We start from the raw sequence: 55,236 nt of genomic DNA on the forward strand, positions 1-55,236 counted from the left end.
GGCTTCAACAAGGCGGCCGTGTCCGCGTCGATCTGGGCCTGCTCTGCCCGCAAAACCTCGTCGTCCGCCAGCAGACTGTCCGAGACTGCCTTCATCTGCATGTACAGGTCCAGCCTCTTCGTATTCCCGGCGGCTCCATCGAAGCGCACATGCTGATTGAGCCATGTGCGCGACACCTCATCATTCATCCTGAGGCTGGCCACCGTGGCCGCTGTGTTGGCGTCACCGATTTGGACCGCGGTTCGGAACTTCTCCACCTCGGGGGCCACCTGCCTCATCAGCGCGGCGGTTCCCGCCGCGGAGTCCTTGACCGCTGGCGGCGTGCTGGTGCAGCCCGAGCCCAGGCAGCTCGCGAGCAACATCGATGTCAGTGCATGAGTGAATTTCATTGGTGGTTCGTCCCGTATCCAATCCACAGAAGCAGCAGCGCGTTGACGCCGCGTGAGATGGTCTCTTCCTTGACACCTGAGGCAGCCCAATCCGCCAGCAGGCCCACGTTGGTCCGTATCAGGATGTCCCACTGAGCCAGACTGTTCTCTGCGAGGTCCAGCTGCCGCGCAGTCACCAAGGCGCGCTGGCGCTGCTTCGTGCCCTCGTACTGCCCTTGGAGGTATCCCACCGCGTAGCCATAGTGCGCGACACCTTCCATCACGCGCGCCTTGTTGTTCGCAGATGCAGGAGGCGAGCCCAGGAACATGTCCTCGAGCGCGCCATCCCCCATCGACACGCCACTGAGCGCCCCGATCGCCTTCTTGTAGTGCTCCGCCTGCTTCTCGGTCAACGTCGCTCGCGTGCGCAGCAGTTCGACTTCAGCCCCATCCATGTCGATCAAGCGACCGAGCGCTTGCTGCTGGAGTCGCTCCACTTCCTGCTGAGCCAGCAGCGGGCGCCCCAGTACTTCATCGGTATTGGCCTTGGCCGTGGCCCACGCGTCTGCCGTATCGGCCAGCCGCTGCAGGGCGCGCCCAGCACGGTCCTTGCCGGTTTCGCCGGCGGCACCGGCAGCCTTGGGCGACAGCAGCGCATCCAGGCTCTCGTCGATGGCGCTCAGCCGTTCTTCCGACAAGAGCTTGAGCGTGTACTTGTCATCCAGTCCTTTTAGCTTGGCCACGGCGCACTTCAGACGCTCGATGGCGCCGGCCAACTTCGTGCGCGTGGGTCCCGCCGGAACCGCGGAAGCCGCCGAGGCCGGTGACGTGGCCGCGGATGCTGCGGCGGCTGGAGCCGCAGCCTTGTCGGCGGCGCATCCGGCATCTTGCTTGGGGGCCGGCTCCGCCTCCTTGCCTTCGGGCGAACTCGCCATCTTCTTGTAGGTCGCCGAAGCCACCCGAACGTCATTTCGTTCGTTCACGTGAGCCGAGCGGGCTGCTTCCCTTGCCGCGACAAACGCATAAAGGGTCTCCAGTTCGGCCTGCAGCCTCGGCATCGACTTCAGGCAGGTCGACAGCGCGGCACCTGCCAGGTTCGTGCACTTGAACAGCTTGCGCACGGCCTCGGGGTCACTCTTGTCCTTCTCTGGAACGCTGTCCGCCGAAGCTTCGCAAGCCGTCTTGAGCAACGCCAGACCGCCCTTCACGATTGCGTTGTAGGGAGAGGGCATGTCCTTGCCCATCTCGGCCGAATTGCCGCTCAAAACGTCAGTACATGACGGCGCTTCCAAGCCGATCCGCTTGAACTCGTCCTCTCCGGTCTGGTACTGACGCTTGGCGCGCATCTCTCTCGCGCGTGCAAGCACGAGACCGTCATAGAACGTCCCGTCGCCAGCGGTTTCCTTGAAGCCGGCGGCCACCCTTGCCTTCAATCCGGGCGCCTGTTTGGCCGGCTCAGGTTCGACCTCACCCACGACCAGGCCGTACAACTTCACGTCGCGGCTCAGCAGCGGCTGGCTCTCGAGGTACGCGACCTCGGCCTTCAGCAGTGCGGCAGAGCGCTCCCTCTCTGCCTGGACCAACTCGGCCAGGTTGACGTCGGTCCAGGCCTTCTGGGCCTTCTTGCCTTGCTCGTCCAGGGAGGAACTGTACAGGCGCAGGTCTGCGCAGCCTCCCAGCGCCATGGCGGCAAGTACCACCAGCAACCCCGCCCAGCAAACCCTACTGCGTTTGACCATTGAACCACCCTTGTTCTTCGTTGGCGGGCGCGGCCGTCGCGAAGGGGGCCAGAACCTGCAGGGTTGAAAGTCTGGCAATTGAGCGATAGGCTGGCATCCGCAATAGAGATGACAGCGGGCGCTCCGTTGAATTGCCCCGGGTTCCGTGGAGACCGACGGTCGGATGGAGCAACCCATCGCTCGCTTTGAATGCCCGCTTTCCGACGCCGAGATTGAAGGATCGAAGGACCGCAACGGGTCGAGACCGCCAGTTCGCGGACCTTCGAAGCTGCCGCTGACCCGAAGGTCGTCGCGCGCCTTGACGGCCCCCAGTCGCCATTTCCGCTGAAGGGCTAGTCTTGGAAGTGCAGCGGCCATTCCACGGTCAATCGGTCGAATGACAGCGGCTCCAGGCAGCGGTCGTTGGCCCGCAGAAATCGAACGACTGCAGCCGAGCCTTATGGCAGCTGCCTACGAAAACAGAGGCGCCATAATTTTGACTACTGGGTTACCGAAAGCCCATCCCAGGCCTGCGGGTCACCCTCGTAGAAGAGGACTTCAGGGAAGTCTCGCACGACCCATTCCCTCACTTCCACGCTAATGGTCGCTAGCCAGCTGAGTGCCGCACGACGGGATGGGATAAGCACAGGCGCGCCGTAAAGGCTAGCGGCGAAGAGTCCCTGCAAGCGGAGCAAGGGAACGCCAAGCTCCAATTGCCGGGCGACCCAATGTGCCGCGAGGTACTCTCGGATGGAGCGGTGATGAAATTTGACCCGGCCAAAGCTTGCTTCGTCAAAGACCGCGGTCGCCAGGAGGCGGCGAACCTCGGTTGGGCCCCAGTCTGTCAAGATGGTGTGCGGAGCGAGCTCACCAGCGGCCGGAACAACGCCCGGTTCTAGGACGAAGAACGCGGAACTTCCGAACTCTGCGGCCGCGGCGAGAGCAACAGCTCCCGTCCGGAGTAGGTCAACTGACAAGACCTCGCCTGCAGCTTCGTAGCTGTCATTGAATTCCCGAAGGCGGTTTGTGACGTTGACCTCGATGAGGTCGCGGTAGGAGCCAAGCGTCTTTCGCTGATTCCAAAGGCCAACCATCCACTGAAGGTCCAGTGGACGGGTCGCCATGAACTCATAGTCACCATCTTCGACCGCGGACCAGAACAGTTCCACGTCCTGGAGCGCGAACGCCTCGGCACAACGCCGTGCCTCGGTGTTCGACAGGGGGTCTAGCGCGACCACAAGGGCTTCGACTCTTGCGGCGTCGCCATCCGTCGGAAGCGAAACGGGCGAAGTCTCGTCTAACGAGAGTGGCCTTTCGGAGGCCGCCTTGGCGCCGAGTGCCCGTTGAATGGGCATTGCCAGCCGGCCATCGACCGCAGCTCGGACGCTGGCAGTTGACCAATCCGTAATCCGAGAGGATATGGCGACGCGAACCCGCCAAAGGTGAGGGCCAAGAGCTCGTGGAACCACCGTCAGCGCGCGTTCGAAGTCCGCATGCGACGTCAGTCTGGCCTCGTCAACGGCGTCAAGGAAGAAATAGCCTAGAGCTGTGGACGCCGCCCAAGCTGCGTAGGCGTCGTCACACCCGGTCAGGGCAAGCGTCCAAGAGTCGGAATCTTGCAGCTGATTCAGAGGGAGAAAGAACGCCGCCTTTCCCTCCGCTGTCAGACGCGCGACTTCGTGCTTGAACTCGATGGTCTTGCCGATTCCGGCCTCGCCGACAACGACAACGTGCGGCTTCTCGTGCAGGTCGCTCCACGCGTGGCCGACCAGCGCGCAGCAGCGCTAGCGAACTGGTTCTTCTTGCGACATGTTCTTCCTGGCAGCCCATCCACTGCGACGGCGGAAACTGTTCTTGCCAATCTCGGCCTCATGGAAACCGCCGAGGCTGGCGTGGCGCAGATGGCGCTTGTGCTGTCCGACAAGGTCGCGTTGACGAATGCTTGGTTTGGCGTCGCAGGTATTGATCGAGGGCCGGCCGACTTCGAATACATCGACTCTCGCGCAGGAACCACCCGACGGATTCCGATGGTCCCTCCTGCCGGTTGAGGTACGGGGGTTTGGAACTCGAATGAGGATTCCGTCGGCCTGGCACATCCGCGGTCGGCGCAAGGGGCCCGCCGCGAAAGCCTTGTAGTGGGCAATCTATCGGGGGATGCTGTCTGGGCGGAGTGCGCTACTCCGGCGAAGTCGACTGCTTTTCGGCGATCAATCTGGGGAGCAAAGGTCGCCTCCGAGTCGATACCGCCAGTTCACGGTCCTTCGAAGCTGCCGCTGACCCGAACGTCGTCGCGGGCCTTGACGGCCCCGGTCGCCAGTTCCGCTGAAGGGCAGGTCTTGGAAGTGCAGCGGCCATTCCACAATCAATCGGTCGAATGACAGCTACTCCAGGCAGCGGTCGCCGGACCGCGGAAACCGAGCGACTGCAGCCAGCCTCAAGCGGTCAGCGGCGGTGAGCGGAAGATTTCATCTTCAGTGAAACGAACTTCGGAAAGTTCAATGTTCAGTGAGACGGCAGTTCAAGGTGCCGTGATGTGCTCGCTGCCATGGCCTTGATCCGCTGGGTCGGTCATTTTTGGCTTGAGTGAGAAGCGACTGCCGGCAGGCGCATCACTCGGACGCGCCGAAGCGCCAGCGGCCCCCGATCCACAGCGCGCGCGGCGCACCGGGTGCGGAGAACTGCTCGTTGCGCCACTCGGCGGGCGCCAGCAGGTTGCCGCGCGAATCGAAGGCGCTCTCCGCCAACAAGCCGCCGCTCGAATGGCGCCGGTCGAACACGTTCGAGACCTTCGCGAACAGCTCCCAGCCAGCGCCGAACTGCCAGCTCGTCGTCAGGTTCACGAGTGCGAAGCCGCCGACCTTGCCGGCGCCGAAGAAGTCGACGCCGTCTGGCTGGTGGGCATTGTTCTCGTTGCCGCGCACGAACTGGCTGGAATACGCGGCGAGCTGCGCGCCGACACGCCAGTCCGGCAGCAGGGGCGCGTCGATGGTGAGCTTCAGGCTGTGCGCCGGCAGGCCCGGCAACCGGTTGCCGGGGCGCACCTCGATCTCGTCGGCGCCAGCACAGGCCGTGCTCGTGCCCGCGCTGCTGTTGGCAGCCGCAAGAATGCAGGCAGACGACTCGAAGGTCGCCCGCAAATGGCTGTAAGACAGGCGCCAGTCGACCGCCGACGTGTGCTGCGACACGCCGAGCTCCACGCCCTGCCGCTGCGTGCGGCCAAAGTTCGTGAAGTAGCCCGCGGAGCGGCCGTTGCTGATGAACAGCAGGTCGTCGCGGTTCTCGGTGCGGAACACCGACGCATTCCAGCGCATGTCGGTGCCGATGCTGCCACGCAGCCCGGCCTCCAGCGTGCGCGCCACGACCTGCTTCAGCGGCGGGTCGCCCTGCAGCGCATTCGGCAGCACACAGGCGTTGTCCGGGTCCGAGCAGCCGAGCTCGATCGGGCTGGGCGCACGGTTGCCCTGGCTGAAGCCGCCGAAGGCGGTCAGTGCCGGCGTGAGACGCCAGGTCAGCCCGGCCGCCGGATTGAACTTCTTGAACCGGCCTTCGCCGTCCAGTGTGGTGTCCAGGCCCAGGGTGCTGCGGCCGAGGTCGTCGGTGCGCACCCGCGTGTCGTTGTAGCGACCCGAGAGCGTGAGGTTCAGCCCCGGCGCGAGGGTCACGATGTCGGACATGAAGACGCTCGCGGTGCGGCTGGTGCCGGCGATCAGTGCGTTGGTCTCGGCGTCCTCCGTCACGACCACGGCGCGGGTCGCGTCCAGCACGCCTTCGGCCTCGCTCTGTTCGAAGTCGTTGCGCGCGCGGTCATACGACAGGCCGACGCTGAGCCGGTGCGCGCCGGCAGTCTTGCTCAGCTGCAGCGCGAGACCCTCGCTGCGTTCCTTGGTGCGGGTGCGGTTCTCGACGCCCGATTCGGGCGTGTCTGGCGGGTCGTAGTCGTCGTTCAGGTCGCCGTTGACGGTGGAGGCGCGCACGCGGCGGGCGTAGACGGTGCTGGCCAGCTCGAACCCGTTGCCGAACTGGCGTGTCGCGTTCAGCGACAGCATCGTCACCCGGTTGCGGGTCTGGTCAGGGCGGGTGTAGATCTGTGCGCGGTCCTGCGCCAGCATGGACTCCGGCAGCAGGCCATTGCCAATGAGCCGGCTCTGGCCGTGCAGCAGGCTCAGGTCCCATGAGTAGTCCGGTGCATGTTCGCCACCCTTCACGAACAACTGGCGCACGCGGGACGGGGAGTGCGCGCGCCAGCCGTCTTCGTCGAAGCTGCCCAGCGCGGCGAACAGGTGGCCGTGCTCGCCCAGCTTTTTGCCATAACTGAACTCGGTGCTGACCCGCCCGAACGAGCCGCCGCGCACTTCCAGCTCGCCGCCGGGATGGGTGTCGCCGCTCTTGGTCTGCAGCACCAATGCGCCGCCCAGCGTATTCAGACCGAACAGCGGATTCGAGCCGGGCAGCAAGGCCACGTTGGCCAACGCGCCGCTCGGGATCATGTCCCAGTTGACGACATCGCCGAAGGGCTCGTTGACGCGCACGCCGTCGAGGTAGACCGAGAGGCCCTGCGGCGTGCCGAGCAAGGGGCTGGCGGTGAAGCCGCGGTAGTTCACGTCCATCTGGAACGGGTTGCCCTGGGTCTCGTTGATGTTGACGCTGGCCAGTTGGCTGGCCATGAACTCGGGCAGGTTCAGGCTCTGCAGCTGACGCAGCCGTTGGCCGTCGGCCGTCTGCACGTTCGACGGAATCTGGTCCTTGGGCACGCCGGTGCCGGGCAGTGGCGTCGTGCCGACGACCTCGACCGTCTGCAGCGTCGTGGCAGGCGAGGTCTGCGCATGCAAGGCCGGGCCGCAGGCGATCAGCGCGGCCAGGGCCAGAGGACGGTGGTGCGCGCGGCACGGCAGGTACTGCATCGGGGTCTCCGGAGCTTGTTGTTTGCACCGACCGTATCAAGAGGCTGGCGGCCGCGACAGGGAAAACTTCCCGGGCTGCGCCGCCGTGGCGCGCGAACCTCACTTAGACCAGCGCGCTGCCGATCACGCGATGGCGGATCGCCAGATGGGCCAGCGCGGCCGAGGTCGTGACCCCGAGCTTTTCCTTGATGACGGTCTGGTGGTTGGAAACCGTCTTCGGGCTCAGCTTCAGCGCCTGCGCACATTCGGCCGGCGAATGGCCCAGCGCGAGCATGCGAAAGATCTCGAACTCGCGCAGGCTCAGCTCGGCGAGCCGCTCGGCCTCGTGCGCCGGGTCGCGCTGCAACAGGCAGGCGGCCAGGTCGGCGCCGAGGTAGCGCTCGCCGGCATGCAGCGCGCGCACCGCGTCAACCAGGCTCTGGGGCGCAGCCGCCTTGGTCAGGAAGCCGCGCGCGCCTGCGTCGAGTGCCTGGCGCACAAGCGGCGGGCTGTCGTACATGCTGAAGACCAGGATGCGAGCCGCAGGCGCACGCAGCAGCACGCGCCGGATGAGCGCCAGGCCGCCGCCGCCGGGCATCGCGAGATCGGTCGCGAGCACGTCGGGCGGGTCGGCCACGAATGCGCCGTAGGCGGCCTCGCCGGTGGCAGCTTCGGCGATCACGCGGATGTCGCTCGCCTGTTCGAGCAGCCGCAGGTAGCCGCTGCGCACGACCGGGTGGTCATCGGCCAGCAGCACGCGGATCATGCGACGGCCCTCGCGCTCACCGTCGCCTGCTCGGCGACCGGCGCGACGGCGGCAGGCAGCGGAATGTGCAGGCTCAGCCGCACGCCAGCGCCGGGCGTGCTCTCGACCCGCAACTCGCCACCCAGTGCCGCGGCACGTTCGCTCGCGCCGAGCAGGCCCAGGCCGCGCGTCGCACGGGCCGGGTCCATGCCACAGCCGTCATCGGCAACGCTGAGGCACACGCCGCCCGTGGTCTCGCGTGCGAGCACCAGCCGCACCTGATTCGCGTGGGCGTGCCGCATCACGTTCGTCAGCGCCTCCTGCGCGACGCGGTAGACGGCGATGTTGACGCGCTCCGGCAGTGCCTCGGCCATGTCCTCGCGGTGCAGCACGCAGGCCACGCCGCTGCGCTCTTCCCACGATTCGCACAGCTCCTGCAGCGCCGCGACCAGGCCGAGTGCGTCCAGGTTCGCCGGCCGCAGGCGGCGCAGCAGGCCACCCACGAGCTGGTAGAGGCTTTGCGCCGCGATGTCGGCACGCGCCGCAGCACCTAGCAATGCGGCGCGATCATCGGCAGCGCAGCGCCGAAGGCAGGCGGTCTCGATCAGGATCGCGCTGCAGCGCTGGCCGAATTCGTCGTGCAGCTCGCGGGCAAGCGCGAGGCGCTCGCTCTCCTGCACCGCGAGCAGTTGCTGCGCGAGCTCGCGGTTGTGGGCGAGCAGTTCGGAGGCGCGCGCCTCGGCCTGCTCGCGCGCGCGCAGCGCCGACTCGGTCTCGTACCGGCGCCGCCACGCATACCAGGCCACACCGAAGGCGAACACCATGCCGGTCAGCGGCAGCTCGTCAAGCTGCCAGCGCTCATACGGGCCAGATTGTGCGACCAGCCACTCGCTGAGGTTCAGCACCCGCGAGAGGCCGTAGCACGCCAGCGCCAGCGCCAGCACGATCCACAGGTCGCTGCGCCAGCGAGACGCGGCCGGCCGCCCGCCCGGGCGCGTCGTCGGTTCACCCGCCATGGGAAGCAGCCTGCGGCGTCGCCAGACGCTCGACGTTGATGCGCTCGCGGGCATAGATCTCGCGGCACGCGCGTGCATAGTCGTCGGAGCCGAGATAGTCGATCTCCTGGTCGTATTTCGCGAGTTCCTGGATGAAGCGCGGATCGAACATCGCGCGCTTGAACGCGTCGTGCAGGGTCGCGACGACGGGCGCAGGCAGGCCGCGCGGCCCGGCCAGCCCGTAGGGTGACATCGCAACGATGTCGAAGCCGAGCTCTCGCAGGGTCGGCACCAGCGGCCAGCGTTTGGAGCGCTGCGCCGAGAAGATCACCAGCAGTCGCAGGCGGCCGCCATCGACGGCCGGGCCGAAACCGGTCGAGTTGACACCGGCCATGACCTGGCCGGCCATGATGGCAGTGATCTGCTCGGCCGTACCCTTGTACGGCACATGGATGTAGCGCAGGCCCCGCGCCGTGAACAGGTCTTCGAGCACCAGGTGCGGCGTGGTGCCGACACCGTTGGTCGCGATGCTCAATTCGCCGGGGTGCGCGCGGGCATAGGCAAACAGGTCATCGAGGCTGCGCAGCGCGCTGCCGGCAGGGACCAGCACGCCAAAGGTCACGCCCGACACCTGAATGATGGGCGTCACGTCGCGAACCGGGTCCCACAACACCTTCTGGACCCAGGGCGCGCGGAACACCGGCTGCGGCATCTGGGCGATCGTGTAGCCGTCGGGTTCAGCCTGGTACAGGACGTTCATCGCCAGCGTGCCGCCAGCACCGGCACGGTTGTCGGTGACGACCGCCTGGCCCAGCGTGCGCGACGCGAGTTCTGCCAGCAGGCGCAGCGAGATGTCGGTCGCGCCCCCGGCCGGCCAGGGCACCCACAGCGTGATCGGGCGCGACGGATACGGCGCCGCGGCGCGCGCCTCGCCAAGCCCGCCAAGCACGCCCATGTCGAGCGCGAGCCCGCCGGCTGCGGCCAGCCAGTGGCGCCGGGTGTGCATCATCCGGCGCCTCCACCGCGCTTGGTCAATCCGCCGAAACCACGCTGCGGGTCGTAGCCCCAGCAGGCGACCACGAAGAACAGCACCAGGCAGCCGAGCACGACATACGGTGCCGCGCCCGGGTCCTTGCCATACAGCGCGAAGCGGACCCACTCCACCGCATGCGTGAACGGGTTGAAGCGGGCCAGCTGATAGACCCACTCGGCGCCCGACTCCTGCAGCTTCCACAGCGGGTAGAGCGCGGTCGACAGGAAGTACATCGGGAAGATCACGAAGTTCATCGTGCCGGCGAAGTTTTCGAGCTGCTTCACGTACACCGACAGCAGCAGCCCGAGTGCGCCCAGCATCAGCGCGCCGCAGACGAGTGCGAGCAGCGCGTTCAGGCCGGCGAGCGACAACAGCGGCAGCTCGGTGCCGATCAACGCGGCGACGATGACAAACGCGAGCGCCTGCAGCACAGACAGCAGCGCAGTCGCGCACAGCTTCGAGAACAGCAACCACGGGCGCGGCAGCGGCGCCGTCAGCAGCAGGCGCATCAGGCCCATCTCGCGGTCATAGACCATCGCCAGTGAGGACTGCATGCCGTTGAACAGCAGCACCATGCCGACCAGGCCGGGCACGATGTAGACGTCGTAAGGGATGTAGGTGTCGTAGGGCTCGACGATGGCGACGCCGAACACATTGCGAAAGCCCGCCGCGAACACCGCAAGCCACAGCAGCGGCCGCACCAGCGCCGACACCAGCCGCCCGGTCTGGCGCGAGAACTTGAACAGCTCGCGCATGACGATGGCCTGCAGCGCCTGAAGCGCATGCATGACAGCCCCTCGCCGGACGGGTACGTCCGGCGATCCCCCGAGGGGATGCGGGCCGGCTTGGGGCGGCCCGGCGCTCGGCCCGCTTCCGGCATTGGCGGGCGCTTTCAGCGGGTCGCTTTGCATAGCTTCTCCGGAGCGTCGGCGCCGAGCGTGTCCAGCACATCGGTCGGGTGCAGCAGGCCTTCGATCGGCGCCTGCGCAATCACACCCTGGCCATCGGTCAGCAGCAGGGGCTGGCGAAGCTGGCCGTCCCACGTGCGAAAGCTCAGGGCGAGACCCTTGGAGCCGTCGACGCTAGTCTTCGCGAGCGCCTGCGCCCACGCTGCATTCGGGCCCTTCGGCGTCGAGGTCGCGAGCGCGAGCAGCGTCTTGCCGCCCATCCACGCAGCCCAGTCGCTGTCCGTCATCGGTCGCTTCGCGGCCTTGAAGAAGCGGCGTGAGACCTGCGGCGCGCCGTAGCGCTCGAACTGCGCATGCCAGGCCAGCGCAACCAGGCCTGCATCACCGACCACCGGCCGCGGCAGCACGGTGCGGTAGGGCAGGCCGCGCGCGAACTCGCCGTCGCTGTCGACGATCCAGACCGCGTCGTAGTTGTTGCCCGCGGTCAGCAGCAGCGGGTTGGCCAGGTCGCGCTCGCGCGGGTCGGTCGAGAGCTTGAAGGGCTTGGATGCCACCACCTGCAACCCGTAGCGCTTGATCGAGGCCTGCGCGGTTGCGGCGCGCAGCTGGTCCTGCGCGCCCGGGCCGACCAGCAGCAACAGCTTGTTCCATTTGCGCGACACCAGGGTCTGCGCAATCGCATCGGCGCGCATGCGCTCGCTCGGCAGCAGGTGGTAGAGGCGCGGCCGGCAATCCTGCTGGCGCAGCCGGTCGTCGGGTGCGCCGAGGTTGAGCACCGGCAGTTTCACGGCATCGGCCACCGCAAGCGTCCAGGCGGCCGGCAGGTCGGTCAGGATCAGCGCGGCGCCGGCCTTCTCGGCCGCCTGCGCAGCGGCGCGCGCAGCGTCCACCGAGCCAGCCGTGGCCGGGCTGAGCACGACCGAGGCGCCGGCGGCTTCGAGCTCGAAGCCGCCTTCGTCGAGCGCGACCTGCACCCCGTCGGCGGCGGGACCTCCCGGGTGGCCGAGGTAGGCGCGCTCCGTCCTCGTGCGGTCCAGCCGCGGGTCGTTCTCGGGGCTGATCAGCGTGGCCTTCAAGGTCGCCCCCGCGGCGCCTAAGCAGGCCGACGACAGGACCAGCGCAAGCAGCGCGCCCCTCATTCGACGACCACCACGCCGTAGGGCACGCGCCCGACCGGCACGGTCTTGATCGCCTTCGCGCCCGGCACGTCGACGATGGTCAGGTCATCACTCAGGCCGTTGACGACAAACAAGCGCTTTTCATCCTTGTCCAGCGCGACGTTCCATGCGCGTTTGCCGACCAGCACGAGATCGGTGACCTTGCGTGCCGCCACATCGACGAAGGCGACGTGGTTGGCCCGGCCGAGCGCGACGTACGCGCGCTTGCCGTCGCGCGACATCTGGATGCCCACCGGTGTGATGTCCTGCGCGCGGGCGCCCTTGACCTCGAACTTCAGCGTCGCCAGCACCGAATGGTCAGCCGTCGAGACGATGGTGACGCCCGAGTCGAGCTCGCAGGTGACCCACAGCTCCTTGCCATCGGGCGTGATCGCCATGCGGCGTGGCCGCTTGCCGACCTTGATGTTCTTGATGATCTTGCCGCTGGCGGTGTCGATCGCATGCACGAGGCTGGCGACCTCGGAAGTGATGTACAGGACCTTGCCGTCCGCACTGACCTTCACGCCCTCTGGCTCCTGCCCGACCTTGACCTCCTTGAGCTTCTTGCCAGTTGCTGCATCGACGAAAACGGCCGTTGCGTCGTCTTCGCTGGAGACGTAGATGGTCTTGCCGTCGGGCGACAGGTCGAAGGCTTCGGGGTCGTCGCCGAGCGGAATGCGCCGCAGCGATTGGCCGGTCGCCGGGTCGATCAGATCGGCCACGCCAGAGTCCGAGCACGCGAGCATCAGCTTGCGGTCGGGCGTGAGCTGCAGGTGGCGGCCGCGCTTGCAGGTGGCGATCGTGCCTTTGACGGCCAGCGTGGCGAGGTCGATCATCGTCAACGCGTCGTCCTTCTCGCTCGACACATAGACCGTGCCCGGCGCCGCTTGGGCGAAGACGCTGCCCGCCAGCCACAGGGTCAGCCCGACAAGCCAGGTCGTTTTCCGAATCAGCTTCAAATCCATGACTCCAGGTCTTTCTTGTGGGGCGCTCATGAGAAGACGCAGGGCAGCCCCAAGTTTTCTTGACCCCCTCGGGGGGCCTGACGCGTAGCGGCAGGTCTGGGGGCGCTCATGAGGTCCGCTTGATGAAGCCCGCTTCGAGCGTCGCCTCGCCGAGCGCGCGGGTCACCTCGGCGGGCGTGCCATCGGCCAGCAACGCTCCCTGGTGCAGCACCAGCACACGGTCGGCGCCCTCGGCCTCCTCGACCCAGTGGGTCGCCCACAGCACGCTTACGCCGCGCTCGCGCACATCGGCGTGCAAGGCCTGCAGCAGGTCGCGGCGCGACTTCGGGTCCAGGCCCACGGTGGCTTCGTCCATCAGCAGCACTGAGGGTTGGTGCAGCCCGGCGCGCACGAGTTCCACCTTTCGCCGATTGCCGCCTGAGAGCTCGCGCACCTTTCGGTCCAGATCGGCGGGCAAGCCGAGGCGCGCGCAGCCAGCCTCGATGCGCGCCAGCGCGACGCGACGCGGCACGCCCTGCAGATCCGCCTGGAACAGCAGGTTGCGCCGGATGCTCAAGTCCAGGTCGAGCGCGATCTGCTGGAATACGACGCCGATGTGGCGCAACGCGATGCGCGCCGAATGCCGCAGCGAATGGCCGGCCACTTCGACCTCGCCGCCGTCGGCCGCGAACAAGCCCGTGAGCACCTGGAACAGCGTGGACTTGCCGGCGCCGTTGGGGCCCAGCAACGCAACGAACTCGCCGCGACCGATCTGCAGCGTCAAGGATTTCAATGCGATGGTCTGACCGTAGCGTTTCGTGAGATCGGTGGTTCGCAGCATGAAGGTCGGGGGTTCCAGGTCGCCATGAACAAAGTGTTCAGCGCGACGTCTTCGGGTCAGACGGTACTGCAACTTCCGCGCCCTTGAACGAGCGTTTGCACTCATCACTGCAGCGCAACAAGGCGCTGCGCCCTTCGGTCGAAGGCGCAGTGGAACACTCTGCGCCAAAAGTGACGACAAGCGTTGCGCGATGCGCAGAGCCGGCACGCGATGGCGCCATGCGGCGTCGCGCGACGCGGGTGAGACATCCAAGGGATTTCCCGAATTTCGAACGGCGCGGGGCCTGGGACGAACGCGGACCCGATCACGTTTGGCAAAAACTCAAGTCGATAAGGCAGGGTTTCGCCTAGTGCGAAAGCAGTGGCTGGCACGTTGTGTTGAGGTGGTCCGGCGCATTGAGGCGAGTGAGTCCGAGACGATTTTTCGACAGGCATGGATGTTGCGATTTGATCCCTCGCCAGACGGTTCGTGCGGGGGTTTCGGTGGTGACCTTCGCAAGACTGAAGACCACCTCAAAAGCAAGGAGACATCGATGAGAATTCCTCGGCAATCGGGCGCAAGCCTCGTGCTGCACCTGGGGCTCGCGTTGCTCGCTCTACCGATGTTGGCGTCTGCCAACGCCGACGTAGAGAAGAACATCGCGAACTCCAGCAACTGGGCCATGCAAGCGGGAGACATGTACAACCAGCGCTTCTCCCAGTTGAAGCAGATCAACACTGGCAACGTCGGCAAGATGCAGGTCGCCTGGACCTTCTCGACCGGCGTGCTGCGCGGCCACGAAGGTTCGCCGCTGGTGATCGACGGTGTCATGTACATGACCTCGCCGTTCCCGAACAAGGTGTACGCGCTGAACCTCGATACCCAGGAGATGATCTGGAAGTACGAGCCCAAGCAAGACCCGGCGGTGATTGCGCAAATGTGTTGCGACACGGTCAACCGTGGCGTCGCCTATGCCGAGGGCAAGGTGATCCTGCAGCAGGCCGACAGCACGCTGGTGGCGCTGGACGCGAAAACCGGCAAGGTGGTCTGGAGCGTCAAGAACGGCGACCCGAAGCTCGGTGCAGTGAACACCAACGCGCCACACATCTTCAAGGACAAGGTCATCACCGGCATCAGCGGCGGCGAGTGGGGGGTGCGCGGCTTCATCGCCGCCTACAACCTGTCGGACGGCAAGCTGGCCTGGAAGGGCTACAGCGTGGGCCCTGACGCCGAGATGCTGATGGACCCGGCCAAGACCATGACCTGGACCGACGGCAAGATGGCGCCGGTGGGCCCCGACTCTTCGTTGAAGACCTGGAAGGGCGATCAATGGAAGACCGGTGGTGGCACGACCTGGGGCTGGTACAGCTACGACAAGGCGCTGAACCTGATGTACTACGGCAGCGGCAACCCGTCGACCTGGAACCCGGCGCAGCGGCCTGGCGATAACAAGTGGTCTATGACCATCTGGGCTCGTGATGTCGACACCGGCGTGGCCAAGTGGGTCTACCAGATGACGCCGTACGACGAGTGGGACTTCGACGGCATCAACGAGATGATCCTGGCCGACATCAACGTGAAGGGCAAGCCGACCAAGGCACTCGTTCACTTCGACCGCAACGGCTTTGCGTACACCATGGACCGCGTCACCGGCGCCCTGCTGGTGGCCGAGAAGTATGACCCGCAAGTGAACTGGGCCACCCACGTCGACATGAAGACCGGTCGGCCGCAAGTGGTCGCGAAGTACTCCACCGCGAAGGGCGGTCCTGACGTCAACACCAAGGGCATCTGCCCGGCGGCGTTGGGCAGCAAGGACCAGCAGCCGGCATCCTACGACCCCGAGACCAAGCTCTTCTACGTGCCGACGAACCACGTCTGCATGGACTATGAGCCGTTCAAGGTGGAGTACACCGCGGGCCAGCCGTACGTGGGTGCGACGCTGTCGATGTACCCGGCGCCGGGCAGCCATGGCGGCATGGGCAACTACATCACCTGGGACGCCAGCGCCGGCAAGATCGTGCAGAGCCATTCCGAGAAGTTCTCGGTCTGGAGCGGCGCGCTCAACACAGCGGGCGGCATCTCCTGCTATGGCACGCTCGAGGGCTACCTGAAGTGCGTCGACAAGAAGGACATCAACAAGGAACTGTTCAAGTTCAAGACGCCTTCCGGGATCATCGGCAACGTGTTCTCGTACATGCACAAGGGCAAGCAGTACATCGGCGTGTTCTCGGGCATCGGTGGCTGGGCCGGCATCGGCATGGCCGCAGGTCTCGAGAAGGACCAGGATGGCCTGGGCGCCGTGGGCGGCTACCGCGAGCTGGCGAAGTACACCGAACTGGGTGGCTCGTTGACGGTGTTCGCGCTGCCGAACTGAGGCAGCAATAGGCAGCGCAGCCTTGAACATACTCGGCGCGCGCCTGACAAGGGGGAGGGCTTTCGCAGGAACGCCTTCCCCATTTTTTTGATTCATTCAACATCCCATGAAGCACTTCAAGACCCTCGGCGCTGCCATGTTGCTCGCCTCGACCCTGACGACGTTCGCCCAGACCGCATCTGCGCCTGCGCCTGCCGCCGGTGCCAAGCCCTACACGGTGGTGGACGGCTACAAGGTCGACGCCAACACCCTGGTCGGCTTCAAGACCTGGCGCTCCGCCGCCTGCGACCGTTGCCACGGTGCGAACCAGGAAGGCCTGGTCGGCCCGTCACTGATCAACAGTTTGAAGACCCTCTCGAAAGACGATTTCGTCCAGACCGTCAAGAACGGCCGGCCGAACACGCAGATGGTCCCATTCGGCGGCAATCCGGAAGTGATGAAGAACATCGACCAGCTCTACAGCTACCTGAAGGGTCGCTCGGACGGCGCGATCACGAAAGCGCGTGTCGAGGCGATGCAATGAGCCAATCCAGGTCGCCTCGCAATGCTTGTGTGGCCTTCCTGAGTGTCGCGGCTGCGCTCGCGGCGCTCTCAACCAGTGTCGCGGCGCAGGAGGCACCACCGAAGCGGACCGAACTTCGCGTCTGCCAGGACCCGAACAACCTGCCGTTCTCCAACACCAAGGGAGAGGGCATCGAGAACCGCATCGCGGAGGTCTTCGGCAAGGCGCTGAATCTGCCGGTCACCTACTACTCTTTCCCGCAGCGGCTGGCGTTCGTCCGCAACACGCTGCGCTACAAGCTGCCGGGCCAGGACTACCCTTGCGACATCATCATCGGCGTGCCGGTGGGGTTCGACGAAGGCGTCTCGGTCACAAAGCCTTACTATCGTTCGACCTATGCGCTGGTGTTCCCGAGAGGCAAGGGCCTGGACGACGTCACCACCGTCGACGCGTTCCTCGCACTCGGCCCCGAAAAGCTGCGCTCGCTGCGCATCGGCGTGTACGACCGATCTCCGGCAGGGGAGTGGTTGTCCAGGCACCAATTGCTGGAGAACGGCGTTCCCTACCAGATGATGAATGCGGACCCGCAGCAATACCCGGGCGAGATCATCGAGAAAGATCTCGCGCAGGGCAAGCTTGACGCCGCCATCGTCTGGGGGCCGATCGCCGGCTACTTCGCGCAACGCGTGAAGTCACCGCAGCTGGTCGTGTTGCCATTGAAGTCGGAGCCGGGCCTGAAGCTCGACTACCAGATGGCGATGGGCGTGCGCTTCGGCGAGCGCGAGTGGAAGCAGCAAGTCGAAGGGTTGATCGAGTCGCGCCAAGCGGAGATCGAGACGATCCTGAAGGCGTACGGCGTGCCGATGGTCGATGCTTCGTACAGGGCGCCGAAGAACTGAGTACCAGCGAATGCACCGCCGGTTCATCAGCACGGGCGCCAGCGCAGGCCGGGCGACGGCAACGTGGTTCCTGCTGGCCCTGGTGCTGTGGGGCTTGTTGCTGCCCGAGACCGCATTCGCCGAGCCCGACGCAGCCACGCTGATCCGGCTCTCGACCAGCGTGCTGAAGGTCGAGGTGATGCGCACCCAGGGCGGTTATTCGCTCGGCTCCGGCGTGGTGATCGGCGCGGACCGCGTTGTGACCAACTGCCATGTCACGCGGGATGCGCGATTGGTCTCGGTGCTGCAGGGCGGGCTGCGGCTGCCAGCCGAGTCGCAGCAGGTCGACGCATACCACGACCTGTGTCTGCTGCATGTGCGCGGCATCGAGGGCAGCCGCGCGGTGGCGCTGGGCTCGGCAGGACGATTGACGGTCGGCCAGGTCGTCACGGCCGTCGGCCACACGGCGGGCGCGTTCCAGGGCAGCAGCGGCGAAGTGCTGGCGCTGCACCGGATGGACGGCGCCCGCGTCATCCAGACCTCCAACTTCTTCAGTTCCGGAGCGAGCGGCGGCGGGCTGTTCGACGCCGACTTCAATCTCGTCGGCATCCTGACCTTCCGCCTGCGCGGCGGCAACGCCCACTACTTCGCGGCACCGGTCGAATGGCTCGCACGGCCGCGCATCGACAACGAGCCAGCGCAACAGATCGGCCCGCTCGCGCGCGGCGAACTCGCCTTCTGGGAGCGGCTGGCCGACGCGCAACCGACCTTCCTGCGGGCCGCTGCGCTCGAAGTCGAGGGCAACTGGCGTGGGCTGCAGCCGCTGGCAGCCGACTGGACCCAACTCGACGCGGGCGACCCGGAGCCCTGGTACCTGCTAGGCCTCGCCCTCTCACGCCTGGAGCAGCCGCGCGATGCGCGCATTGCGCTGGAATGCTCGCTTGCGATCGCGCCCGACTATGCGGCGGCGCGAAGCGAACTCCAACGCCTCGCACTGCCGCACGACTCCCAACCCGAAACCCATGTGGCAGGCAATTCTTGCCGCCATTGATGCGAACTCACCGCTCATGACCTCGTTCTCTCATCGCCTCAAGACCACCCTCGTCGCCGCAGCCATCGCAAGCTTTGCGCTGCCGGGCCCCCCCGTTCACGCCGAAGACGCGCCCAAGGATTTCTCTGCCGCCGAGCGCGCGCTGTTCATGACGAATCAGTTCACCAAGCTGCGCCCGCCGATGACGCTGCACTACGCATTCCATCGCAGCGGCAGCCTGGAGCCTGGCTTTGACGACAAGGTGTCGATCTCGCTGAAGGCGCAGGCGAACGGCCAGTGCTGCGACGCGAGCGGCGACTTCCTCAGCGGCGAGCACGCCGTGGTGCTGCCGCCGGTCGAGGGGGTCATCGGCAACCCGGTGATGCTGTACTTCCTCGAACGCGACGTGCGCGAGATGGAACGGCTGACAAAGGGCAAGCAAGCCTACTTTCGCAAGCGCATCCGCATGGCGATTTACCAGGGCGCACAGCAACGCGCGGTGACGCTGCGCTACCGCGGCAACGCAGTCGCGGGCCAGGAGTTCACGATCGACCCTTACCGCGACGACCCGAACCGCCCGCGCTTCGAACAGCTCTCGAACAAGCGCTATGTGTTCACGATGTCGGACGCCGTGCCGGGCGGCGTCTACGCCATCCGCTCGGTGATCACCGATGCTGCCAAGGGCGCGGATGCGCCTCCGCTGGTCGCCGACGAGTTGCTCATCGAAGGGGCGGAGCCCACGCCGCCAAAGCCTGGCGCCTGACGGCGGCCCACGCTGCTGCCCTTCGCCTTCGTCACCATCAGCTTCTACCGATTCCACGGACACGCCATGAACCACGCCCGCCTGCGCTCTTCGACTTCAAGCGCAACCCTGCTCGCCGCACTGCTGGTCGCCAGCGGTACCGCGCACGCTGCGAACGACTACCCGACCTCGGCCCGCGTGCTGTTCGTGGAGGACTGCATCCGCGCGAACCCAGGTCCGTATTTCGAGATGGTCAACAAATGCGCCTGTGCGGTGGATGCACTCGCCGAGCAGGTCAACTACGACGAGTACACGACGATGCAGACGATCAGCAATGGCATGACGATCGGTGGCGAACGCGGCAACACGATCCGCGACACGCCTGGGCTGCAACCCGAACTGAAGAAGTATCGCGAGCTGCAGGCGAAGGTGAAAAAGAGCTGCTTCATCAAGGACGCCAAGTAGCCCCGAAGGCATCGCCTCTTTTGCCAACCATGCGACCCGCCCTGCACCGCTACGCGACCGCCCTGCTGCTGGCTGCCTTGCTGCATGGGGTCACGGCCGCGCAAGGCGTGGCCGATGCGCCGCGGCTCGGTGTGGCCGAGATCGCACCAGGCGTGTACGTGCATGCGGGGCTGGTCGAGGACTGGCTGCCGGGCAACGGCGGTGACGTCGCAAATCTCGGCCTCGTTGTCGGCAGCCGCTGCGTCGCGGTGATCGACAGCGGCGGCACCCCGCAGGTCGGCCAGCGTTGGCGCGCGGCCATCGAGCGCATCACCCGCCTGCCGGTCTGCTTCGTGATCAACACCCACGCCCATCCCGACCACGTGCTCGGCAACGCCGCCTTCGTCGGCCCTGACACGCGCTTCGTCGCGAGCGCGAAGTTCAACGCGGCGATGGCCGCGCGCGAACCCTACTTCCTGAACGCGCTGGCGCGCGATTTCGGCGTCAGCGTCGCACCGGGCGCAATGGTGCATCCGACGCTTGCGGTGGACGGAACCCGCGAACTGGACCTCGGCGACCGCGTCATCGTGCTGCAGACTTGGCCAACCGCGCACACCGACAACGACCTCACCGTGTACGACCCGACATCGCGCACGCTGTTCACCTCCGACCTGCTGTTCGTGCAGCACATCCCGGTCATCGACGGCAGCCTGCTCGGCTGGCTCGCGACCATGCAGCAGCTCGCGAAAGTCGATGCAGCCCGGATCGTGCCTGGCCACGGCCCCACCCTGGCCGGTGGCCCGGATGCGTGGAAGCCGCAACAGGCGTATCTTGAGGCGCTGCTGCGCGAAACCCGCGCGGCGCTCAAGGCCCGCAAGACACTGCCCCAGGCGGTCGACACCGTCGGCATTCAGGCTGCCACCCCATGGCAGCTCGCCGAACGCTTCCACCGTCGCAACGTCACTGCAGCGTTTGCAGAGCTGGAGTGGGAAGACTGAGGTGCAACGATGACACGCCATGCGACACGACTGAGCCGAATGACACGACGCGAAGCCAGCGCCACCGGCGGCGCGTTGATCGCCTCGCTGGCACTCGGTGGCCTGCGCGATGCGCGCGCCGCGATCATGTCCGGCGATGACCCGCAGGCGAGCGAGATCTGGCAGAAGGTGCGCGCCAGCCTGTTCGATTCCCGCCCCATCCAGGAGGTCGGCGACGAAGCCCTGGTGCTTGACACACCGGTGCGCGCCGAAGACGCCGCTGTGGTGCCGGTCGCGATGCGCGCGAAGCTGCCGCACACGGCCTCGAGCTACGTCGAAAAACTGTACCTCGTGATCGACAACAACCCGTCGCCGATCTCGGCGATCTTCTCGTTCACGCCGAACAGCGGCCGGGCCGATGTCGAAACCCGCGTGCGCATCGACGAATACACCTTCGTGCGCGCGATCGCCGAAACCAACGACGGGCGGCTGCTGATGCGCACGCGCTTTGTCAAGGCCTCCGGCGGCTGTTCGGCGCCGCCGGGCAAGGATCCGCAGGCCGCGCTCGCATCGCTGGGCAAGATCAAGATGCGCGTCGACGGCCAGGTCGTGCTGCACCAGCCCACTCTGGCGCAGCTGATGATCAGCCACCCGAACGACTCCGGCATGGTCATGGACCAGCTGACCCGCACCTACACACCGCGCCGCTTCGTGCGCACGGTCAAGGTCTCCTACGCCGGCCAGCCGGTGCTGTCGGCCGATCTGGATTTCTCGATCAGCGAGAACCCGAACCTGCGCTTCTACTTCATACCCAACGCGCCGGGCCGGCTCACGGCCGAGGTTGTCGACTCGCACCAGGCCACATGGAAGAGCAGCCTCGACGTGACGCCGTCCGCCGCCTGAACGAATGCGCCACGCCGCCACGGTCACCGCACTGTCACTCTGGCTCCTCGGCACCGGTACGCCCGGCTTCGCCACACCGTTCGCCTACATCACGAACCAGGGCAGCAACGATGTCTCGGTGATCGACCTGGCCTCGCAGCGCGTCGTCACCACGGTGCCTGTCGGCCTGGCGCCGGCGGGTGTGGTGGCGTCGAGCCGCGCTGGCAAGGTGTTCGTGTCCAACCCGGACAGCAAGACGATCTCGGTGATCGACATGCGCACGCAACGCGTGGTGGGCACGCTGGCGGCCGGCAGCGGCCCTGTCGGCATGGACGCATCGCCCGACGGCTCGCGCCTGTTCGTGGCCGACTGGTACGCGAACCGGCTGCTGGTGTTCGATACCGCGGCGGGCACTGCGCTGCCCACGATCGAGGTCGGCCGCGCGCCTGCGGGCGTGGCGGTCGACGCTGCCGGCGCAACCGTCTTCGTGGCCGAACGCGACGACGACAGCATTGCCGCGATCGACATCGCCACCTCGCGCGTGCGTGGCCGCGTCAAGGTCGGCACCCATCCGTTCGCGCTGCTGGTCGACACCGCCCGCGAGCGGCTCTATGCGCTCAACGTGCTCAGCGACGACATCTCGGTGATCGACACGCGCCGGCTCGAGGTGATTGCCACCGTCAAGGTCGGCAAGGCGCCCTACGGCGCGGCGCTGACCCGCGACGGTGCTTTGCTGTATGTGACCAACCAGCACGACGACAGCGTCAGCGTCGTCGACGTGCAGCGGCTCGAGACCGTGCGCACGCTGCCAGGCTTCGGCTACCCCGAAGGGGTGGCCGTGCACGCCGACCGCGTCTACGTCGTCAACTGGATGGACGACGACGTGAGCGTGCTCGACGCCACCAGCGGCCGCACGCTGGCCCGCATCGCCACCGGCAGGAACAGCCGCGGCTTCGGGGCCTTCATCGGCTCGCCACCGACACCATGAATCCAACATGAATCCACCATGATCTTCAACCACTCCACCACCGGAGGCCCTTCCCCATGTTTCTGAGATTCGCCAGTCGATGGCTTCAACCAGCGCTTGCCATCGCCGTTCTCGGCAGTGCGGTGTCATTGCCCGCCATCGCCCACGGGCCGACGCGCCAGAAGGCCGTCGAGACCATCAAGATCGACGCACCCGCTGCGGTGGTCTGGGCCAAGATCAAGAATTTCGACGCGCTGAAAGACTGGCACCCGGCCGTCGAATCCAGCCCGGCCGACAAGGGCAACGCCGAAGGCTCGGAGCGCAAGGTCGCGCTGAAGGGGGGTGGCGCGCTGGTCGAGACGCTGGAACGCTACGACGACGCGCAGATGCGCTACAGCTACCGCCTGAAAGACGGCAGTGCGCTGCCGGTCTCGAACTACACCTCGACGATCACCGTGACCGGCGAGGGCAACACCTCGACCGTCGAATGGCGCGGGGCCTTCTACCGCGCCTACATGCACAACGACCCTCCTCCCGAACAGAACGACGAGGCCGCCATGAAAGCCGTGACCGAGGTGTACCAGAGCGGGCTGGCCAACCTGAAGAAGCTCGTCGAGGCCAAGTAGCGTGACGCCCATGCGTGCCCTTTCGCGCACGGCGAGTTGCTGGCTGGCCGCGGCCCTGCTCGCCTGTGCCGCGATGACGGCGCGGGCCGCTGCGCTGGATCCGATCGAACTGGCGTCCGGCGTCTACATGGTAGCGGGCACCGGCGGCGAGCCGGACGGCGCGAACCTGGGCCGCGTGGGCAACACCGGTTTCATCGTCGGCCGCAAAGGCGTGCTGGTGATCGACACCGGCACCTCGTATCGGCACGGCCGCGCGCTGCTCGATGCGATCCGCAGCGTGACCGACAAGCCGGTGCGCCTGGCCATCGTCACGCACACGCGGCAGGAGTTCCTGTTCGGCGCTGCGGCGTTCCGCGAGCAAGGCATTCCGGTCGCGATGCATCAAGCCGCCGCCGGCCTGATGGCCTCACGTTGCGAAACCTGCCTGAAGACCCTGCGTGCGACCCTGGGGGAAGACGAGATGCGCGGCACGACGATGTTCGAGCCCGACATCCGCTTCACCACCCCGCCCGGCCTCGACGCGGCCACGCTGATCGGTCGGTCGATCCAGGTGCTGTATTTCGGCCATTCCAGCGGCCCCGGCGATGTCGCCGTGTTCGACCCGGTCACCGGCACGCTGTTCGCAGGCGGCCTGCTGGATGCCCAGCGCATTCCGGATGTGTTCGACAGCGACCTGCCGGCCTGGGGCGAGGCGCTGCACACGCTGCAGGCGCTGCCGCTGGAAGTCATCGTGCCCGGCCACGGACCGGCCGGCACCAAGCGGCTGGTCACGCAGACCGAGCGCTACCTGGATCAGCTGACGACGCGCGTGCGTGCGCTGCTGACGGCCGGCGCGCCGTTGAGCGAGGTGCCTGACGCCACCGCGCTGCCCGAGTTCGCAGCCTGGGACCAGTACGCCACGGTGCACAGGCGCAATGCGGCCCTGGTCTACCTGCGCTATGAGCGCGAGCAGCTGTTGAAGTAGGAGTTTCGAAGTCATGCCGCCGCCGATCAAGCCCCTTCCCCTCCATCTCACCCATCGCCAGCGCCGCGCCTTCATGCTCGGCGTGGGCGCCCTGCCGCTCGCGATGGCGCCCTCGGTGCGCGCGGCCATCGGCGGCCTGCCGAGCAACACCGGCCCGGCCGATCTCTCGCCCGAATGGGAGCTGCTGCGCGGCCGGATTTTCGGCACCCGGCCGATCACCACCGGTGCTGCCAGCCGCGTGCAGTTGATCGCACCGCTGCGTGCCGCCTACGGCGCAGCGGTGCCGGTGAAGATCGTCTCGCAATTGCCGCAGACGCCGGAGCTGTACGTGAAGCGCATGCACCTGCTCGTCGACAAGAACCCGTCGCCACTGGCTGCCACGCTCGAACTGACACCGGAAGTCGGCCAGGCCGATTTCGAGACGCGTCTGCGGGTCGACGAGTACAGCCACGTGCGCGTCGTCAGCGAGCTGTCGAACGGCGAGCTGCACATGGACTCACGCTACGTGAAGACCTCCGGCGGCTGTTCCGCGCCGCCGAACCGTGACACCCCCGAGCTGATCGGCAGGACGATCTTCAAGCTTCCCGGGCCACCGACGATGGACGCACCGACCACCGCCGATGTGACGGTGATCCACCCGAACGACACCGGCTTCGAGCTGAACAACGTGACGGTGATGTTCATCCCGTCGTACTTCGTGCGAACCATCGCCGTGAGCTATGCGGGCCGGAAGATCTTCGATGCCGATCTCGACTTCTCGATCAGCGAGAACCCGACCTGGCGCTTCAACTTCGTGCCGCATGGCCCGGGCGAGCTGCGCGCCGAGGTCTCCGACTCGAAAGAGCAGCATTTCACCGGCTCGCTGAAGGTCGGATGATGGCGAGCCCCCGCCTGGGTCGGCTGTTGGCACGCGTTTTCTGTGCCGCGTTGCTCACACTGCTTGGCGCCGCCACGCATGCCCTCGGCATCCCGCCCGCTTACGAACCACTGGTCGTCGAACCTGGCGGCGGCCCGGAGCGCGCCGAGTTCGATCTCGGGCCGGCGCTGGCGCGTGCCCAGCGCGAGAACAAGCGTCTTTACGTCTACCTCGGCGCGAGCGACTGCCCGTACTGCCGACGCTACGAGAACTTCCTCGGCAAGCATGCCGGGGAACTGGTGTCGCACTTCAAACCCTGGATCGTCGTCGACCTGCGCAGCACGCTGTCGACGACGGCGAACAAGCTGTTCATCCGCGTGGGCAACAAGTCCCTGCCCTACCTCGAGTTCCAGCGTTCAATCGGCGACGAGCGCACCCGCATGCTGGTCTATCCCAGCGTGTGGTTGTTCGACCCGCAGCTCAAGCCGCTGATGCAGATGCCCGCAGGCACAGGCACCTTCGAGACCGTCGAGGAACAGCTCGAAATCTTGCAACTGGTGCAGTAGCGCAGCGGTCGCGCCAGGCGGCTGACTGGCTTGCCGAAAGTCCCACCAGCTTGCTCGGCCTGGCGGGGCCACAGCGCGGCGGCGCATGCGCGGTGACGAACGCCGGCGTGAGTTGAGGCTGCGCCCCATCTCGATGGATGCCAATCGGCGCCCCCGCCTCTCGATGCCACGTGACCGGAGCGTGACGCCTGTGCGGCCAACCCAGTCGTGCCAAGATTCAGCACTTTTTGATTTGGACGATGGCCAAATACTTCTGGACTAAACGGCATTGTGAATCCGGTTCTCGCTGGGTATCGTTTTTCCATCGCAACTCAACCAATGGAACGAACCATGAAAACCGTCCTCATCACCGGCTGCTCTTCCGGCTATGGCCTGGAGACCGCCCGCCACTTCCACGCCAAGGGCTGGAACGTCATCGCTACCATGCGTAGTCCGCGTGAAGACGTCCTGCCCAGGTCGGACCGCATGCGCGTCATCGCGCTGGACGTCACGAACTCCGAGAGCATCGCCGCCGCGCTATCGGCTGCGGGTCCCATCGACGTGCTCGTCAACAACGCAGGCATCGGCGTCATCGGCGCCTTTGAAGCCACGCCGATGAGCACTGCTCGCGAAGTCTTCGATACCAACACATTCGGTGTCATGGCCATGATGCAGGCGGTGGTGCCCCAGTTCCGCGAGCGTGGCGCCGGCGTCATCGTGAACGTGACGTCCAGCGTCACCCTTGCCTCCTTCCCGCTCGCCGGTGTCTACACGGCCAGCAAGACGGCCGTGGAAGGCCTCACCGGCTCCGTCGCCCATGAGCTGGGTGCCTTCGGCATTCGCATCAAGCTCGTCGAGCCTGGCTATGGCCCCGGCACGCGCTTCACCGAGAACGGCGGCGCCCGCATGCAGGGCCTGATTCCTGAGGCCTACCGGCCCTTCGCCGACCCCATCTTCACGGCGTTCGCGAACCCCGGCCCCGTGACGACTGCGGCTGATGTCGCAGAGATGGTGTGGCAGGCCGCCCACGACACATCCAACCGCCTGCACTTCGCCGCAGGCCCGGACGCCGTGGCCCTGGCACTGGCCAAGGCCGCGTAAACCGACCGCTCGTTGAGCCGCTCACCCAGCGCCCCAACGCGCCTGACGCGCGAGACCTATGCTGCAAGGTGTGTCCAATGACCGTCCCAGACGAGCGACGTGCGATGAGTGACCCGCTGACCCAAGTCGTCCACCTGCTGCAACCGCGCGCCGTCTTTGCCAATCTCATCAGCGGCAAGGGCGACTACGCGGTGCGCTACGCCGAGTATGGCCAGCCGAGCTTCTGCATCATGTTGAAGGGCACCTGCAGGCTCGCCGTCGACGGGCACGAGGAAGTGACCCTCAATGCAGGCGACTTCGTGCTGCTCCCTTCCACGCCACCTTTCACCATCTCCAGCTTCACGCCGGCGCCGCTACCCGTCCACATCGACCCGAAGACAATGCCTGGCGGTGCGGGCGAGCGTCGCTACGGCACGCCGGGAGGCGAGCCCGAGATGCTGTCGCTTGGGGGCGCCTTCCTCTTCGATTGCGCCAACCCGAAGCTGATCGTGTCGCTGCTCCCGGGCGTCGTGCATGTACCGGGCGCGACTCGCCTGGCGCAGTTGGTGCAGATGCTGGGCGACGAGTACATGGACCCAAGGCCAGGCAACGAGTTCATGCTGTCGCAGCTGGCAGGCATGATGCTCATCGAAGCCATGCGGTGGAGCACGACAGGTCGTGCGCCTCCGGGTTTGCTGTGCGGCCTGGGGGACGAACGCCTTGCGCCCGCGCTGCAGCAAATGCATGCGCAGGTGGATCGACCCTGGACAGTGGGCGAGCTCGCGGACGTCGCAGCCCTCTCGAGGTCGGCGTTCTTCGACCGCTTCAGCCGGACCGTCGGCGTTCCGCCGATGGCGTACCTGCTGTCCTGGCGGATGGAGCTTGCCAAGCAGCTGTTGCGCAAGGACCTGGCAATTGCGGAGGTGGCGGAGCGTGTCGGCTATGCCTCCACAAGCACGTTCAGCACTGCCTTCAGCCGCCACGTCGGGAAGGCGCCTCGGCTGTACGCCCGAGAGGGAAGCTAGGTCGACGATGCGCTCAGCCGGCGCGAGTTCTTTGCGTCGCGGAACACCAGCGGATGTTCGGCGACAGTCGCCAGGCCAGCCTCGGCGCGTTGCACAGCCTCCTGCACCAGGCCGTGGTGCGGGCTCTTCACGCACACCGGGTCGGCCACCGTCGGATCGTGCGCGATCAGATACGCCTGGCAGCGGCATCCGCCCAGGTCTTCCTCGCGGTGTTCGCAGCTGGCACACGGCTCCTTCATCCAGCCGGTGCCGCGGTAGCGGTTGAAGCCTTCGGAGTCGAACCAGATGTCGCGCACCGAGTGCTCGCGCACGTTCGGGAAGCTCAGGCCGGGCAGCATTTTCGCGGTGTGGCAGGGCACGGCGGTGCCGTCGGGCGTGACGGTCAGGAACATGCTGCCCCAGCCGTTCACACACTTCTTCGCCTTGCCCTCGTGGTAGTCGGGGGCCACGAAGAAGATGCGCATGCGGTCGCCCAGCTTCACGCGCCAGGCATCGGCCACGGCTTCTGCGTGCTGCAGTTGCGCACGCGTGGGCAACAACGCATCCCGGTTCTTGAAAGCCCAGGAGTAGTACTGCGTGTTCGCGAGTTCGAGGTACTCAGCGCCCAGCTCGGCCGCCATGCCGATGATGCGGTCAATGTGGTCGATGTTCAGGCGGTGCAGCACCACGTTCATCACCATCGGCCAACCCTGGTCCTTGATGGTCTGGGCCACCCGGTTCTTCAGCTCGAAGGTCTTGGTGTGCGAGAGAAAGTCGTTCATCTCGCGGGTCGAGTCCTGGAACGAGAGCTGCACATGGTCGAGGCCGGCGGCCTTGAGCGCACGCGCCCGCTCCACGGTCAGGCCGACGCCTGAGGTCAGCAGGTTGGTGTAGTAACCCAGGCGACGCGCTTCGGCGACGATCACCTCCAGGTCATCACGCAACAGCGGCTCGCCGCCCGAGAGGCCGCATTGCACGGCGCCGAGTTCGCGGCCTTCGCGCAGCACCCGCAGCCAGTCGTCGGTCGACAGCTCCTCGGGCTGGTTCGCGAAATCGATCGGGTTGTAGCAGAACACGCAGTGCAGCGGACAGCGGTAGGTCAGCTCGGCGAGCAGCCACAAGGGTGGGCCAGGCGTCATGACAGCCCCTCGTCCGATGAATACATCGGCCGATCCCCCGGGGGGATGCGGGCCGGCTTGGGAGCGGCCCGGCGCTCGGCCCGCAAAGGATGTTTCATGGCGTTCATTCCCAGGTCAGCCACTTCTGCTTGCCAGCGATCTCGACGAACGACAGCACCTCGGGCCCGAGACCCTTGGCATTGAACGCCAGCTCAAGTTCGCCGACGATTGCCTCGATGCTGCGTTCGCCGTCGCAGCGCAGCATGATCTCGCCGGCGCTGCCGTTGAGCTTGACCATGCCCTCGGGGTACAGCAGCACATGGCAGTTCTGCGCCGGCTCCCACTGCATGCGAAAGCCAGCGCCGATGCGCGGCCGGATGGACGTCGTCAGCGCCGTCATGCCGACACCCCGTACTTCAATGCGATCGCATCGTTCATGGTCCACAGGATGTCGAGCTTGAACTGCAGCACCTCGAGCGCGCGCTCCTGCGCAGCGCGGGTGCTGAAGTGCGCGAGCGTGACCGAGAGGCCCTGCTCGACATCGCGCCGCGCCTGGCTCACGCGGCTGCGGAAGTAGTGCAGGCCTTCGGACTCGATCCACGGATAGTGTTCGGGCCAGGTCGCGAGACGCTGCTTGTGGATCTCCGGCGCGAACAGTTCGGTCAGCGACGAGCACACCGCCTCCTGCCAGGGTGCGCGACGCGCGAAGTTCACGTATGCGTCGACCGCGAAGCGCACGCCGGGCGTGACGTGGCGCTGGTCGGTGACCTCCTCGCGACTCAGGCCGACCGCCTCGGCCAGGCGCAGCCAGGCTTCGATGCCGCCGGCATCGCGGACGCCGCCGAGCTCGAAGCCGTCGTGGTCGAGGATGCGCTGCACCCAGCCGCGCCGCACGGCCGGATCGGGGCAGTTGGACAGCACCGCAGCATCCTTGACGGGAATTGCGATCTGGTAGTAGTAGCGGTTCGCCACCCAGCCCTGCACCTGCTCGCGCGTGGCGCGCCCGCCGTTGAGCATCAGGTTGTACGGGTGGTGGATGTGGTACGCGCGACCGCGTTCGCGCAGCTTCGTTTCGAACTCGGCGGCACCCCAGGCGGGCGCATCGGCGGGCACGGCTTCGCGCCGCGCTTGGAGGATCTCGGCCTTCATCGGCACCTCAGAGTTGGATCAGCATGCCGTCTTCGCAGACCTCGATGCGTGCAGCAGTCAGCGCCGCGCGCTCGTCGGAGTCTTCGTCGAGGATGGGGTTGGTGTTGTTGATGTGGATCAGGCAGCGCCGCGTGTGCGCCGGCAGCTTCGCGAACCACTCCATCATCCCGCCGGGGCCGGACTGCGGCAGGTGGCCGATGTCGCGCGCGGTCTTCTTGCTCAGGCCCAGGCGCGGCATCTCGTCGTCGGTCCAGAAGGTGCCGTCGACCAGCAGCGCATCGGCACGGGCCATCGCGTCGAAGACCGGTGGTGTGATCGCGCCGAGGCCGGGCGCGTAGAACACGGTCGCGCCGGTCTTCTCGTCGCTGATCAGCATGCCGATGTTGTCGCCTTCCACCGGGTGCTCGCGGTGCGGCGAATAGGGCGCCGGCTTGCTCGACAGCGGCAGCGCGCGAAAGCTCAGGCCAGCGACACCGGCCACACGAAACGGCGTGCCATCAAGCCCGATGCGATGCCGCTCGACACCGCAATAGTGGCCGAGCACACGCAGGATCGGGTTGCCCTGGCTCAAGTCCTCGGCGACCGGGTCGGTGCACCACAGCGGCAGCGGCGAGCCGCGCTCGCGCAGCATGAACAGGCCGGTCGCATGGTCCACCTGTCCGTCCATCAACACAACGCCGGCGATGGCGGTGTCGCGCAGCGCGCGCGCGGGCTGCAGTTCGGGGCGGGCGCGGACCTGCTCAAGGATGTCGGGCGAGGCGTTGAAGAGCACGCCGTCCGAGGCATCGTCAGGCCGCACGAAGATCGACGACTGGGTGCGCGGCTTGCACCGCACACTGCCCGACCGGACGCCGGCGCAGTTGCGGCAATTGCAGTTCCATTGCGGGAAACCGCCGCCGGCGGCAGACCCGAGCACGCTGATGCGCATTGTTTGTTGGACACCGGAAAGGCGCGCGCTTGCGCGTGCCTTGAAAGAGGAAGGCACCGAGCCACGCCTGCGCGCAGCGCCGGTGCCGGGTTCGTCAGCGGGCGCTGACGTACATCGTGATCTCGAAGCCGAAGCGGAAATCAGCGGCGGTCGGGGTGGTCCATTGCATGGCAAGTCTCCGGAAGTGAATGACACGCAGGCCGGTCGACCTGCGCAAGGATGCAGCTTGCATCCCATGGTGAAGGATCGCTCCCCAAGCCTCTGCGCGCCAGTCGCTGCACCATGATTCGCGCCTCATGATTTTCATGATTGCGACCGAGGGTCGACCCGGTTCCTGCGTCGTTCGCGAATGTGTTGGCGGATCGGTGGTTACCATGGCGCGTGCTCACCTTCCCGACCTGCGGGGCTCCGCCGCCCACGCCATGACCTTGCGCCTGAAGATCAACCTGATCGTCGGCGCGCTGACGATCCTGTTTGTCGCGGCCGTGCTCGCGCTGCAGCTGCGCAGCATGCGCGAGTCGGTGCACGAGGAGGTGGTGGCCGCCAACCGCGTCGCCACGCAGCTGCTGCAGCGCAACACCCTGCTCTATGCGGCCCAGGGCACGCCGGCGATGCTCGCCTACCTGCAGGGCATTGGCCGCGTGCGCTCGAACGACATCGTGCTGTACGACGGGCAGGGCCAGGTGCTGTACCGCTCCCCGGCGTCCACCTACAAGGCAGGCCGCGATGCGCCCGACTGGTTCGAGCGGCTGATCGCACCGGCACCTTCGGTGCAGTCCATCGTTTTCCCCGGCGGCAAGCTGGTGACGCAGTCCAACGCATCGCGCGCCGCGATCGACGCCTGGGACTACCTGCTCGTGCTCGGCGCCGGTGCGGCGGTGCTGCTGGCCGTCGTCAACGCGCTGGTGTTCTGGCTGGTCGGACGCACGGTGCGGCCGTTCGGGCAGATCGTCGGTGCACTCGAGTCGCTGGAGGCCGGTCGTTTCGACGCGAAGCTGCCGCCGCTGCCCGGCGCCGAGGCGAGCTTGATCGGCGCGGCCTTCAACCGCATGGTCGGCCGCCTGCGCCAGAACATCGAGACCGAACGCCGCGCCGCGCTGGCCGAGAGCCGGCTGGTCGACAACCGCGAACTCACACGCTGGATCGAGCGCCAGCTCGAACAGGAGCGGCGCCTCATCGCGCACGAACTGCACGACGAGCTCGGCCAATCCATCACCGCGATGCACAGCATGGCGATTTCGATCGCGCAGCGCGTGCGCGGCCTCGATGTGCAGGCAGAGCAGGCGGCGCGCACCATCGCCGACGAGTCGTCGCGCCTCTACGAGGCCATGCACGGCATCATCCCGCGCCTTGCGCCGCTGATGCTGGACAACTTCGGCCTCGCAGACGCACTCGGGGACCTCGTCGAACGCACGCGGCGCAGCCAGCCAGGCGCAAGCATCGAGCTGCAGGTGGGACTGGGCGATGCGAGCCTGGCGGCCGATGTCGCGCTGGCGCTGTACCGCGGCGCGCAGGAAGCCGTGACGAACGCGCTGCGACATGGCCACGCGACGCACATTTCCGTGTCGATGCGGCGCGAGGCCGACGCCGCGTTGCTCACTGTCACCGACAACGGCCAGGGCCTGCCGGCCGCACCGGCGCCGAGCGGCCACCATGGCCTGCGCTGGCTCGCCGAGCGCACCGAGGGCCTGGGCGGCAGCTTCCGGATCGCCAACCGCACGCCGCAAGGCGTCGAGCTGCAGGTGCGGCTGCCGTTGGCGGAGGCAGGCGCCACATGATCCGCGTGATGCTGGTCGACGATCACGCGCTCGTGCGCATGGGTTTCCGCATGCTGCTCGCCGACGCGCAGGTCGAGGTGGTGGCCGAGGCCGACACCGGCGAGCAGGCCTGCGCCGACTACGCCCGCGTGCGGCCCGACGTGGTCGTGATGGACCTCTCGATGCCCGGCATGGGCGGGCTGGAGGCTGTCAGGCGGCTGATCGCACAGGACCCGAAGGCGCGCATCCTCGCGCTCTCGGCCTTCGAAGACACCGCACACCCGCGCCGCGTGCTGCGTGCCGGCGCGCTCGGCTACCTGGCCAAACGCAGCGCGCCCGAGGCCCTGATCGCCGCGGTGAGCTCGGTCGCGGCCAACCGGCCCTACGTGGACGCGCACACCGCGCAGGCGCTCGCTGTTGCCGAAGTGAGCGGCGGAACCAGCCCGGCCGAGACGCTCAGCGAACGCGAGTTCTCAGTGTTCGTGCAGCTCGCCCGTGGCCTGAGCGTGGCGCAGATCGCCGAGAACCTGAGCCTCTCGCAGAGCACCGTCGGCACCCACTTGTTCCACGTCAAGCAGAAGCTCGGCGCCAGCAACCAGTCGGAGCTGACGCTGGTCGCCCTGCGTTGGGGGCTGATCGAGGCCTGACTGTCCGAACACGTCCGTCGCGACCCAAAGCGGAAATGGCACTTGGCGAACTGAAGGTCGTAGAGCAGACCTTTGGCACGATGCCGTATGCTTCACTGACCCACGCCACTTGCGATCGAGATGACAGCCAAGCTATCGAAGGATGAACTTCTCCGCCTTCTCGATACCCTGATGCATCCGAAGGCAAGTGGTCTGACAGATGAAGAAAGCTACAACGAGGTCTTGCTGAGGTTCTGCGCGGGATGTCCTGACCCTGTCAAAGCGCGTTGGCTTGTCGTCGAGTGTCTCGACACCATGACGGATGAAGAAATGGTTGATCGCGCGCTGGCGATGCCGTTTCGCGCAATGACCACCGTTCCGACGAGTGAATTGCCGACCGGGCACCCATTGAGGAAATTGTCCAGATAGCAGCCGTCCGTCCGCGGCCGCTTGTTGCCGGAGCCTTTAGCCCATCGGCCGGAGTGGTGCATCCGGTAGCACCGGCGGCGCATCGCTCGCCAGCGAGTACACCTCGATCCCGCTGAGCACGCCGCCGCTCTCGTAGATGAAAGCTCCGGCCGGCGCCTCCATAGGCCCGCAAAGGAAATCGCCAAGAACGTGAACCCCTGGCGGAGCAGGCGGATGACCCTTGAGCTGGAAATTGATGCTCGCACATCCACAGGCGCACTGCCAGGGGGTCACCTCAAGTTCATCGAGTTGGGCGAGAGATGGCCCGGCTTCTTCCGTTCCGTTCTCCAGCATCCACTTGGCGAGAGCGCGCTCGCCAGCAGTCAGCGCCCGATTGGTAGAGACCGCATTCATTTGCGCAGTAGCCTACCTGAAAGCCTGCGCTCGCTACCGTCAGCTCCTGGCCGGCAGCCGCCACGCCCATCGAATGCGGGTTACCCCGCAATCTGGCATGGTTGTTGCACCGCACCAATGGCGGCGGGACATTGCCGCGTCGCGGGAGCGTACGACATGCGCTGGTGGATCGTCACACTCACTCTGCTGCTCGCAGGCCCGGCCACCCGCGCCGACGAGGGCATCCTCGGCGTACTGGCCAGCTCGCAGCTGACCCGGCTCGACCGCGTGACCCCGGCAGACCCCGCCAGTCCACGCGCCCGCACGGTGCGCGCCAGCTTCGAGACCCTGGCGCGCGTGTTGGCGCTCAGACACCCGGTGGAACTGCGCATGATCGAGGGCGACACCATCGCGGAGACGCTGCAGGGCCGCATCATCGTGGCGAACGAATCGCTGGGCGACCTGAGCGAGGGCGAGCGGATGTTCGTTCTCGCGCACGAACTGGGGCACATCGAGCTTCGCCACTGGGAGCAGACCGAGCGCCTCTACCAGAAATGGGTTCCGGGCGCCGTGACGCCAGACCAGACCGAGCCGGTGGCCGCACTGCTCGGACGCGACGCCTCCGGGCTTGCGCACCGGCAGGAACTCGAGGCCGATGCGTTCGCGCTGCATGCGCTGCACGCACTCGGCCGCACGTCTCAGGATGCCATGACAGCCTTCATGCACCTGGGCATGACCCAGGACACCGCCACGCACCCGGGAACGCGCAAACGGCTCGCATCGCTGCGAGCCGCCGATGCGCAGTGGTCGCGTGACGCTCAGGCGACGACTCGGAACGAGCTCATCGACTCCGTCAACTTGCCCGACTGACCCTTCAGCGACTGGGCCGCTGCCGCGAGTTCCTCGACGAGCGCGGCGTTCTGCTGCGTCATCGTGTCGATCTGGGCAATCGCGCTGTGCACCTGCTCGATGCCGTTGCTCTGTGATTGACCGGCGTCGGCGATGTCGGTGATCAGGGACGACACGCGCTTCACGCTTTCCAGAATCTCCTTCATCGTGCGCCCCGCGTCGTCGACCAGCTTGGAGCCGGCCTCGACCTTCTGGGTCGAGTCGCCGATGAGGGTCTTGATCTCACGTGCGGCGGTCGAGCTGCGCTGCGCGAGACTGCGCACCTCGGAGGCCACGACCGCGAAACCGCGGCCGTGCTCGCCGGCCCGTGCCGCCTCGACCGCGGCATTCAGCGCCAGGATGTTGGTCTGGAAGGCGATGCCGTCGATGACGCCGATGATCTCGGAGATCTTGGTCGCGCTGCCGTTGATCTCGCCCATCCGCAGGATCACGTCGCGCATCGTCTTCTCGCCGCGCGCTGCGACCTCGCTCGATTGCGTGACGACGGTGCGTGCCTCCTGCGTGCTGCGGGCATTGCTCTGCACCGTGTTGGCAAGCTGATCCATCGAGCTGGCGGTCTGCTGCAATGCGCTGGCCTGGCTCTCGGTACGGGTCGAGAGGTCGAGGTTGCCGTTGGCGATCTCCTCGGAGGCGATGTTCACGCCACCCACCGTTTCGCGCACCGCCAGCACCGTCTTGCGCAGCTTCTTGCGCATCGAATTGAGTTCGGCGCGCAGCCACGAGATCTCGTCCTTGCCGGGCGAGTCGATCACGCTTTCCAGGTCACCGCCGGCGATGCGGATCACGCATTGCACGGTCGATTCGACCGATTCCTTGATGCTGCTGCGGATCAGCATGCCCGCGAGCAGCGAGAACGCGCAGCCACCGAGTGCGGCAAAGCCCATGAACCAGACCGCGGTGCTTGCCGGCATCCCACCTTGCAGCGCCCATGCGCCACCAGCGCAGATGCCTGCGATGATGACTGCGGTGCAGCCAAAGCCAATCGTCACCCGGCGCACCAGGCTCACTCTCCGAATCCAACTCATGTGTGTCTCCGATAAACACCGCGATCGGCATCCCGTGCTTGCGATGCCCTGTTCTTTGTCGCTGAGGGGAGTTTCGGCCGCATTGGTTTCGACTTAAACAAATAAGTCACGCCACGCGGTCGCTGCGTTCAAGGGGGACCTGACGCGAAACAGCAGGTCTGGGGGCGCGCATGAGGAAACGCCGGGCCGCCCCAAGTTTTCTCATCCCCCTCGGGGGGCCTGACGCGAAGCGGCAGGTCTGGGGGCGCCATCAAGCCGTGTCGATGATCGGCCAGCCCGCCTGCAGCGCGTGCTGGCGCAGGCGGGTGTCCGGCCGCACGGCGACCGGGTTCGAGACCGCGCCGAGCAGCGGCAAGTCGCTCGCCGAATCCGAATAGAACCAGCTGTGCTCGAACGCCGCCAGGCCATCCGCGCCGCCGGGCATCTGCTGCGCCAGCCATTGCTGCACCCGCGTGACCTTGTGCTCGCGGAAGCAGGGCAAACCGTCAATGGCGCCGGTCAGCGCACCGTCCGGGTGGCCATCGGCGGTCGCCGCCTCGGTCGCGACGACATGCGCAATGCCGAACAGGCGAGCGCAGGGCTCAGCGATGAAACGGGTGGTGGCGGTGACGAGGGCGCAGAGCTCGCCAGCGGCTAGGTGGCGCTGCACCAGCGCACGCATGGCTGCGGGCACGCGAGGGCGCAGCGCACGCTCGAATTCGTTCGCCCACTGCGCCAGCCTCACCCGCGGCACGCTCGCCAGCGGCGCGACGCTGGCGAAGTGCATCGCGTGGATGTCCAGCGTGCCGGCCACGTACTGCCTGCAGTAGCCGAGGTAGGTTTCCTCGGCCTGCGCAGGCAGAACGCCCCGCCCGACCAGGAACTGCGTCCAGGCCATGCCACTGTCGAACGGGATCAGCGTATGGTCGAGGTCGAACAGCGCGAGGTTCACCGGCGTACCTTCGTGCTGCGCACTGCGGTGCGAGCTCCTTCGGACGGCCGAGCGGGGCTCACTGGCATACCTTCGTGCTGCGCACTGCGGTGCGAGCCCCTTCGGACGGCCGGGCGGGGCTCATGCGGAAACATGCCGCGGCAGCACCGCGAGTTCGGCGGGCAATGCGCCGCGCAGGGCGTTGCACACGACGATGCGCTCTGCTTGCGCGAGATCGGCGCGCGTCAGGCTGCGCAGCTGCGCGTTCCAGGCCGGGTCGTCGAGCAGCACGCCACGCATCACGCCCGGGAGCGCCCCGTCGGTGATCGGCGGCGTCCACCAGCGGCCATCGATGCGAACGAACACGTTGCTGCGCCCGCCTTCGACGAGCCGGCCCGCACGGCTGAAGAACAAGGTATCGAACGCGCCGGCGCTTTCGGCCGTACGCACGCCGGCGTCGTAATGCTGTCGTCGCGTGGTCTTGTGGGCCGCGAGCGCGTCGGCCTCGGGCAGCGTGTCACCGCCGAGCAGCAGCCGCACCGGGCCGGCAGGCAGCGGGGCGAGCGGCGCGTGGGTCAGGCTGATGCGTCCGCCGTGGGCCAGCGCCAAGCGCAAGCGCGTCTCGCCGGTGGCCTCGGGTTCAAAAGCCAGCAGCTTCTGCAACACGGCCTCGCGCTCGAACGCGAAGCCGAACACGCGCGCACTGTGGGCGAGCCGGGCGAGGTGACGCTCAAGGTGCTGCACGCCCTCGCCCGGGCGCCACAACATCGTCTCGAAGAGCTCGAAGCCGGGATCGAGGCCGGTCAGGAAACGTGCCTTCAGGCGGCATTCGTCGAACTCGTCGTCCGCACGGCTGTCGAGCACGATGCCGGCACCCACGCCGATGCGCATCGCGCGCAGGCCACTGGCCGCGGCGCCCAGCGTCAGCGTGCGGATTGCGACTGAGAGGCAGAAGTCACCGATGCGCGCTTCGCCGGCCGGCGCGCCACGTGGTGCGTCGATCCAGCCGATCGCGCCGCAGTAGAGACCGCGCGGCGTGCTCTCGAGTCCGGCGATCAGTGCCATCGTGTGGTGCTTGGGCGCGCCGGTGATCGAGCCACACGGGAACACGGCGCGCAGCAGCTCCGGCATGCCGACTTCAGGACGGATCTGCGCCTGCACCGTCGAGGTCATCTGGAACACGGTGGCATACGGCTCGATCGCGAACAGCGCCGGCACGTGCACCGAGCCGGTCTGCGCGAGCCTGCCAAGGTCGTTGCGCAGCAGGTCGACGATCATCAGGTTCTCGGCGCGGTTCTTGATGTCCAGGGCCAGCAGGCGCGCCGATTCGCTGTCGCTCTCCGGTGCGGCAACACGGGCGGCCGTGCCCTTCATCGGGCGCGCCGTCAGCAGGCCGGCCTCATGGCGCAGGAACAACTCGGGCGAGAGCGACAGCACATGCGTGCTAGCCCAGCCCGCCGGCAAGGCAATGAAGGCACCGTAGTCGACCGGCTGGCGCGCGCGCAGCCGCCGGTACAGCGCGATCGGCGAACCGAAGGCCGTCCCGTTCATCCGGTAGGTGTAGTTGACCTGGTAGGTCTCGCCGGCGCGGATCGCCTCGTGGATCGCCTCGATGGACCGCGTGAATTCGGCGCGGTCGACGCTCGCCTCCAGGTTCATGGTGCCGACCGGCTCGTCCGCACCGGAGGTGTCGTGCTCGGCGAGCCAGGCATCGACCGCTTCGCGAGACAGGTGCGTCAGCGTGCGGAACATCAGCACGCGCAGCGCGCGGTCCTCGCCCGGCTTGTCGTCGCCAGGCCGGACGCCGGCCTTCAGCAGCTTCGCGCCCCACTCGTAGTCGGCCAGCAGCACGGCGTGCAGCCCTGCGCGCAGGTCGGCATCGACCTGCGCCCAGGTCGCATCGAGCAGCGCCGGTTCGGCGCACACATGCGCGCGCTCGAAGTCCTCGTACAGGCGACTGCTGGGCCGCGCGTTTGTCGCGGCGCGGTCATCGAGCAGCGCGAAGCAGGCCATCGTCAAACGCCCGGCAACACTCAAGACCAATCGTCCATGTCGTGCTTGATCTTGTGGCGGTTGGCGATCAGCTCCTCCACCGACGGCTCGTTGTTGAGCGCACGGCGGATCGCGAGCATCGTCGCCTCGTGGTTGGTGCGGTACATGTCCTGCTTGTCCAGGTTCGGATCGGTCGCGCAGCGGGGGTCGATCCAGACCAGGCTGATGATGCACAGCTCGTTGGCGATGTCCCTGGGGATGATGCCCTCGATCAGGCAATCGACCACCGCGTCGGCGGTGGCGCTTTGCACCACGCCGCCGAACAGGTCGATGTTCGCGAAGTCCTTCAGCGTGACCTTGGGCACGACGATGGTGGCGGGCCGCACCAGCTGGTTGCAGGCGCGGATGGCGAACATCGCGGTGTGGCCCTTGCTCTGCGCCATCATGTTGGCGAAGGCCTGGCCGACCGGGCCGCTGGTGCGGCCGATCAGGATCTCGGGCATCGCATCGGTGAACTGGCCGTCGCGGGCCAGCACGGTCGCCTCGCCGGCGTGGAAGAGGTAATCGTTGCTCATCGTGGGTCTTTCGTCAGAGGAATTCCCGGTTGCCGCGCGCGGCACCGCAGTCGCAAGCCTACACGGTGACGATCAACTCGCCGCGACCATCGGCCGCGAGGTCCCCGAGGTGGCGCGCGGTGCGCCGCGCCGACAGGCCGGCGAAGGGCCCGCCGTGGCGGGCGATGTCGCGCGCGATCAGCTGCCACGCGACCGCTGCGTCGACCAGTGCCGGCACGAAGGTCGGTGGCAGGACAGGCGCCGGACCCACGAACACGACGCTGCCGCGGCGCATGCCGTAGCCCACGTGCGCGCCGGCTTGCCCACCGATGGCGATGGTGCCCGCGACCAGCCGCGATGCGAGGAAGTCGCCAACATTGCCAAACACCAGCACCGTGCCGCGCCGCATGCGGTCGGCGAATCGATCACCGGCGTTGCCGCGCACGATCAGCGTGCCGCCGCGCATGCCGTCCATGCTGCCAGGCAAGGTGCTGGCGGCGTGGTCGCCGACATTGCCGGCGATCGTCAGCGTGCCGCCCGCCATTTCGCACGCGGCCAGCAAGCCGGCGTTGCCCTGCACCTGGACATCGCCACCGGTCATGCAGGCGCCAACGTAGTCTCCCGCCGGGCCCGCGACCACGATCCGCCCACCGGCGAGCTGCCAGCCAATGCGGTCGAAGCGCGACAGGTCACCCTCGAACACCAGTTCGCCGCCCGCCTCGGGCGAGTCGTCGCAGGCGACCGAGAAGAACTCGGCGAGCGGCAAGGTCTGCATGCCGTGCGTCACGGGCAGCCGCTCGATCTGCACCAGCGTGAGCCCTGCGAGGGCTGCCGGTGTCACGCCGCGCAGATCGACCCGCAACGCGGGTGGCTGCTTCAGGACGAAACGCACGCGGCTCATTGCTTGCCCCCGGCGGCATCGAGCAGCTTGTGCAGATGGAAGTGGTAAGGCCCCAGCTTGCCGCCATAGTTGCCGGCCGAAACCCGCAGCATCCCGCCGGCCGCGCCGATCTCGACGCAGGCGTCCATGCCCACGCGCATCGCCGCGCCGACATCGGCCTCGGTGAGGCCATCAATCACGATTTCGAGCACGCAACGCACCTCGGGCGTGAGTTCGCTCTTGGCCACGAGGCCGTAGAGGCCGGGGCAGAAGGCGTCATTGGTTGAGGCGCTGAGCGCCGCGTACTTGCTGCCGACCTTCGAGCCCGAACGCACCACGCCACCGGGGAACGGCATCACCACATTCGGCAGGCGCTTCATCGCAGCCACCGCGGACTCGGCGGCATGCAGCGCAGCCTCGGTGTCCGTCGCGAGCATCAACAGGTTGCCGCCACCGACCGATTTGGTCACCGCCGTCGTTTCCTGCGCGACGAACTCGCCGTCCATCACCGGCACGCGCCAGTAGCGCACGCCGTTGATCAGCTTCGAGATTTGCCAGCCGTCGCCGAAGAAGCGCAGGTTCTTGCCGAGCGCGATGGCCTCGCCTTCGCTGATGCCGGCGAACACGGCGGTGGTCGGGCAGGTCAGCACGCATTGGCCCACCCGGCGCTCGACCTGCTTCGCGAGTTCCTTGCCGGACATCGAGAAGATCAGCAGCGAACAGCCAGGGCGGCCGTCGGGCGTTTCTTCCGGGCCGAGTTCGCGTTCGATGCCGGCCTCGCAGCCGCAGGCGATCACCGAGGTCGCGAAGCCGGTCGCACTGGCGGCCGCGTGCCGGGCCCAGGTCATGTTGTGGGCCGTGACGATCAGACGCGTGGCCTTCATCGGGAAGGCTTCGGCAAAGGTGTCGTCGATGACGACGCCGTTGATCACACGTGAATCGGTCACGGGCTGACCTCGAAGCACGCGGCCGGCAGCAGGCGCCCACCGTTGCAGCAGCTGCACAGCTCATCGTGGCCGATCGCGAGCTGATCGAAATTGACGCCGCCATGCGTGGCGAGGTGCTTGCGCAGCAGGGTCTCGATGCTGCGGTCGTATTCGGGCGCGACGAAATGCGTGCCGCCAACCGGCGCGGCGGTGATGCGCCCTGCCTGCGCGACCAGCGCGCCGTCCTTGAAGACGTAGGCCGGTGTCGCGAACATCGCCTCGCGATCCGCGCCCTCCCGGTACACCGCGATGTCGGCTGCCGCCCCTGCTCCGAGGTGGCCGCGGTCGGTCAGGCCGAGCAGCCGGGCCGGCGCGGCGCGCGTCATGATCGCGATCTCGTAAAGCGAAAGCTCGCGGGTGATCGATTTCAGCGCCGCGTTCGCCGCCACATCGGGATGCAGCTTCGCCAGTTGCTCGGCGCGGAAGCTGCGGTCCATCAGCAGGCGGATCAGGTGCGGGTAGCTGGTGAAGGGGCCGCCGTTCGGGTGGTCGGTGGTGAGCACCACACGCCATGGGTCATTCACGAGCAGGAAGATCTCCAGGCCGATCACCCATTGCAGCGCATTGACGAAGTTCTGGTCGCGATAGCGGAACGGCACCACCCCGCAGCCGGCCTCGCACTCGATGTCGGCACCGATCCACTTGCGCGGATTCGCAAGGCTCGATTGCGCGTGCTGGCGCATCGTGTCGCCCGAGGCGGTGACGGTCTGGCCGAACATGATCTGGCCAACGTCGATGCTCACATTGGGGTGCGCGTTGACGGCCTCGGCCAGTTGGATGGCAGCCGAGGAGAACTTCTTCGGCCCTTCGGTGCCGTAGGCGTGGAACTGGATGTGCGTGAGGTGGGCAGGCAGGCCTTCGAGCGCCGCGATGGTCTCCAGCGTGGACTCGATGTTGCCGGCCACGCCGAGGTTGCTGCCGTGGATGTGCAAGGGGTGCGGCACGCCGAGCTCGCGCAGCGCTTTCGCCAGGGTGTGCACCACCTGCCGTGGCGTGACGCGCCAGTGCACATGGTCTTCGTCCACATTGAGCTTGCGCTGGTTGAACTTGAAGGCCGAGATGCCACCCGGGTTGACGACCTTGATGCCCATCGCCTTGGTGGCGTTGATGGTCCAGCCCGCGTAGTCGCGGATGCGCTCGAAATCTGCGCCGCGACTGAGCATCTCGAGGAACAGCTCGTCGTTGCCGAGCATCACGTAGGCGCCATGGTCGAGGATGGGCGTGTCGCCCATCTCCATGTGCGTGTGGCGCGCGTTGCAGGCCATCATGGCCGGCTCGAACGCCGCCGTGTAGCCCATCTCCACATAGCGGTAGCCGGTCGCGAGCGTGCCCGGCGTGCAGCCGCCGCAGGAGGCGAGTTCGAGCGGGTTGTCGGGCAGCGCGATCGGGTTCGGACCGCTGCGTTGGAACTCCGGCAGCAGCATGCGCGCGAGGTTGACCTTGCCACCGCCGATGTGGGTGTGCATGTCGATCCCGCCGGCCATCAAGATGCAATCGCTGACGTCGATCTCTTCGGTCGCCACCTCACCGGGCGCAAGTGCCACGATGCGGCCGTCGCGCACGAACAGGTCGCGCGTTTCGCCGTCGACACCGTTGGTGGGGTCGACGATGCGGCCTCCGCGCAGGCGCAATGTCTTCGTCATGTGTCGGCCCCAAGCGGCTGTTGCAGCGCCTGCGTGATGCGCTTGAGCACATCGGCCACGGCAGGCAGCGGATCGGCCTTGAGCGCACGCAAGGGCATGAGGACTGAGCCGTCCATGCGGAACAGGTGCCCGGCAGATCCAATGCCGGGCGTCGCCACCGGGATGAACACCGTCGTGCTGCCCCGCACTGCATCGGCAAATGCCGGGTGGCCGAGCACGATGCGCGGCAGGTCGGTCTGCGGTGGCCCTGGCTCGCTGCCGAAACTGGCGATCCAGAGCAGCGCGTCGACTGCGCCATCCGCGAGCAGGCGCTGTGCATCGAAGCGCAGTGGCTCGTGTTCCAGGCCGGCCGGCGAAGCACGGGAGCGCAGCGGCAGGCCGCCGAGCCAGGTGAACACCGCGTTGACAGTCGAGGCGCCGTCGCCACCGCCCAGCGGCAAGGCGGCGGCGCGGGTCTTCAAGTTCAGCGTCGAGACGATCCGGTTGATCGCTTCGATGATCAAGGCGGCCTGGGATGGCATCTGCCCGGCCTCGTACACGAGCACAGCGTACTTCGCCAGGTGCAATTCGCCAGCGAGCTTGCCGAGCGCCCCGGCCGCCGCATGGGACGCAACGGAGCGGCCGGCAACGCTGGCCGCGAGCATCGCCACCGTGTCGAACAGGTCGGCCTCGAATTGGACGATCTCAAGTCCCGCGATGGCAGGCGCGGCGGCCTGGCCCGCGGCCGGCTGCAGCAACACCAGCCGCGCGGCGCCGTCCTCGCCGATGCCGCAGCGCCGCAGGAACTCCGGGTAGCGCTCGCTGGGCATCGAGCCGACGCAGACGATGAGGTCGGCGCGGGTGCGAACCTCGGCCAGCGTGGTCGTGAAGGCGCCGCGGTCCTGCAGCGCGCGCAGGGACTGCATCAGCGAAACGCCGCCGGCCGGATCGCAGATCGCACCGGTGCGGCATGCCAAGGGGTAGAGCGCGCGGGCACCCGCCGCGTCGGTGCCGAGGCCGCCGAACAGCGGCTGGCGGCTGGCGGCGAGCAGGCGCGCCGCCGCTGCAATGGCCGCCTGCGTTTCGCAATCGACACCGTCGATCTGCGCACGCACGGCTGGCGCGCCGGCCGGGCTGAATCGCGACAAGCCGCTGCGCGCGCGGGCACAGTCGCTGCCCTCCAGCACCCACGCACCCTCGCCCCCGGCGACAGAGAAGCTGTCGCACAGCAGGGGGCAGAACGGGCAGGTCCAGGGCGCCGGGGCGTGGCTGGAAGACGATTCGAGGGCGCTCATCGGGCAGTTACCACGCAAGCGATGTGCCATTCATTCGAGCACAGCAAGCGACACCCGCCTCGGGAGGTGCGCCGCGGACGGGCAAGGCCAAGCCAAGCCCTGTTGCATGACCGTTTCTGGAACACACTGTGGCGCTTTTGACGGATTCGACGGCATCGCCAGCCGGCACCGCGATGGCACGATTCGTGATCCGATCCGGCCATGACAGCGACACCACTCTGGCCACGCCGCCCCGCCAATCAACGAGGCTGGCGCGGCAACTGGAGATCGTGCAGCGCGCTCGCGACCAGCCAGGCGCCGGCCCCGGCAGCGTGGGCGCGGGCCAGGTCATCGCTGCTGCGCACGCCGCCGGCGCCTACGAAGGTCGTGCCCGGCGCGGCGCGGTGCAGCGCGGCCATCGTCTCCAGATCGGGCCCGGCGCCGGAGCCAACCCGCTCCAGCGTCATCACGATCACACGCTGCGGCCACAGCGAGACGGCGTCCCAGCAACCGGCCGGGTCGAGGCGCTTCCCGTCGCGGCGGTCCAGCGACAGCACCGCGCCGGCGGCGCCGAAGCGGCTGCAGCAGTCTTCAAGCGCGGCCCGCGAGCGCAGCGATTCGCTGGCGAACACCGGGACGATGCGCTCCGCATGCGGCGCAAGCTGTGCGCCAAGCGCCGAGGCTGCATCGGCATCCGCGAAGCCCGCATCGACCCACAGCTCAATGCCTGCCAGCGCGCCGAGCAATTCGCGCAGCAACCCGTGTTGGACTGAGCCGCCCGTCAGCGCGTCCAGGTCGGCCACGTACAGTTGGCGCGCCGCGCAGTGGTCGACCAGGATCCTCGCGACCGTCAACGGGTCGCTGCTCGCGCACAAGGCCGACTCGATCGGCCGGTATGCCTGCCGATCGCCGCGCACAGCGCGCACGACCCGGCCCTTCAACAGATCGATCACCGGAATCAGGGTCATGCTGCCGTTCATTTCAGAGTCTGTGGTCACGTGGGTCGCCTGCGGAGATTGCACGCTGCGGTTGCCGCGATGATGCGCGTGTTCGTCTACGAGCACCTGAGCGCCGGCGGTACAGCAGACGCACCGGAAGAGTTGCTCGCCGCCGGCCGCGAGATGCGCGATGCGGTCGTGCGTGATTTGCTGCGCACCGGCGATTGTGCGGTCTCGGTTGCGACTGGCCCGCATGCCACGGAGGTGCCGCCGGGCGCGACCCCAATTGCGGCCCCGCTGCACGCCTCGGGCGAGCGTGCCATCGGTTCGGCCGAATTCGTCGCGCAGCAGTCGCGCCTGCATGATCGAACCTGGGTCATCGCGCCGGAGACCGACGGCGTGCTTGCGCAGATGCAGCGCGCGGTCGACGCCAGCCGCTGGCTGGGCTGCGACGGCGCAGCGATCGCACTCGCTTCGAGCAAACGCGCCACGATCGCCCATGCCGCCGGGCAAGGCGTGACGACACCGCTCGCCTTCGCAGCATCACCGGCCACGCGCCGCTGGGTCGTCAAGCCGGACGACGGTGCTGGCGCCGTCGCGACCCGCGTGCACAACACGCGCGCTGCAGCACTCGAGGACATGGCGGCTCGCCGCGAGCGCGGCGACGCGGTGGTGCTCGAAGCCTGGGTCGCAGGCGAACCGCTCAGCCTCTCGCTGCTGTGCAGCGCGCAAGACGCCGAGCTGCTGAGTGTGAACCGGCAGCATCTCGCGATCGATGCGCTCGGGGCCGTGAGCTTCGAAGGCGTGCAGATCCATGTGCTGCAGGGCACCGACCCGCGCATGGGGGCCCTGCGCGCCTGGGCCCGGACGCTCGCCCGAAGCTTCCCCGGGCTGCGCGGGTATGTCGGCATCGATCTGGTCTGGCACGCGCAGCGCGGGCCGGTGCTGATCGAGATCAACCCGCGCGCGACGATGGCGTATGTGGGCCTGTCGGCGACCCTTGGTCGCAACGTCGCGGCGGCAGTGCTGGATGCGCATCACCAGGAGCTCGCCCATGCCCTCACCTGAACCGCTTCACATTGTCGGCTGGGACATCGGCGGCGCGCATGTCAAGGCCTGCCTGATGCGCAATGGCCGCGTCGTCGATGTGACGCAGTGGGCCTGCCCGCTCTGGCAAGGCATTGAGCACCTGGCGCATGTGCTGCACATCGCGCGGGCCCGCTGGCCGCAGTTCGCGTCGGCGACCCACGCGGTCACGATGACCGGCGAGATGACCGACTTGTTCGAGCACCGCGAAGAAGGCGTGCAACGCATCGCAGCGACCTTGGCCGACACGCTGGCACCGTCGGCTCCGGGCGCCCTGCACTTCTTCACCGGCGAGGGGCCGTGGTGCCCGACCGCTGAAGTCGGTGCGCAATGGGCGCACATCGCGTCGGCCAACTGGCGCGCGACCGCGTTGCACGCGGCGCAGTGCATAGCCGAAGGCGTGCTGATCGACATCGGCAGCACGACAACCGACCTGATCGCCTTTCGCGCCGGCCGCGTGCTCGGCACGAGCCGCAGCGATGCCCAGCGGCTGGCCAGCGGCGAACTCGTCTACCAGGGCGTGGTGCGCACGCCGTTGTGCGCGCTCGGGCCGCGTGTCGCATGGCGCGGTGTGGAGATGAATGTGATGAACGAGTTCTTCGCGACCACTGCCGATGTTTACCGGCTCACCGGTGAACTCGACCCCGCGCATGACCTGCACACTGCCGCCGACAACGCGCCCAAGGACCTGCCCGCCACCGAAAAGCGCCTGGCGCGGATGATCGGCCTCGATGCGCGCGAGGCCAGCTCGGACGACTGGCTCGCGTTCGCCCGCACCTGGCGTGCACGGCAGGTCGACGAACTTGCAAGCCAGTTGCGCCGGGTGGTGGCCGCGCACGGCCTGTCCGACACGGCGGTGGCGCTGAGCGCGGGCTGCGGCGACTTTCTCATCGCCGACGTGGTCTCGCAAGCCGGCCCGACCCGCGAACACCTGCGTTACGGCTTCGACGTGGCGCGCATCGCCGCCGACGCGTTGCCGGGCACCTACGCTGTTGCCCGCTGGGCCCAGGTGTGTGCCCCTGCAGTGGCCGTCGCCGCACTGCTGGATACCGGGCTGCGCTGATGTGGGTCGTCAAGATCGGTGGCAGTCTCATGGCCGATCCGGCGCTGCCGGAGTGGCTGGATCTGCTCGCAAAACTCGGCGGCGGGCGCGTGACCATCGTCTGCGGCGGTGGCGGCCTCGCCGACGAAGTGCGGCGCACGCAGGCGCTGTGGCAGTTCAACGACCTGGCCGCGCACAACATGGCGGTGCTGGCCATGGTGCAAACCGGCTACCAGCTGCACGCGATGAACCCGGCACTGCAACTCGCCGCGAGCAAGGCCGAGATTGCCGGCGTGCTGCACAAGGGCCGCGCGGCGATCTGGCTGCCGTTCGAGCTGCAGCGCGACGCGCCGGATGCGCGAACCAACTGGGACGCCACCTCCGACACCATCGCGCTCGATCTGGCGCACGAGCTGAACGCGGAGCGCCTGGTGGTCATCAAGTCGTGCGAGATCGACCGGTCTCAAACGCTGGCGCAACTCGGTGCGGCAGGCGTGCTGGACGAGAGCTTTCAAGGCGGCGCGCGCGGCGCCGCATTCCCGATCGAGGTCATGGCGAAGCACGAACTGCCGCGCATGCGCGCGCTGTTGCTCGGCGGGCTGCGCGACCTCGACGGTTGAACCGACTCAGGCGTTTCAGGCGCTGAGGGGTGCCGGCGCGGCGCGCAGCCGCGCGGCCAGTTCACGCAGACGTTCAGGATCAAGCGCCCCGCTGCGGTCGCCCGCGCACACCGCACTGCGAAAGCCCGCGAAATCGGGCGCAAGTTCCTGCAAGGCCGGGAGTTGCGCATGACGCAGCGCGCCGGCCAGACCCACCAGCGCGCCGCTGGCGCGAACCCGGGCGACGAAACGCCGCAAATCGGCGACAGGCATCAGATCGAACAAGCTGCCTGCGAGCTTGTCGGCCGTGTCGACCATCATGCCGGGGAACTTCAGCGCACACGCGTGCGCGACCTGCTCGAAGTCGAGCCCGCGGTCGGCAATGAAAACCGGGATGATCCGGTGGCCGGTCGCGGCCAGCGCATCGAGCACCGCGCCCGAGGCCGTCTCGCGTTCGATGCCGACCTTCACGTAGTCGACGCCGCAGGCCGCGACCGCTTCGACGCGCGCCAGGATCGCAGGCAGGTCGTTCATCGGCAGGTCGCCAATCGTGGCGCTGATGGGCTGCGGGCTGCCCTGCTCCCGCAAGGCCTGCACGACCCGTGCAACCGCATCGACCGGCAAACCGCCGAGTGCGCCGTCGCGGGGCTCCTTGAGGTCGATGAAATCCGCGCCGCTGCGCGCGGCGATGCGCGCCTCGGCCACATCGCGAACGCTAACCAGCATGCGCATGCGCATCATGGCCGCTTCTCCTGGGAGCATGGTGGCGTCGAATCGGCTGCCGCCGCGCGGTGGCGAGCGATGGCCTCGGTCAGCCAGCCCCAGGCCTCGTGCTCCTCGGGGCCGGCAGTCTTGTCGATTGCGATCTGCAGGTAGCGCATCTCGGCATCCACCTTCTCCGCAGCCAGCATGTGCAAGCGGCTCACCAGCACCGCCCCTTCGATCACCGCCGCCTGCGCGCGGTTGAAGCCGATGTAGGGCGCATGGTTCACCTCGAACACGCGCGCCATGCGCAGCACCGGGCGCTGCGCATCGTCCTGCAGTTCGGCGAGCTCGAGCTCGACGTGGCTGAGCGCGCAGGCGAGCCGCACGCCCTCGATGCGTTCGGCAGGCCGCACCGGCCAGTTGCGGCGGCCCGTGACCGAGCCGGCGAAGACGCGCGTGTCGGCCACGATGTTGAGCACCGCATGGCGGTTCGCAACGATGTTCGCCAGCGTGGTCGACGGCTTGAACGGCATCAGGATCACGTCGCTGCCGGCCTCGGTCTGGCGGTAGCGAATGCCCATGGGCGCAACATGCGGCACGCCATCAGGGGCCACCGTGCTGATCACGGTTTCAAAAATCACGTCATTCATCGTTCGGTTCGGTCGGAGAAACGGCAGCCGCGGCGCGTGCGCGGCCGGTCTTCGCGCTCGTCATCGTGCTGCCCGGTGCGCACCAGGTGTTGAGGTCGCCGGCATCGGTCGCGACCGCGCAGCCCCAGTCCAGCGGCTGATCCTGCACATAGCGCTTGCCCAGTTGCCAGGCGATCTCGGCGTGCGCGAGTTCGACGCCCATGTAGAACGCGTGGCTGGCATCGCCCTCGAGCTTGAGCTGGGGCCAGAGTTCAAACGCGCCCTGGCCGAGGCGAAGGCCGTCGCGGTTGTAGACGTGCAGGCCGCTGGCCGACACCTGCACGCGGAAATTCGGGTCCTTCACCTGGGCGGCGACCTGTTCGATCTCCTGCGGCGTGTCGGGGAACGGGTGCTTGGCATGCACCGTCATCAGTGCGCCACTCATGCCCTTGGGCAAGGTCTGGTGGCGCGCGGCGGCATGCATGATGCGGCGCGCCCAATCGGCCTCGCGGACCGCGCGGCGCGCATGCGCGCTGACCTGCGTTGTCAGCACTGCCGCGACGTTCAACTCGGCCGCGATGCCGAACAACAGCGCGTTGATGCCGCTGGTGTCGGCCTCGGTGAGCTCGGTCAGGTTGCCCACGCCCATCATGATGGGCGCATCGGGAAAGCGCTCGCGCAGGCGGTGGTAGCGCACGATCGAGGCGGTCAAGCCGAACGGGATCGGATCGAGGATCGAGTCGGCGAGGAACGGCCGGCCGCGCCGCTGCATGGCCTCCACCGCCTCGAACAGCGAGGCCTCGTCCGCCGGCACACGCGGGATCAGCACCGGCGTGGACGCGACCTCGTCGGCCACCCACAGCGTGTCGAGGTTCAGGCTCAGCAGGTAGTCGGCGCCGGCGCGGCCGCCGCGCAGCAACTCGTCGGGGTTGATCGAGTCGACGCTGACGGCGAAGCCGGCCGCCTTCAAGGCCTGCACGCTCTCGACGAGGTGATCGAAAGGCGTTTCGGGCAGGCAGCCGAGGTCGATCACGTCGGCACCGTCGGCCGCGAGCACGCCGGCGCGCGCGACGATCTGCGCCACGCTGAGCTGCGGCGCGTCGACGATCTCGGCAAAGATCGCGACCTCGTATTCGGTCAGGTCGATCGGTTTGGCGGCGCGGTTGAAGTGGCGCGGCAGGTCCTTCAGTTCCTCGGGGCCACGCTCGACCGGGATGCCGTAGTGGCGCGTCAGTGCGTCCATGTCGCCCCGGCAACGGCCAGGCACGATCATGCGGTCGGCGCCGAGCGGCGCAAGCACGCGGCGCTGGATCATCTCGGCCGTCATCAGCGCGGCGACCTGCAGGCCGATCTCACGCACCTCCCAGCTGAACGGCAGCGCATCCATCCCGCCCAGAACGCGCCGAAGGCTGGCCTCGGCGAGGCGTCCAGTCAGGAAGACGATGTGTTCCATGCGAGCGAAAGTTCCTTCAGGCGCGTGGCAAGCGCCGCTTCGAGTTCGGCAGGCGAGGCCACGACTTGGCAGAAATCGATGTCGCGCAGCCGATCGACATTGTCGAACTCGATGCGCCTGGGCCGCAGCGTGACCCAATCGTGCGGCGAGCGCGTCACGACCACCGGCTCGGTGTCGCATGCAAACACGATGCCCGGGATGCCGAGCTTGCCGGCCTGCGCGAACATGTTGGTCGGCAAGGTGTCACTGATGCCGAAGGCGCACTTCGCGACCGTGTTGCTGGTGGCCGGCGCGACGACGACGGTGTGATACACGTTCTCATACAGCGTGCCGACCGGCACCGCGCTGGCGGTCTTGTCGCGGAAGATCCTGAAATCGGGTCGCAGTTCGTCGAGGCCGATCTTGTAGATAGGCAGCACCTCCTCGGCGGCGGCCGACAGGAACAGGTCAACCTGCGGCAAGCGCGCCGCGAGCGCAAGCGACTCTTCCAGGAAGTGGCCGGAACCGGTGATGCACCAGGCGAAGCGGGAGGGCGCCGGCATCACAGCGGCACCTCAGCACGCGCCGGCCAGCGCCCGGCCGCCCCGAAGCGGCCGGCGACCCCCTCGGGGGGTGACCCTGCGTACCCGCGGGGCCGGGGGCTCCCAGCCGGCCAGCGCGCGGCCGCTCCGGAGCGGCCGGCGACCCCCCCGGGGGGTGGCCCTGCGTACCCGCAGGGCCGGGGGCGCCATCTACTCGGGGTGCGAGACCTCGATGTGGAGCTTGTGGAGTTTTCGGTACAGGGTGTTGCGGCTGACATCAAGCGCTTTGGCGACATTGCTCACGTTCCAACGGTGCTGCTCCAGCATCTGCAGCAACACCTGCCGCTCGTTGGCCTGGATCGGATTGAGTTTGACAGGTTGCGGCGCGTCTTCTTCGGCCCCAGCCGGCGTGTCGCACGACATGGCGACCTGCGCCGGCACATGAGCATGCGCAGACATCGGCGCCGGATGCAGGATCAGCGCCGGCAGGTGCTCGCGTGTGATCGCCTGCCCGTCGGCGAGCGCCGAGGCGCTGCGCAAGACATGACGCAGCTGGCGGATGTTGCCGGGCCACGGGTAGTCCATCAACAGACGCTCGGCGTCGGCGCTCAGGCGGCTGTCACCACCCGACTCGGCCTTCAACATGTCGTGGATCAGCTCACGCTTGTCGCTGCGTTCGCGCAGCGCAGGCAGCTCGAGTTCGATGCCGGCGAGCCGGTAGTACAGGTCCTCGCGGAAGCGCCCTTCCCGCACCAGTGCCGGCAGGTTCTGGTGGCTGCCGCTGATCAGCTGGAAGTCCACCGGCTGCGTGTCCTCGGTGCCGAGCGGTGTGACCTGGCGTTCGTCGAGCACGCGCAGCAGGCGGGCCTGTAGCTCCAGCGGCATGTCGGCAATTTCGTCGAGGAACAGGGTGCCACCGTCGGCCTGCAGGATCTTGCCGCGCCGGCCGGAGCGCTGCGCGCCCGTGAAGGCGCCGGCCCGGTAGCCGAACAGTTCGGATTCGATCAGTGTCTCGGGCAGGCTGGCGCAGTTGACCGCCACAAACGCACCGTCCGCGTGAGGGCTGGCGTCATGGGTGGCGCGGGCGAAAACCTCCTTGCCCGAGCCGGTCTCGCCCCACAGCAGCACGGGGGTCTGACGCGCGATCACGCGGCGCGCGGTTTCGAGATGCGCCAGCAGGCGCTGGTCCTTGAAAGTCGCGCGGCTGGGCGACACGGCGCGCAGTGCGGCCGGCCGGTGCGGTGACCTGCGCTCCGGCAACGGCGTCGGGTTGACCAGCGCGGCAGCGGCGGTCGCCGAAATCGGGTGCACGTTTGCCGTCGCACTCGAGGCGGGCCGGCGCGCAACCGCGAAGAAACGCAGGGCCGCATTCGCCCGGTAGGTCACGACCGGGTGGAACGACGAAGACATGCTGCGCTGCAGCATGTCTTCGAGCGAGGTCTGGAACAGGTCTTCGATGCGGCGCGAACGGATTTCGTCCATGGACTGCAGGCCGAGCTGGAACAGTGCGCTGCGGTTCGCCGCGAGGATGTGGCCCTCGTCATCGACAGCCAGTTTGCCCTCGTGCAGCGTGTAGACGAACTCGGGCCGACTGTGAAAGTGAAGCGGGTGGGCGTTGCGAAAGCGCTGGTCGATCAGGCGGTTCTCGATCATGCGTGCGGTCATGCCCAGCAGTACCAGCAAATGTTGCTGCATCTGCTTCGAGCGGCTCGACACGTCGAGCACCGCGGCGATCTCCCCGGAAGGGTCGTACACCGGCACGGCCGAGCAGGTGAGGTTCGAGAACTGCGTGAAGAAGTGATCCTCGCGGCGGATCGCGACCGGTGCCGCCGCGGCGATGCAAGTGCCCATGCCGTTGGTGCCGGCCTCGGCCTCGCTCCACAGGCCTCCGGTGCGCAGCCCGAGCGGCGCGACCTCGGCACTGAACGCAGGCGACGAAACCATGTGGATGATCACGCCATCGGTGTCCGTCAGCAGCACCGCCAGGTCAGCGTCGGCCAGTTGCTGGTAGAGCGTGGTCATCTCGTAGCGCGCGCAGTCGATCACATCGGCCTTGCGCTCGCAACGACTCTCGAGCGCGGCACGATCAATCACCGACGGCGTGCGCGGGCGGTCAGGGTGAAGGCGGTATTCGTTCACACACCGGCTCCACGAACGCATGATTGCGTCGTTGCCTGGCTCGTGTGTCCCGTTCTTCACCATCACCATGATCCGCTCGGCGTGACGGTCTGTCTCCCGCAACAATGTTCCCATTTTGTCTCCAAATGTTCGGGCCGCCTGGGCTCCAGGGCCCAATCCTCATCCAAGTGCAGGCCCTGCACAACCGGGCGAAACGCGAGTACCGCAAGATCGGCTCCGCGTGGTCATATTGGCACGCCGCTTGCATTTTTCCGCAGCCGCAGGTTCGCGGCGACCAGCGCTTCTCAGCGGCCCCACCATGTCCAACAGCTTCTCCCTGCCCATCATGAGGGCTTCGACAACCCAGGCTGCCACGCCGCAAGCCATGGACCTGATCTTCATCGAGGGATTTGTCGGCGAAACGGTGATCGGCATCCACGAATCCGAGCTGCATCGCCCCCAGCCGCTGGTGATCGACGTGCACGCCGGCCTGCCGCATGCCCGAGCCTGCAACACCGATCGCATCGCCGACACGATCGACTACGGCGTTGTCACCGAGCGGCTGCGCCGTCTGCTGGTCGAGCACCGCCTGACGCTGCTCGAGGCCTTTGCCGAGAAGATCGCCGAGATCCTGATCGACGAGTTCGGCGCGCGCTGGGTTCGCGTCAAGGTCGTGAAGCCGCGCAAATTCGCGGACGTGAGTGCGGTCGGCGTGCAGATCGAACGCATTGCGCCCGAACCCGAGTCGAGACGTTCTGGCCACAGCGCGGCCGTGGTCCAGTTGCTCGCCAGCGGCATGCTCCCCGGCAAACGCTGACCGCCCTTCAATCGGACGACAAAACGGCCGCTCAGCGGCCGTTTTTCTTGTGGTGCCCGGCCGAGTCAACGGCCGTTGTAGCGCGCTTTCATTGGGGCCACGAGCGCCCCAGGCGTGCGTCGGAGATCAGGAATGGGCAGCGAACGGGTGTGCCGCCGTGCCCTTCTTGGCGACCACTTCCGCCGCGGTCGGGGAGCCTGCGACAGCGCGCTGGATCGACTCGCGAACAGCTCGGTAGTTGTAGTCCTGGATCTTCGTGTCGTCTTCGGCGAGCCAGTGGATGAAAACGCCAACGCAGATGAACACGTTGTCGGCTTCGTCTGCCGGAATCGTACCGTCTTCGACCGAATCGGCAACCGCCATCGCGACACCGCGCTGAGCCGGGCCGAACATCTGCACAGCCTGCTTCGCGCCCTTGATGGTGACCTTGTTGAACATCACCGTAGGCGGCTTGGTCAACAGGTTCGGCGCCACCACGGCGAGCAGCGAGGTGAAGCCGTCCTTGTTGTTGGTGAGGGCGTTGGCAAACGCCGTCTCGGCGGCGCTGCCGCGCGGCCCGATGATCAGGTCGATGTGGGCCACTTCGTTGCCGTCGCCAACGAGCGACTCACCAACCATCATGCGATCAATTTTTGCCATTTCTTCCGTCTCCTGTGAGCAGTTCTTGAGGGTATTCACGACACCGGCCAAGTCAACCAGCGCGACGCAGTACGTATCACGATCCGTGCCATCCACCGGGCTCCCGCGCCGGGGACCGCAGCGCGCCGTCAGCGCGCTGCGGTCCCCGGCGCAACCAGGCCCGCGACGAACAGCGCCGCCACTGTGAAATCGGCGCTGGTCCCCGGGTTCAGACCGGCCGCCTTGAGTTCGAGATCCCAGGCCACGAAGTCGGGATCGGCATCGAGGTTCTCACCGTTCAATGCACGGGTTTGCCAGCGCTGCGCCGAGCGCATGACAGTGTGTGCCAGCGCCGCGCCGTGTTTCCGCACAATGTGTGAATCGGGCAGCGTGGCCAGAAACGCGAGGTAGGTGCGCTGGACGGCTGCACTGACGGCCGGGGATGCCAGACCGTCTCGCGTGAAAGCGCCGCCAGGCAGCGCGAGGGCCGCGGTCGGAACACCGAGTTCAAACAGCTCGACATACCCATCACGGTATTGCCGCGCGATGCTGTCGCGATCGGCGGCCAGCGCCATCGCCGCGCGCAGTCCCATGCTCGGCACGTCATGAACGTCCTGAGCCGCAGCAGAGCCCAGCCCGCCAGGATGGGCCTGGGCGATGGCACGGTAGGCGGCACGGGCGTCGGCCAGGTCGAGATCGGCCAGCACTTCTTCGATTGCCGCACGCAGCGCGGCCGGGTC

At 67.3% G+C, this 55,236-nt stretch carries 57 protein-coding genes (2 of these 57 cut by a window edge); 24 read left to right on the plus strand and 33 right to left on the minus strand.

Annotated features, from left to right (window positions below; translation table 11 throughout):
• The 3 genes from LRH25_RS20260 to LRH25_RS20270 form a co-directional block, all read right to left on the minus strand.
• Positions 1–389, minus strand: the 5' portion of a protein-coding gene (locus tag LRH25_RS20260) for a hypothetical protein (protein ID WP_141285298.1). Its footprint begins 172 nt before the window's first position; the window shows 389 of its 561 coding nt (coding positions 1–389); its start codon is at positions 387–389; the stop codon falls past the left edge of the window.
• On the minus strand, positions 386–2,107 hold the full coding sequence (locus LRH25_RS20265; protein ID WP_141285296.1) for a hypothetical protein: 1,722 nt from the start codon (positions 2,105–2,107) through the stop codon (positions 386–388). Before LRH25_RS20265 ends, LRH25_RS20260 begins: the two co-directional genes overlap by 4 nt.
• Before the next feature lie 479 nt (positions 2,108–2,586).
• Positions 2,587–3,255: a hypothetical protein gene (locus LRH25_RS20270; protein ID WP_141285294.1), complete on the minus strand. Its 669-nt coding sequence runs from the start codon at positions 3,253–3,255 to the stop codon at positions 2,587–2,589.
• A 447-nt stretch (positions 3,256–3,702) separates the two neighbouring features.
• Between LRH25_RS20270 and LRH25_RS20275 the strand changes: the two genes are divergently transcribed.
• Positions 3,703–4,134 carry a hypothetical protein gene (locus LRH25_RS20275; protein ID WP_141285292.1) on the plus strand — a complete coding sequence of 144 codons (432 nt, stop codon included), beginning with the start codon at positions 3,703–3,705 and terminating at the stop codon, positions 4,132–4,134.
• A 561-nt stretch (positions 4,135–4,695) separates the two neighbouring features.
• On the opposite strand, the gene LRH25_RS20280 is transcribed toward LRH25_RS20275, so the two are convergent.
• The 8 genes from LRH25_RS20280 to pedB all read right to left on the minus strand — a co-directional run bounded on the left by LRH25_RS20280 (position 4,696) and on the right by pedB (position 13,589).
• Positions 4,696–6,987, minus strand: coding sequence for a TonB-dependent receptor (locus LRH25_RS20280; RefSeq protein ID WP_141285290.1), 2,292 nt, complete (start codon positions 6,985–6,987; stop codon positions 4,696–4,698).
• Positions 6,988–7,090: 103 nt separating this feature from the next.
• Positions 7,091–7,732, minus strand: coding sequence for a response regulator (locus LRH25_RS20285; RefSeq protein ID WP_231012071.1), 642 nt, complete (start codon positions 7,730–7,732; stop codon positions 7,091–7,093).
• Entirely contained in the window at positions 7,729–8,727 is a 999-nt protein-coding gene (locus LRH25_RS20290) for a sensor histidine kinase (protein WP_231012072.1), read from the minus strand. The genes LRH25_RS20285 and LRH25_RS20290 overlap by 4 nt, the downstream gene beginning before the upstream one ends.
• On the minus strand, positions 8,717–9,715 hold the full coding sequence (locus tag LRH25_RS20295; RefSeq protein WP_231012073.1) for a Bug family tripartite tricarboxylate transporter substrate binding protein: 999 nt from the start codon (positions 9,713–9,715) through the stop codon (positions 8,717–8,719). The genes LRH25_RS20290 and LRH25_RS20295 overlap by 11 nt, the downstream gene beginning before the upstream one ends.
• Positions 9,712–10,527 carry a lanthanide ABC transporter permease protein PedC gene (gene pedC, locus LRH25_RS20300; RefSeq protein WP_231012074.1) on the minus strand — a complete coding sequence of 272 codons (816 nt, stop codon included), beginning with the start codon at positions 10,525–10,527 and terminating at the stop codon, positions 9,712–9,714. The genes LRH25_RS20295 and pedC overlap by 4 nt, the downstream gene beginning before the upstream one ends.
• A gap of 104 nt (positions 10,528–10,631) precedes the next feature.
• A complete protein-coding gene (locus LRH25_RS20305) occupies positions 10,632–11,786 on the minus strand; it encodes a type 1 periplasmic-binding domain-containing protein (RefSeq protein WP_231012075.1) in 1,155 nt (384 codons plus the stop codon).
• Complete coding sequence (locus LRH25_RS20310) at positions 11,783–12,769, minus strand: PQQ-dependent catabolism-associated beta-propeller protein (RefSeq protein ID WP_141287054.1); 987 nt, start codon at positions 12,767–12,769, stop codon at positions 11,783–11,785. Before LRH25_RS20310 ends, LRH25_RS20305 begins: the two co-directional genes overlap by 4 nt.
• 106 nt (positions 12,770–12,875) lie before the next feature.
• Positions 12,876–13,589: a lanthanide ABC transporter ATP-binding protein PedB/LutE gene (gene pedB / locus LRH25_RS20315; RefSeq protein WP_141287056.1), complete on the minus strand. Its 714-nt coding sequence runs from the start codon at positions 13,587–13,589 to the stop codon at positions 12,876–12,878.
• A 601-nt stretch (positions 13,590–14,190) separates the two neighbouring features.
• On the opposite strand from pedB, the gene LRH25_RS20320 reads away from it, so the two are divergent.
• The 15 genes from LRH25_RS20320 to LRH25_RS20390 all read left to right on the plus strand — a co-directional run bounded on the left by LRH25_RS20320 (position 14,191) and on the right by LRH25_RS20390 (position 27,460).
• On the plus strand, positions 14,191–15,942 hold the full coding sequence (locus LRH25_RS20320) for a methanol/ethanol family PQQ-dependent dehydrogenase (RefSeq protein ID WP_231012134.1): 1,752 nt from the start codon (positions 14,191–14,193) through the stop codon (positions 15,940–15,942).
• A 106-nt stretch (positions 15,943–16,048) separates the two neighbouring features.
• Positions 16,049–16,465, plus strand: coding sequence for a c-type cytochrome (locus tag LRH25_RS20325; protein WP_141287060.1), 417 nt, complete (start codon positions 16,049–16,051; stop codon positions 16,463–16,465).
• A gap of 29 nt (positions 16,466–16,494) precedes the next feature.
• On the plus strand, positions 16,495–17,343 hold the full coding sequence (locus LRH25_RS20330) for a substrate-binding domain-containing protein (RefSeq protein ID WP_231012076.1): 849 nt from the start codon (positions 16,495–16,497) through the stop codon (positions 17,341–17,343).
• Between the two features lie 10 nt (positions 17,344–17,353).
• The gene (locus tag LRH25_RS20335) at positions 17,354–18,373 is read left to right on the plus strand and encodes a S1C family serine protease (RefSeq protein ID WP_170200816.1); all 1,020 of its coding nucleotides are present in this window, start codon (positions 17,354–17,356) and stop codon (positions 18,371–18,373) included.
• Between the two features lie 16 nt (positions 18,374–18,389).
• Positions 18,390–19,115: a hypothetical protein gene (locus LRH25_RS20340; protein ID WP_141287065.1), complete on the plus strand. Its 726-nt coding sequence runs from the start codon at positions 18,390–18,392 to the stop codon at positions 19,113–19,115.
• A 66-nt stretch (positions 19,116–19,181) separates the two neighbouring features.
• Positions 19,182–19,559 carry a hypothetical protein gene (locus tag LRH25_RS20345; RefSeq protein ID WP_211361345.1) on the plus strand — a complete coding sequence of 126 codons (378 nt, stop codon included), beginning with the start codon at positions 19,182–19,184 and terminating at the stop codon, positions 19,557–19,559.
• A gap of 77 nt (positions 19,560–19,636) precedes the next feature.
• On the plus strand, positions 19,637–20,536 hold the full coding sequence (locus tag LRH25_RS20350; RefSeq protein WP_211361346.1) for a quinoprotein relay system zinc metallohydrolase 2: 900 nt from the start codon (positions 19,637–19,639) through the stop codon (positions 20,534–20,536).
• Between the two features lie 39 nt (positions 20,537–20,575).
• On the plus strand, positions 20,576–21,418 hold the full coding sequence (locus LRH25_RS20355) for a quinoprotein dehydrogenase-associated SoxYZ-like carrier (RefSeq protein WP_231012077.1): 843 nt from the start codon (positions 20,576–20,578) through the stop codon (positions 21,416–21,418).
• A 4-nt stretch (positions 21,419–21,422) separates the two neighbouring features.
• Entirely contained in the window at positions 21,423–22,385 is a 963-nt protein-coding gene (locus LRH25_RS20360) for a YVTN family beta-propeller repeat protein (protein ID WP_141287069.1), read from the plus strand.
• 122 nt (positions 22,386–22,507) lie between these two features.
• Positions 22,508–22,990, plus strand: a complete 483-nt coding sequence (locus LRH25_RS20365; RefSeq protein ID WP_231012078.1) for an SRPBCC family protein — start codon at positions 22,508–22,510, stop codon at positions 22,988–22,990.
• 10 nt (positions 22,991–23,000) lie between these two features.
• A complete protein-coding gene (locus LRH25_RS20370) occupies positions 23,001–23,954 on the plus strand; it encodes an MBL fold metallo-hydrolase (protein WP_141287073.1) in 954 nt (317 codons plus the stop codon).
• Between the two features lie 13 nt (positions 23,955–23,967).
• Positions 23,968–24,831, plus strand: a complete 864-nt coding sequence (locus tag LRH25_RS20375; protein WP_231012079.1) for a quinoprotein dehydrogenase-associated SoxYZ-like carrier — start codon at positions 23,968–23,970, stop codon at positions 24,829–24,831.
• 50 nt (positions 24,832–24,881) lie between these two features.
• The gene (locus tag LRH25_RS20380; RefSeq protein ID WP_231012081.1) at positions 24,882–25,376 is read left to right on the plus strand and encodes a thioredoxin domain-containing protein; all 495 of its coding nucleotides are present in this window, start codon (positions 24,882–24,884) and stop codon (positions 25,374–25,376) included.
• Positions 25,377–25,706: 330 nt separating this feature from the next.
• Entirely contained in the window at positions 25,707–26,456 is a 750-nt protein-coding gene (locus LRH25_RS20385; protein WP_141288181.1) for an SDR family oxidoreductase, read from the plus strand.
• A gap of 104 nt (positions 26,457–26,560) precedes the next feature.
• Positions 26,561–27,460 (plus strand): AraC family transcriptional regulator, encoded by a 900-nt coding sequence (locus LRH25_RS20390; RefSeq protein ID WP_141288180.1) that lies wholly within the window; start codon positions 26,561–26,563, stop codon positions 27,458–27,460.
• On the opposite strand, the gene pqqE is transcribed toward LRH25_RS20390, so the two are convergent.
• The 5 genes from pqqE to pqqA form a co-directional block, all read right to left on the minus strand.
• Positions 27,457–28,578: a pyrroloquinoline quinone biosynthesis protein PqqE gene (gene pqqE / locus LRH25_RS20395; protein WP_141288179.1), complete on the minus strand. Its 1,122-nt coding sequence runs from the start codon at positions 28,576–28,578 to the stop codon at positions 27,457–27,459. The two genes, LRH25_RS20390 and pqqE, sit on opposite strands and share 4 nt — an antisense overlap.
• Before the next feature lie 103 nt (positions 28,579–28,681).
• Positions 28,682–28,957, minus strand: a complete 276-nt coding sequence (pqqD, locus tag LRH25_RS20400) for a pyrroloquinoline quinone biosynthesis peptide chaperone PqqD (protein ID WP_141288178.1) — start codon at positions 28,955–28,957, stop codon at positions 28,682–28,684.
• A complete protein-coding gene (pqqC, locus tag LRH25_RS20405; RefSeq protein ID WP_141288177.1) occupies positions 28,954–29,706 on the minus strand; it encodes a pyrroloquinoline-quinone synthase PqqC in 753 nt (250 codons plus the stop codon). Before pqqC ends, pqqD begins: the two co-directional genes overlap by 4 nt.
• Positions 29,707–29,713: 7 nt before the next feature.
• On the minus strand, positions 29,714–30,634 hold the full coding sequence (pqqB, locus tag LRH25_RS20410; protein ID WP_141288176.1) for a pyrroloquinoline quinone biosynthesis protein PqqB: 921 nt from the start codon (positions 30,632–30,634) through the stop codon (positions 29,714–29,716).
• Between the two features lie 94 nt (positions 30,635–30,728).
• Positions 30,729–30,803, minus strand: a complete 75-nt coding sequence (gene pqqA, locus LRH25_RS20415) for a pyrroloquinoline quinone precursor peptide PqqA (protein ID WP_141288184.1) — start codon at positions 30,801–30,803, stop codon at positions 30,729–30,731.
• A 253-nt stretch (positions 30,804–31,056) separates the two neighbouring features.
• Between pqqA and LRH25_RS20420 the strand changes: the two genes are divergently transcribed.
• The 3 genes from LRH25_RS20420 (at position 31,057) to LRH25_RS20430 (ending at position 33,446) form a co-directional block, all read left to right on the plus strand.
• Positions 31,057–32,412 (plus strand): ATP-binding protein, encoded by a 1,356-nt coding sequence (locus LRH25_RS20420; protein WP_231012082.1) that lies wholly within the window; start codon positions 31,057–31,059, stop codon positions 32,410–32,412.
• On the plus strand, positions 32,409–33,038 hold the full coding sequence (locus LRH25_RS20425) for a response regulator (RefSeq protein ID WP_231012083.1): 630 nt from the start codon (positions 32,409–32,411) through the stop codon (positions 33,036–33,038). The genes LRH25_RS20420 and LRH25_RS20425 overlap by 4 nt, the downstream gene beginning before the upstream one ends.
• 120 nt (positions 33,039–33,158) lie before the next feature.
• Positions 33,159–33,446 (plus strand): hypothetical protein, encoded by a 288-nt coding sequence (locus LRH25_RS20430; protein ID WP_141289905.1) that lies wholly within the window; start codon positions 33,159–33,161, stop codon positions 33,444–33,446.
• Positions 33,447–33,482: 36 nt separating this feature from the next.
• On the opposite strand, the gene LRH25_RS20435 is transcribed toward LRH25_RS20430, so the two are convergent.
• On the minus strand, positions 33,483–33,839 hold the full coding sequence (locus LRH25_RS20435) for a hypothetical protein (RefSeq protein WP_170201014.1): 357 nt from the start codon (positions 33,837–33,839) through the stop codon (positions 33,483–33,485).
• Between the two features lie 156 nt (positions 33,840–33,995).
• Here LRH25_RS20435 and LRH25_RS20440 point away from each other — a divergent pair, with 156 nt between their 5' ends.
• Positions 33,996–34,688 carry a M48 family metalloprotease gene (locus tag LRH25_RS20440; RefSeq protein ID WP_170201013.1) on the plus strand — a complete coding sequence of 231 codons (693 nt, stop codon included), beginning with the start codon at positions 33,996–33,998 and terminating at the stop codon, positions 34,686–34,688.
• Here the strand turns inward: LRH25_RS20440 and LRH25_RS20445 are convergent.
• The 9 genes from LRH25_RS20445 to LRH25_RS20485 form a co-directional block, all read right to left on the minus strand.
• Positions 34,637–35,752 (minus strand): methyl-accepting chemotaxis protein, encoded by a 1,116-nt coding sequence (locus LRH25_RS20445; protein ID WP_141289903.1) that lies wholly within the window; start codon positions 35,750–35,752, stop codon positions 34,637–34,639. The two genes, LRH25_RS20440 and LRH25_RS20445, sit on opposite strands and share 52 nt — an antisense overlap.
• 250 nt (positions 35,753–36,002) lie before the next feature.
• Entirely contained in the window at positions 36,003–36,683 is a 681-nt protein-coding gene (locus LRH25_RS20450; RefSeq protein WP_141289902.1) for an HAD family hydrolase, read from the minus strand.
• Between the two features lie 120 nt (positions 36,684–36,803).
• A complete protein-coding gene (gene pabB / locus LRH25_RS20455; RefSeq protein ID WP_231012135.1) occupies positions 36,804–38,675 on the minus strand; it encodes an aminodeoxychorismate synthase component I in 1,872 nt (623 codons plus the stop codon).
• Between the two features lie 20 nt (positions 38,676–38,695).
• Complete coding sequence (fae, locus tag LRH25_RS20460; RefSeq protein WP_141291436.1) at positions 38,696–39,229, minus strand: formaldehyde-activating enzyme; 534 nt, start codon at positions 39,227–39,229, stop codon at positions 38,696–38,698.
• 58 nt (positions 39,230–39,287) lie between these two features.
• Positions 39,288–40,109, minus strand: coding sequence for a formylmethanofuran dehydrogenase subunit C (locus tag LRH25_RS20465; protein ID WP_231012084.1), 822 nt, complete (start codon positions 40,107–40,109; stop codon positions 39,288–39,290).
• Positions 40,106–41,035 (minus strand): formylmethanofuran--tetrahydromethanopterin N-formyltransferase, encoded by a 930-nt coding sequence (gene fhcD, locus LRH25_RS20470; protein ID WP_141290025.1) that lies wholly within the window; start codon positions 41,033–41,035, stop codon positions 40,106–40,108. Before fhcD ends, LRH25_RS20465 begins: the two co-directional genes overlap by 4 nt.
• Positions 41,032–42,717, minus strand: a complete 1,686-nt coding sequence (locus tag LRH25_RS20475) for a formylmethanofuran dehydrogenase subunit A (RefSeq protein ID WP_141290026.1) — start codon at positions 42,715–42,717, stop codon at positions 41,032–41,034. The genes fhcD and LRH25_RS20475 overlap by 4 nt, the downstream gene beginning before the upstream one ends.
• On the minus strand, positions 42,714–43,991 hold the full coding sequence (locus LRH25_RS20480) for a molybdopterin-binding domain-containing protein (RefSeq protein WP_231012085.1): 1,278 nt from the start codon (positions 43,989–43,991) through the stop codon (positions 42,714–42,716). The genes LRH25_RS20475 and LRH25_RS20480 overlap by 4 nt, the downstream gene beginning before the upstream one ends.
• A 239-nt stretch (positions 43,992–44,230) precedes the next feature.
• Positions 44,231–44,938 carry a HisA/HisF-related TIM barrel protein gene (locus tag LRH25_RS20485; RefSeq protein WP_231012086.1) on the minus strand — a complete coding sequence of 236 codons (708 nt, stop codon included), beginning with the start codon at positions 44,936–44,938 and terminating at the stop codon, positions 44,231–44,233.
• A 69-nt stretch (positions 44,939–45,007) separates the two neighbouring features.
• Here LRH25_RS20485 and LRH25_RS20490 point away from each other — a divergent pair, with 69 nt between their 5' ends.
• Genes LRH25_RS20490 through LRH25_RS20500 form a run of 3 tightly spaced genes read left to right on the plus strand, consistent with a single transcriptional unit; the run spans position 45,008 to position 47,656 of the window.
• Entirely contained in the window at positions 45,008–45,976 is a 969-nt protein-coding gene (locus LRH25_RS20490) for an ATP-grasp domain-containing protein (protein ID WP_141288821.1), read from the plus strand.
• Positions 45,963–47,057: a hydantoinase/oxoprolinase family protein gene (locus LRH25_RS20495; RefSeq protein ID WP_141288822.1), complete on the plus strand. Its 1,095-nt coding sequence runs from the start codon at positions 45,963–45,965 to the stop codon at positions 47,055–47,057. Before LRH25_RS20490 ends, LRH25_RS20495 begins: the two co-directional genes overlap by 14 nt.
• Positions 47,057–47,656, plus strand: coding sequence for an amino acid kinase family protein (locus LRH25_RS20500; RefSeq protein WP_141288824.1), 600 nt, complete (start codon positions 47,057–47,059; stop codon positions 47,654–47,656). Before LRH25_RS20495 ends, LRH25_RS20500 begins: the two co-directional genes overlap by 1 nt.
• A gap of 15 nt (positions 47,657–47,671) precedes the next feature.
• Here the strand turns inward: LRH25_RS20500 and LRH25_RS20505 are convergent, their stop codons facing one another.
• The 5 genes from LRH25_RS20505 to LRH25_RS20525 form a co-directional block, all read right to left on the minus strand.
• Entirely contained in the window at positions 47,672–48,376 is a 705-nt protein-coding gene (locus tag LRH25_RS20505; RefSeq protein WP_231012087.1) for a (5-formylfuran-3-yl)methyl phosphate synthase, read from the minus strand.
• Complete coding sequence (locus LRH25_RS20510; RefSeq protein WP_141288826.1) at positions 48,373–48,990, minus strand: DUF447 domain-containing protein; 618 nt, start codon at positions 48,988–48,990, stop codon at positions 48,373–48,375. Before LRH25_RS20510 ends, LRH25_RS20505 begins: the two co-directional genes overlap by 4 nt.
• On the minus strand, positions 48,983–50,422 hold the full coding sequence (locus LRH25_RS20515; RefSeq protein ID WP_141288828.1) for a DUF6513 domain-containing protein: 1,440 nt from the start codon (positions 50,420–50,422) through the stop codon (positions 48,983–48,985). Before LRH25_RS20515 ends, LRH25_RS20510 begins: the two co-directional genes overlap by 8 nt.
• Positions 50,401–50,964, minus strand: a complete 564-nt coding sequence (locus tag LRH25_RS20520) for a flavoprotein (protein WP_141288830.1) — start codon at positions 50,962–50,964, stop codon at positions 50,401–50,403. Before LRH25_RS20520 ends, LRH25_RS20515 begins: the two co-directional genes overlap by 22 nt.
• 189 nt (positions 50,965–51,153) lie before the next feature.
• Positions 51,154–53,196, minus strand: coding sequence for a sigma-54-dependent Fis family transcriptional regulator (locus LRH25_RS20525; protein ID WP_231012139.1), 2,043 nt, complete (start codon positions 53,194–53,196; stop codon positions 51,154–51,156).
• A 250-nt stretch (positions 53,197–53,446) separates the two neighbouring features.
• Between LRH25_RS20525 and LRH25_RS20530 the strand changes: the two genes are divergently transcribed.
• Positions 53,447–53,878, plus strand: coding sequence for a dihydroneopterin aldolase (locus LRH25_RS20530; RefSeq protein ID WP_141289913.1), 432 nt, complete (start codon positions 53,447–53,449; stop codon positions 53,876–53,878).
• A 126-nt stretch (positions 53,879–54,004) separates the two neighbouring features.
• Here the strand turns inward: LRH25_RS20530 and fae (LRH25_RS20535) are convergent, their stop codons facing one another.
• Both fae (LRH25_RS20535) and LRH25_RS20540 read right to left on the minus strand, forming a co-directional pair.
• Positions 54,005–54,517, minus strand: coding sequence for a formaldehyde-activating enzyme (fae, locus tag LRH25_RS20535; RefSeq protein ID WP_141289915.1), 513 nt, complete (start codon positions 54,515–54,517; stop codon positions 54,005–54,007).
• 128 nt (positions 54,518–54,645) lie between these two features.
• Positions 54,646–55,236, minus strand: the 3' portion of a protein-coding gene (locus tag LRH25_RS20540; protein ID WP_231012088.1) for a triphosphoribosyl-dephospho-CoA synthase. Its footprint extends 252 nt past the window's final position; the window shows 591 of its 843 coding nt (coding positions 253–843); its start codon lies beyond the right edge, outside the window — the gene reads right to left on this strand; it ends in the stop codon at positions 54,646–54,648.

The sequence above is a fragment of the Ideonella azotifigens genome (assembly GCF_021043325.1).
Lineage (GTDB): Bacteria > Pseudomonadota > Gammaproteobacteria > Burkholderiales > Burkholderiaceae_C > Ideonella > Ideonella azotifigens.

Bases quoted from the DNA above. Each gene is read 5' to 3' on its own strand.
- LRH25_RS20295 (WP_231012073.1), bottom strand. From the start codon at position 9,715: ATGATGCACACCCGGCGCCACTGGCTGGCCGCAGCCGGCGGGCTCGCG.
- LRH25_RS20280 (WP_141285290.1), bottom strand. From the start codon at position 6,987: ATGCAGTACCTGCCGTGCCGCGCGCACCACCGTCCTCTGGCCCTGGCC.
- LRH25_RS20290 (WP_231012072.1), bottom strand. From the start codon at position 8,727: ATGGCGGGTGAACCGACGACGCGCCCGGGCGGGCGGCCGGCCGCGTCT.
- LRH25_RS20440 (WP_170201013.1), top strand. From the start codon at position 33,996: ATGCGCTGGTGGATCGTCACACTCACTCTGCTGCTCGCAGGCCCGGCC.
- LRH25_RS20430 (WP_141289905.1), top strand. From the start codon at position 33,159: ATGACAGCCAAGCTATCGAAGGATGAACTTCTCCGCCTTCTCGATACC.
- LRH25_RS20340 (WP_141287065.1), top strand. From the start codon at position 18,390: ATGACCTCGTTCTCTCATCGCCTCAAGACCACCCTCGTCGCCGCAGCC.
- LRH25_RS20320 (WP_231012134.1), top strand. From the start codon at position 14,191: ATGTTGGCGTCTGCCAACGCCGACGTAGAGAAGAACATCGCGAACTCC.
- pqqD (WP_141288178.1), bottom strand. From the start codon at position 28,957: ATGACGGCGCTGACGACGTCCATCCGGCCGCGCATCGGCGCTGGCTTT.
- LRH25_RS20505 (WP_231012087.1), bottom strand. From the start codon at position 48,376: ATGATGCGCATGCGCATGCTGGTTAGCGTTCGCGATGTGGCCGAGGCG.
- LRH25_RS20265 (WP_141285296.1), bottom strand. From the start codon at position 2,107: ATGGTCAAACGCAGTAGGGTTTGCTGGGCGGGGTTGCTGGTGGTACTT.
- pqqB (WP_141288176.1), bottom strand. From the start codon at position 30,634: ATGCGCATCAGCGTGCTCGGGTCTGCCGCCGGCGGCGGTTTCCCGCAA.
- LRH25_RS20335 (WP_170200816.1), top strand. From the start codon at position 17,354: ATGCACCGCCGGTTCATCAGCACGGGCGCCAGCGCAGGCCGGGCGACG.
- LRH25_RS20385 (WP_141288181.1), top strand. From the start codon at position 25,707: ATGAAAACCGTCCTCATCACCGGCTGCTCTTCCGGCTATGGCCTGGAG.
- LRH25_RS20390 (WP_141288180.1), top strand. From the start codon at position 26,561: ATGAGTGACCCGCTGACCCAAGTCGTCCACCTGCTGCAACCGCGCGCC.
- LRH25_RS20510 (WP_141288826.1), bottom strand. From the start codon at position 48,990: ATGAATGACGTGATTTTTGAAACCGTGATCAGCACGGTGGCCCCTGAT.
- LRH25_RS20475 (WP_141290026.1), bottom strand. From the start codon at position 42,717: ATGACGAAGACATTGCGCCTGCGCGGAGGCCGCATCGTCGACCCCACC.
- LRH25_RS20495 (WP_141288822.1), top strand. From the start codon at position 45,963: ATGCCCTCACCTGAACCGCTTCACATTGTCGGCTGGGACATCGGCGGC.
- LRH25_RS20490 (WP_141288821.1), top strand. From the start codon at position 45,008: ATGATGCGCGTGTTCGTCTACGAGCACCTGAGCGCCGGCGGTACAGCA.
- pqqC (WP_141288177.1), bottom strand. From the start codon at position 29,706: ATGAAGGCCGAGATCCTCCAAGCGCGGCGCGAAGCCGTGCCCGCCGAT.
- LRH25_RS20480 (WP_231012085.1), bottom strand. From the start codon at position 43,991: ATGAGCGCCCTCGAATCGTCTTCCAGCCACGCCCCGGCGCCCTGGACC.
- fae (WP_141289915.1), bottom strand. From the start codon at position 54,517: ATGGCAAAAATTGATCGCATGATGGTTGGTGAGTCGCTCGTTGGCGAC.
- LRH25_RS20465 (WP_231012084.1), bottom strand. From the start codon at position 40,109: ATGAGCCGCGTGCGTTTCGTCCTGAAGCAGCCACCCGCGTTGCGGGTC.
- pedB (WP_141287056.1), bottom strand. From the start codon at position 13,589: ATGCTGCGAACCACCGATCTCACGAAACGCTACGGTCAGACCATCGCA.
- pqqE (WP_141288179.1), bottom strand. From the start codon at position 28,578: ATGACGCCTGGCCCACCCTTGTGGCTGCTCGCCGAGCTGACCTACCGC.
- LRH25_RS20285 (WP_231012071.1), bottom strand. From the start codon at position 7,732: ATGATCCGCGTGCTGCTGGCCGATGACCACCCGGTCGTGCGCAGCGGC.
- LRH25_RS20435 (WP_170201014.1), bottom strand. From the start codon at position 33,839: ATGAATGCGGTCTCTACCAATCGGGCGCTGACTGCTGGCGAGCGCGCT.
- fae (WP_141291436.1), bottom strand. From the start codon at position 39,229: ATGAGCAACGATTACCTCTTCCACGCCGGCGAGGCGACCGTGCTGGCC.
- LRH25_RS20305 (WP_231012075.1), bottom strand. From the start codon at position 11,786: ATGAGGGGCGCGCTGCTTGCGCTGGTCCTGTCGTCGGCCTGCTTAGGC.
- LRH25_RS20345 (WP_211361345.1), top strand. From the start codon at position 19,182: ATGAACCACGCCCGCCTGCGCTCTTCGACTTCAAGCGCAACCCTGCTC.
- LRH25_RS20360 (WP_141287069.1), top strand. From the start codon at position 21,423: ATGCGCCACGCCGCCACGGTCACCGCACTGTCACTCTGGCTCCTCGGC.
- pedC (WP_231012074.1), bottom strand. From the start codon at position 10,527: ATGCATGCGCTTCAGGCGCTGCAGGCCATCGTCATGCGCGAGCTGTTC.
- LRH25_RS20500 (WP_141288824.1), top strand. From the start codon at position 47,057: ATGTGGGTCGTCAAGATCGGTGGCAGTCTCATGGCCGATCCGGCGCTG.
- LRH25_RS20375 (WP_231012079.1), top strand. From the start codon at position 23,968: ATGCCGCCGCCGATCAAGCCCCTTCCCCTCCATCTCACCCATCGCCAG.
- LRH25_RS20530 (WP_141289913.1), top strand. From the start codon at position 53,447: ATGGACCTGATCTTCATCGAGGGATTTGTCGGCGAAACGGTGATCGGC.
- pabB (WP_231012135.1), bottom strand. From the start codon at position 38,675: ATGGCCTGCTTCGCGCTGCTCGATGACCGCGCCGCGACAAACGCGCGG.
- LRH25_RS20520 (WP_141288830.1), bottom strand. From the start codon at position 50,964: ATGCCGGCGCCCTCCCGCTTCGCCTGGTGCATCACCGGTTCCGGCCAC.
- LRH25_RS20420 (WP_231012082.1), top strand. From the start codon at position 31,057: ATGACCTTGCGCCTGAAGATCAACCTGATCGTCGGCGCGCTGACGATC.
- LRH25_RS20355 (WP_231012077.1), top strand. From the start codon at position 20,576: ATGACACGACGCGAAGCCAGCGCCACCGGCGGCGCGTTGATCGCCTCG.
- LRH25_RS20445 (WP_141289903.1), bottom strand. From the start codon at position 35,752: ATGAGTTGGATTCGGAGAGTGAGCCTGGTGCGCCGGGTGACGATTGGC.
- LRH25_RS20425 (WP_231012083.1), top strand. From the start codon at position 32,409: ATGATCCGCGTGATGCTGGTCGACGATCACGCGCTCGTGCGCATGGGT.
- LRH25_RS20485 (WP_231012086.1), bottom strand. From the start codon at position 44,938: ATGACCCTGATTCCGGTGATCGATCTGTTGAAGGGCCGGGTCGTGCGC.
- LRH25_RS20370 (WP_141287073.1), top strand. From the start codon at position 23,001: ATGCGTGCCCTTTCGCGCACGGCGAGTTGCTGGCTGGCCGCGGCCCTG.
- LRH25_RS20325 (WP_141287060.1), top strand. From the start codon at position 16,049: ATGAAGCACTTCAAGACCCTCGGCGCTGCCATGTTGCTCGCCTCGACC.
- LRH25_RS20310 (WP_141287054.1), bottom strand. From the start codon at position 12,769: ATGGATTTGAAGCTGATTCGGAAAACGACCTGGCTTGTCGGGCTGACC.
- LRH25_RS20525 (WP_231012139.1), bottom strand. From the start codon at position 53,196: ATGGGAACATTGTTGCGGGAGACAGACCGTCACGCCGAGCGGATCATG.
- LRH25_RS20515 (WP_141288828.1), bottom strand. From the start codon at position 50,422: ATGGAACACATCGTCTTCCTGACTGGACGCCTCGCCGAGGCCAGCCTT.